This window comes from Actinoplanes sp. NPDC049802, from assembly GCF_040656595.1.
In the GTDB taxonomy this organism is placed as follows: domain Bacteria; phylum Actinomycetota; class Actinomycetes; order Mycobacteriales; family Micromonosporaceae; genus Actinoplanes.
Map to the genome: position 1 here is coordinate 1 of NZ_JBFAMR010000031.1, position 54,443 is coordinate 54,443.

Annotated in this window: 60 protein-coding genes, 2 pseudogenes and 1 riboswitch; of the genes and pseudogenes, 28 read left to right on the forward strand and 34 right to left on the reverse strand. The window is 71.9% G+C overall.

The genetic code is table 11. The features are described 5' to 3' along the window. The coding region (locus AB0I88_RS21800) for a ricin-type beta-trefoil lectin domain protein (RefSeq protein ID WP_361027257.1) at positions 1-528 on the forward strand (528 nt) is incomplete at its 5' end. 188 nt (positions 529-716) lie between these two features. Here the strand turns inward: AB0I88_RS21800 and AB0I88_RS21805 are convergent. Together AB0I88_RS21805 and AB0I88_RS21810 are read right to left on the reverse strand one after the other, a co-directional pair. Then, positions 717-1,313, reverse strand: coding sequence for a GrpB family protein (locus AB0I88_RS21805; RefSeq protein WP_361027562.1), 597 nt, complete (start codon positions 1,311-1,313; stop codon positions 717-719). Continuing rightward, positions 1,311-1,778, reverse strand: a pseudogene (locus AB0I88_RS21810) (HAD domain-containing protein); the annotation flags it as partial. The gene AB0I88_RS21805 and the pseudogene AB0I88_RS21810, both read right to left, overlap by 3 nt. A 121-nt stretch (positions 1,779-1,899) precedes the next feature. Here AB0I88_RS21810 and AB0I88_RS21815 point away from each other — a divergent pair. Together AB0I88_RS21815 and AB0I88_RS21820 are read left to right on the forward strand one after the other, a co-directional pair. Next, positions 1,900-3,465, forward strand: coding sequence for a hypothetical protein (locus tag AB0I88_RS21815; protein ID WP_361027260.1), 1,566 nt, complete (start codon positions 1,900-1,902; stop codon positions 3,463-3,465). Between the two features lie 197 nt (positions 3,466-3,662). Further along, positions 3,663-4,730 carry a DUF808 domain-containing protein gene (locus AB0I88_RS21820; RefSeq protein ID WP_361027263.1) on the forward strand — a complete coding sequence of 356 codons (1,068 nt, stop codon included), beginning with the start codon at positions 3,663-3,665 and terminating at the stop codon, positions 4,728-4,730. 69 nt (positions 4,731-4,799) lie between these two features. On the opposite strand, the gene AB0I88_RS21825 is transcribed toward AB0I88_RS21820, so the two are convergent. Both AB0I88_RS21825 and AB0I88_RS21830 read right to left on the reverse strand, forming a co-directional pair. Further along, entirely contained in the window at positions 4,800-5,138 is a 339-nt protein-coding gene (locus tag AB0I88_RS21825) for a hypothetical protein (RefSeq protein WP_361027266.1), read from the reverse strand. 71 nt (positions 5,139-5,209) lie between these two features. Continuing rightward, entirely contained in the window at positions 5,210-5,380 is a 171-nt protein-coding gene (locus tag AB0I88_RS21830; RefSeq protein ID WP_361027269.1) for a hypothetical protein, read from the reverse strand. A gap of 295 nt (positions 5,381-5,675) precedes the next feature. On the opposite strand from AB0I88_RS21830, the pseudogene pip reads away from it, so the two are divergent. Continuing rightward, positions 5,676-6,596: pseudogene (gene pip, locus AB0I88_RS21835) on the forward strand (prolyl aminopeptidase); the annotation flags it as partial. Between the two features lie 84 nt (positions 6,597-6,680). On the opposite strand, the gene AB0I88_RS21840 reads toward pip, so the two are convergent. Then, a complete protein-coding gene (locus AB0I88_RS21840; protein ID WP_361027272.1) occupies positions 6,681-7,520 on the reverse strand; it encodes an RDD family protein in 840 nt (279 codons plus the stop codon). A gap of 22 nt (positions 7,521-7,542) precedes the next feature. Here AB0I88_RS21840 and AB0I88_RS21845 point away from each other — a divergent pair, with 22 nt between their 5' ends. Next, entirely contained in the window at positions 7,543-8,517 is a 975-nt protein-coding gene (locus tag AB0I88_RS21845) for a stage II sporulation protein M (protein WP_361027275.1), read from the forward strand. Here the strand turns inward: AB0I88_RS21845 and AB0I88_RS21850 are convergent. Genes AB0I88_RS21850 through AB0I88_RS21870 form a run of 5 tightly spaced genes read right to left on the reverse strand, consistent with a single transcriptional unit; the run spans position 8,484 to position 13,519 of the window. After that, a complete protein-coding gene (locus AB0I88_RS21850; protein ID WP_361027278.1) occupies positions 8,484-9,800 on the reverse strand; it encodes a DUF58 domain-containing protein in 1,317 nt (438 codons plus the stop codon). The two genes, AB0I88_RS21845 and AB0I88_RS21850, sit on opposite strands and share 34 nt — an antisense overlap. Further along, on the reverse strand, positions 9,800-10,762 hold the full coding sequence (locus tag AB0I88_RS21855; protein ID WP_361027281.1) for a MoxR family ATPase: 963 nt from the start codon (positions 10,760-10,762) through the stop codon (positions 9,800-9,802). Before AB0I88_RS21855 ends, AB0I88_RS21850 begins: the two co-directional genes overlap by 1 nt. Next, entirely contained in the window at positions 10,759-12,078 is a 1,320-nt protein-coding gene (locus AB0I88_RS21860) for a DUF4350 domain-containing protein (protein WP_361027284.1), read from the reverse strand. Before AB0I88_RS21860 ends, AB0I88_RS21855 begins: the two co-directional genes overlap by 4 nt. Next, positions 12,075-12,671, reverse strand: a complete 597-nt coding sequence (locus AB0I88_RS21865) for a DUF4129 domain-containing protein (RefSeq protein ID WP_361027287.1) — start codon at positions 12,669-12,671, stop codon at positions 12,075-12,077. The genes AB0I88_RS21860 and AB0I88_RS21865 overlap by 4 nt, the downstream gene beginning before the upstream one ends. Next, positions 12,668-13,519, reverse strand: a complete 852-nt coding sequence (locus AB0I88_RS21870; RefSeq protein ID WP_361027290.1) for a hypothetical protein — start codon at positions 13,517-13,519, stop codon at positions 12,668-12,670. Before AB0I88_RS21870 ends, AB0I88_RS21865 begins: the two co-directional genes overlap by 4 nt. 62 nt (positions 13,520-13,581) lie before the next feature. Between AB0I88_RS21870 and AB0I88_RS21875 the strand changes: the two genes are divergently transcribed. Continuing rightward, positions 13,582-14,463 carry an LLM class flavin-dependent oxidoreductase gene (locus tag AB0I88_RS21875; RefSeq protein ID WP_361027293.1) on the forward strand — a complete coding sequence of 294 codons (882 nt, stop codon included), beginning with the start codon at positions 13,582-13,584 and terminating at the stop codon, positions 14,461-14,463. A 120-nt stretch (positions 14,464-14,583) separates the two neighbouring features. Here the strand turns inward: AB0I88_RS21875 and AB0I88_RS21880 are convergent, their stop codons facing one another. After that, the gene (locus AB0I88_RS21880) at positions 14,584-14,814 is read right to left on the reverse strand and encodes a hypothetical protein (RefSeq protein WP_361027296.1); all 231 of its coding nucleotides are present in this window, start codon (positions 14,812-14,814) and stop codon (positions 14,584-14,586) included. 86 nt (positions 14,815-14,900) lie between these two features. Next, a complete protein-coding gene (locus tag AB0I88_RS21885; RefSeq protein ID WP_361027299.1) occupies positions 14,901-15,326 on the reverse strand; it encodes an SRPBCC family protein in 426 nt (141 codons plus the stop codon). A gap of 112 nt (positions 15,327-15,438) precedes the next feature. On the opposite strand from AB0I88_RS21885, the gene AB0I88_RS21890 reads away from it, so the two are divergent. Next, entirely contained in the window at positions 15,439-16,479 is a 1,041-nt protein-coding gene (locus tag AB0I88_RS21890; RefSeq protein ID WP_361027302.1) for an aminoglycoside phosphotransferase family protein, read from the forward strand. 845 nt (positions 16,480-17,324) lie between these two features. Here AB0I88_RS21890 and AB0I88_RS21895 read toward each other — a convergent pair. After that, positions 17,325-17,834, reverse strand: coding sequence for an NUDIX domain-containing protein (locus AB0I88_RS21895; protein WP_361027305.1), 510 nt, complete (start codon positions 17,832-17,834; stop codon positions 17,325-17,327). A 650-nt stretch (positions 17,835-18,484) separates the two neighbouring features. Between AB0I88_RS21895 and AB0I88_RS21900 the strand changes: the two genes are divergently transcribed. Both AB0I88_RS21900 and AB0I88_RS21905 read left to right on the forward strand, forming a co-directional pair. Next, entirely contained in the window at positions 18,485-19,432 is a 948-nt protein-coding gene (locus AB0I88_RS21900; RefSeq protein WP_361027308.1) for a tyrosine-type recombinase/integrase, read from the forward strand. 12 nt (positions 19,433-19,444) lie between these two features. After that, positions 19,445-19,594: a hypothetical protein gene (locus AB0I88_RS21905; RefSeq protein ID WP_361027311.1), complete on the forward strand. Its 150-nt coding sequence runs from the start codon at positions 19,445-19,447 to the stop codon at positions 19,592-19,594. A 145-nt stretch (positions 19,595-19,739) separates the two neighbouring features. On the opposite strand, the gene AB0I88_RS21910 is transcribed toward AB0I88_RS21905, so the two are convergent. From AB0I88_RS21910 to AB0I88_RS21935, 6 genes are all read right to left on the reverse strand, one after another. Continuing rightward, on the reverse strand, positions 19,740-20,183 hold the full coding sequence (locus tag AB0I88_RS21910; protein WP_361027314.1) for a hypothetical protein: 444 nt from the start codon (positions 20,181-20,183) through the stop codon (positions 19,740-19,742). Positions 20,184-20,242: 59 nt separating this feature from the next. Beyond that, positions 20,243-20,755: a GNAT family N-acetyltransferase gene (locus tag AB0I88_RS21915; protein WP_361027317.1), complete on the reverse strand. Its 513-nt coding sequence runs from the start codon at positions 20,753-20,755 to the stop codon at positions 20,243-20,245. Between the two features lie 13 nt (positions 20,756-20,768). Beyond that, the gene (locus tag AB0I88_RS21920; protein ID WP_361027320.1) at positions 20,769-21,929 is read right to left on the reverse strand and encodes an RNA polymerase sigma factor; all 1,161 of its coding nucleotides are present in this window, start codon (positions 21,927-21,929) and stop codon (positions 20,769-20,771) included. Positions 21,930-21,955: 26 nt separating this feature from the next. Continuing rightward, on the reverse strand, positions 21,956-22,303 hold the full coding sequence (locus tag AB0I88_RS21925; RefSeq protein ID WP_361027323.1) for a YciI family protein: 348 nt from the start codon (positions 22,301-22,303) through the stop codon (positions 21,956-21,958). Between the two features lie 150 nt (positions 22,304-22,453). Beyond that, positions 22,454-22,873, reverse strand: a complete 420-nt coding sequence (locus AB0I88_RS21930) for an organic hydroperoxide resistance protein (protein WP_361027326.1) — start codon at positions 22,871-22,873, stop codon at positions 22,454-22,456. Continuing rightward, positions 22,870-23,316 (reverse strand): MarR family transcriptional regulator, encoded by a 447-nt coding sequence (locus AB0I88_RS21935; RefSeq protein WP_361027329.1) that lies wholly within the window; start codon positions 23,314-23,316, stop codon positions 22,870-22,872. The genes AB0I88_RS21930 and AB0I88_RS21935 overlap by 4 nt, the downstream gene beginning before the upstream one ends. A gap of 79 nt (positions 23,317-23,395) precedes the next feature. Here AB0I88_RS21935 and AB0I88_RS21940 point away from each other — a divergent pair, with 79 nt between their 5' ends. Continuing rightward, positions 23,396-23,923, forward strand: a complete 528-nt coding sequence (locus AB0I88_RS21940; protein WP_361027332.1) for a GNAT family N-acetyltransferase — start codon at positions 23,396-23,398, stop codon at positions 23,921-23,923. 91 nt (positions 23,924-24,014) lie between these two features. Here AB0I88_RS21940 and AB0I88_RS21945 read toward each other — a convergent pair whose 3' ends face one another. The 6 genes from AB0I88_RS21945 to AB0I88_RS21970 form a co-directional block, all read right to left on the reverse strand. Then, entirely contained in the window at positions 24,015-24,872 is an 858-nt protein-coding gene (locus AB0I88_RS21945; RefSeq protein ID WP_361027335.1) for a sigma-70 family RNA polymerase sigma factor, read from the reverse strand. 313 nt (positions 24,873-25,185) lie between these two features. Beyond that, positions 25,186-25,539 carry a DUF6204 family protein gene (locus AB0I88_RS21950; RefSeq protein WP_361027337.1) on the reverse strand — a complete coding sequence of 118 codons (354 nt, stop codon included), beginning with the start codon at positions 25,537-25,539 and terminating at the stop codon, positions 25,186-25,188. 17 nt (positions 25,540-25,556) lie between these two features. Next, the gene (locus tag AB0I88_RS21955; RefSeq protein ID WP_361027339.1) at positions 25,557-26,372 is read right to left on the reverse strand and encodes a sugar nucleotide-binding protein; all 816 of its coding nucleotides are present in this window, start codon (positions 26,370-26,372) and stop codon (positions 25,557-25,559) included. Then, on the reverse strand, positions 26,369-27,061 hold the full coding sequence (locus AB0I88_RS21960) for a hypothetical protein (protein WP_361027342.1): 693 nt from the start codon (positions 27,059-27,061) through the stop codon (positions 26,369-26,371). The genes AB0I88_RS21955 and AB0I88_RS21960 overlap by 4 nt, the downstream gene beginning before the upstream one ends. Next, on the reverse strand, positions 27,058-27,924 hold the full coding sequence (locus tag AB0I88_RS21965) for an ABC transporter ATP-binding protein (protein WP_361027345.1): 867 nt from the start codon (positions 27,922-27,924) through the stop codon (positions 27,058-27,060). The genes AB0I88_RS21960 and AB0I88_RS21965 overlap by 4 nt, the downstream gene beginning before the upstream one ends. Further along, entirely contained in the window at positions 27,921-28,292 is a 372-nt protein-coding gene (locus AB0I88_RS21970; protein WP_361027348.1) for a GntR family transcriptional regulator, read from the reverse strand. Before AB0I88_RS21970 ends, AB0I88_RS21965 begins: the two co-directional genes overlap by 4 nt. Positions 28,293-28,548: 256 nt before the next feature. Here AB0I88_RS21970 and AB0I88_RS21975 point away from each other — a divergent pair, with 256 nt between their 5' ends. From AB0I88_RS21975 to AB0I88_RS22015, 9 genes are all read left to right on the forward strand, one after another. Then, complete coding sequence (locus AB0I88_RS21975; protein ID WP_361027351.1) at positions 28,549-30,768, forward strand: LuxR C-terminal-related transcriptional regulator; 2,220 nt, start codon at positions 28,549-28,551, stop codon at positions 30,766-30,768. Positions 30,769-31,168: 400 nt separating this feature from the next. After that, positions 31,169-31,537, forward strand: coding sequence for a YciI family protein (locus AB0I88_RS21980; RefSeq protein WP_361027354.1), 369 nt, complete (start codon positions 31,169-31,171; stop codon positions 31,535-31,537). A 435-nt stretch (positions 31,538-31,972) separates the two neighbouring features. After that, on the forward strand, positions 31,973-32,722 hold the full coding sequence (locus AB0I88_RS21985) for a metallophosphoesterase (RefSeq protein WP_361027357.1): 750 nt from the start codon (positions 31,973-31,975) through the stop codon (positions 32,720-32,722). Positions 32,723-32,732: 10 nt separating this feature from the next. Continuing rightward, positions 32,733-33,317, forward strand: a complete 585-nt coding sequence (locus tag AB0I88_RS21990) for a pyridoxamine 5'-phosphate oxidase family protein (protein WP_361027360.1) — start codon at positions 32,733-32,735, stop codon at positions 33,315-33,317. Positions 33,318-33,399: 82 nt separating this feature from the next. After that, positions 33,400-33,987, forward strand: coding sequence for a hypothetical protein (locus AB0I88_RS21995; RefSeq protein ID WP_361027363.1), 588 nt, complete (start codon positions 33,400-33,402; stop codon positions 33,985-33,987). After that, on the forward strand, positions 33,984-34,232 hold the full coding sequence (locus AB0I88_RS22000; RefSeq protein WP_361027366.1) for a hypothetical protein: 249 nt from the start codon (positions 33,984-33,986) through the stop codon (positions 34,230-34,232). The genes AB0I88_RS21995 and AB0I88_RS22000 overlap by 4 nt, the downstream gene beginning before the upstream one ends. 24 nt (positions 34,233-34,256) lie before the next feature. Then, positions 34,257-35,000 (forward strand): metallophosphoesterase family protein, encoded by a 744-nt coding sequence (locus AB0I88_RS22005; RefSeq protein WP_361027369.1) that lies wholly within the window; start codon positions 34,257-34,259, stop codon positions 34,998-35,000. 11 nt (positions 35,001-35,011) lie between these two features. Further along, positions 35,012-35,719, forward strand: a complete 708-nt coding sequence (locus tag AB0I88_RS22010) for a VOC family protein (RefSeq protein WP_361027372.1) — start codon at positions 35,012-35,014, stop codon at positions 35,717-35,719. 101 nt (positions 35,720-35,820) lie between these two features. Next, complete coding sequence (locus AB0I88_RS22015) at positions 35,821-36,516, forward strand: hypothetical protein (protein ID WP_361027565.1); 696 nt, start codon at positions 35,821-35,823, stop codon at positions 36,514-36,516. Positions 36,517-36,561: 45 nt separating this feature from the next. Here the strand turns inward: AB0I88_RS22015 and AB0I88_RS22020 are convergent, their stop codons facing one another. Next, positions 36,562-36,876 (reverse strand): multidrug efflux SMR transporter, encoded by a 315-nt coding sequence (locus tag AB0I88_RS22020; protein ID WP_361027375.1) that lies wholly within the window; start codon positions 36,874-36,876, stop codon positions 36,562-36,564. A 14-nt stretch (positions 36,877-36,890) separates the two neighbouring features. Next, positions 36,891-36,961: riboswitch (guanidine-III (ykkC-III) riboswitch) on the reverse strand. Positions 36,962-37,061: 100 nt separating this feature from the next. Between AB0I88_RS22020 and AB0I88_RS22025 the strand changes: the two genes are divergently transcribed. After that, on the forward strand, positions 37,062-37,832 hold the full coding sequence (locus AB0I88_RS22025) for a lysophospholipid acyltransferase family protein (protein WP_361027378.1): 771 nt from the start codon (positions 37,062-37,064) through the stop codon (positions 37,830-37,832). Here AB0I88_RS22025 and AB0I88_RS22030 read toward each other — a convergent pair. Next, positions 37,717-38,661 (reverse strand): helix-turn-helix domain-containing GNAT family N-acetyltransferase, encoded by a 945-nt coding sequence (locus AB0I88_RS22030; RefSeq protein WP_361027381.1) that lies wholly within the window; start codon positions 38,659-38,661, stop codon positions 37,717-37,719. The genes AB0I88_RS22025 and AB0I88_RS22030 overlap by 116 nt on opposite strands. Before the next feature lie 740 nt (positions 38,662-39,401). Here AB0I88_RS22030 and AB0I88_RS22035 point away from each other — a divergent pair. Then, positions 39,402-39,893 (forward strand): SgcJ/EcaC family oxidoreductase, encoded by a 492-nt coding sequence (locus tag AB0I88_RS22035; protein WP_361027384.1) that lies wholly within the window; start codon positions 39,402-39,404, stop codon positions 39,891-39,893. A 229-nt stretch (positions 39,894-40,122) separates the two neighbouring features. Further along, on the forward strand, positions 40,123-41,277 hold the full coding sequence (locus AB0I88_RS22040) for an epoxide hydrolase family protein (RefSeq protein WP_361027387.1): 1,155 nt from the start codon (positions 40,123-40,125) through the stop codon (positions 41,275-41,277). 19 nt (positions 41,278-41,296) lie between these two features. Here the strand turns inward: AB0I88_RS22040 and AB0I88_RS22045 are convergent, their stop codons facing one another. Beyond that, positions 41,297-41,833, reverse strand: a complete 537-nt coding sequence (locus AB0I88_RS22045; RefSeq protein WP_361027390.1) for a LuxR family transcriptional regulator — start codon at positions 41,831-41,833, stop codon at positions 41,297-41,299. Further along, a complete protein-coding gene (locus tag AB0I88_RS22050) occupies positions 41,830-44,361 on the reverse strand; it encodes a LuxR C-terminal-related transcriptional regulator (RefSeq protein WP_361027393.1) in 2,532 nt (843 codons plus the stop codon). Before AB0I88_RS22050 ends, AB0I88_RS22045 begins: the two co-directional genes overlap by 4 nt. 170 nt (positions 44,362-44,531) lie before the next feature. Here AB0I88_RS22050 and AB0I88_RS22055 point away from each other — a divergent pair, with 170 nt between their 5' ends. The 5 genes from AB0I88_RS22055 to AB0I88_RS22075 all read left to right on the forward strand — a co-directional run bounded on the left by AB0I88_RS22055 (position 44,532) and on the right by AB0I88_RS22075 (position 50,036). After that, on the forward strand, positions 44,532-46,010 hold the full coding sequence (locus AB0I88_RS22055) for a dynamin family protein (RefSeq protein WP_361027396.1): 1,479 nt from the start codon (positions 44,532-44,534) through the stop codon (positions 46,008-46,010). Next, entirely contained in the window at positions 45,998-47,779 is a 1,782-nt protein-coding gene (locus tag AB0I88_RS22060; RefSeq protein ID WP_361027399.1) for a dynamin family protein, read from the forward strand. The genes AB0I88_RS22055 and AB0I88_RS22060 overlap by 13 nt, the downstream gene beginning before the upstream one ends. Continuing rightward, complete coding sequence (locus tag AB0I88_RS22065) at positions 47,776-48,219, forward strand: hypothetical protein (protein WP_361027402.1); 444 nt, start codon at positions 47,776-47,778, stop codon at positions 48,217-48,219. The genes AB0I88_RS22060 and AB0I88_RS22065 overlap by 4 nt, the downstream gene beginning before the upstream one ends. Before the next feature lie 72 nt (positions 48,220-48,291). Then, positions 48,292-49,674, forward strand: a complete 1,383-nt coding sequence (locus AB0I88_RS22070) for an MFS transporter (protein ID WP_361027405.1) — start codon at positions 48,292-48,294, stop codon at positions 49,672-49,674. After that, positions 49,674-50,036 carry a GntR family transcriptional regulator gene (locus AB0I88_RS22075; protein WP_361027408.1) on the forward strand — a complete coding sequence of 121 codons (363 nt, stop codon included), beginning with the start codon at positions 49,674-49,676 and terminating at the stop codon, positions 50,034-50,036. The genes AB0I88_RS22070 and AB0I88_RS22075 overlap by 1 nt, the downstream gene beginning before the upstream one ends. 137 nt (positions 50,037-50,173) lie before the next feature. Here AB0I88_RS22075 and AB0I88_RS22080 read toward each other — a convergent pair whose 3' ends face one another. Further along, the gene (locus AB0I88_RS22080; RefSeq protein ID WP_361027411.1) at positions 50,174-51,148 is read right to left on the reverse strand and encodes a TerC family protein; all 975 of its coding nucleotides are present in this window, start codon (positions 51,146-51,148) and stop codon (positions 50,174-50,176) included. A gap of 305 nt (positions 51,149-51,453) precedes the next feature. On the opposite strand from AB0I88_RS22080, the gene AB0I88_RS22085 reads away from it, so the two are divergent. Continuing rightward, the gene (locus tag AB0I88_RS22085; protein WP_361027414.1) at positions 51,454-51,813 is read left to right on the forward strand and encodes a MarR family winged helix-turn-helix transcriptional regulator; all 360 of its coding nucleotides are present in this window, start codon (positions 51,454-51,456) and stop codon (positions 51,811-51,813) included. 142 nt (positions 51,814-51,955) lie between these two features. Here the strand turns inward: AB0I88_RS22085 and AB0I88_RS22090 are convergent, their stop codons facing one another. The 4 genes from AB0I88_RS22090 to AB0I88_RS22105 form a co-directional block, all read right to left on the reverse strand. Continuing rightward, positions 51,956-52,729: a hypothetical protein gene (locus AB0I88_RS22090; protein ID WP_361027417.1), complete on the reverse strand. Its 774-nt coding sequence runs from the start codon at positions 52,727-52,729 to the stop codon at positions 51,956-51,958. Positions 52,730-52,872: 143 nt separating this feature from the next. Next, a complete protein-coding gene (locus AB0I88_RS22095) occupies positions 52,873-53,550 on the reverse strand; it encodes a GDSL-type esterase/lipase family protein (protein WP_361027420.1) in 678 nt (225 codons plus the stop codon). Between the two features lie 43 nt (positions 53,551-53,593). Next, entirely contained in the window at positions 53,594-53,986 is a 393-nt protein-coding gene (locus AB0I88_RS22100; RefSeq protein WP_361027423.1) for a DUF1707 domain-containing protein, read from the reverse strand. Positions 53,987-54,007: 21 nt separating this feature from the next. After that, entirely contained in the window at positions 54,008-54,295 is a 288-nt protein-coding gene (locus AB0I88_RS22105) for a hypothetical protein (protein WP_361027426.1), read from the reverse strand. Between the last annotated feature and the right edge of the window lie 148 nt (positions 54,296-54,443).

Sequence of the window (54,443 nt, forward strand, 5' to 3'; positions counted from 1 at the left end):
CGGGACAGCGACTCCTGGCGGGCCGGGGAGAACCCGCTGCTGTTCGACGGCAACGGCAACAAGAAGGCCGCGTACACCTCGGTGCTCAACGTCCTCAACTCCGCCGGCCCGTCGCCGTCGTCGCCCGGTCCGTCGTCCTCGGTCACGCCGGGCACCGGCAGCCGGATCGTCGGCGCCCAGTCCGGCCGGTGCGTCGACGTGCCGAACGCGACGCAGACCGACGGCACCCGGGTGCAGCTCTACGACTGCCACGGCCAGGCCAACCAGAGATGGACACCCACGTCGAGCAGGCAACTGACCGTGTACGGCACCAAGTGCCTGGACGCCGCCGGCTCCGGCAACGGCGCGGCCGTACAGATCTACACCTGCAACGGGCAGGCCAACCAGCAGTGGAACGTCAACGCCAACGGCACCATCACCGGCGTGCAGTCCGGCCGCTGCCTGGACGTGTGGGGCACCGGCAACGGCCAGCAGGTCCAGATCTACGACTGCAACGGCCAGGCCAACCAGCGATTCAGCCTGAGCTGAGCTCCGCTCACCCGGCCACGGTCCGGACCTGCCACCTGATCGCCGAGGCGGCCGCGAGCGCCTCGGCGATCGGTGGCAGGACGGTCGCACGCGAACCTCGCACGCGAACCTCGGAGGCCGAGCCGAAGCGGCCGCTGCCGCGGGCCGGGCCCGGCGAACGAAGCCGCCCGGTAGCGCCGCACGGAACGTCAGCGCAGGCCGGCGCGCCGCAGGATGTCCCGGACCGCGGCGCCTTTGTGATGCACGTAGGCCGACGCCGAGTGCGGGTGCAGGGCGGCGGCCTCCACCTTGTGGGCGGCGTAGAGGTCACGGTCGGCGGGGTGGGCGCGCAGCCAGTCGCGGAAGATCAGATGGCGCAGGTGCTCGTCGCAGCCGGGGCCGAAGACGTGCAGGTTGACGTCGTGGTCGGCGGTCCACAGGCAGCGGTGCTCGTACCAGTGCGGTTCGCGGGTGCGCAGCAGGTAGCCGGCGGTGGTCAGGGCCGGGACGTAGGCGTCCTCGTCGGCGGGGTCGGCGACGATCAGGTCGATGTCGACGCGGTTCTTGGCGGGCAGGCCCGGCACGGCGGTGGAGCCGACGTGATCGAGAGCCAGGACACGGTCACCGAGCGCGGCCCTGATGCGGTCCGTCTCACGAGTGAAGCGGGCCGGCCACGCCTCCTCGTACGCGATGATCGTGATGGGTCTGCTCGGAGTGTCGGCCGTGCGGGCGCCGACCGTGCGGCGGGCCAGTTGCTCCGGGGTGGGTGGCGCGGCCGGCGGCGGCAGCGCAGGCCGGTGCCGCAACCACCGCTGGACCGGGCTGAAGTCGGCGTCGGTGAGGCCGGTCAGCGGGTCGATGCGCAGCAGCAGCGCCGGGCCGGGGTGGTAGTCGGCGACCCAGCGGCGATCGGTTTCGGTCAGTTCGTCGTCGAGCCAGACGAACGGGCGGTCCCCGGCCCACTGGATCAGGCTCAAGGTCTTCCAGTGCAGGCCGTTACCGGGCCGGCTGTCGACGGGGAACGTGACGACCGGCAGCCGTGGCAGGCCGAGGCGCGGCGCGATCACGTCGTTGGCCTCGTCCATCCAGGTGGTGGCCCAGACGAGGTCGCCGCCGAGGGCGAGCAGGCGCGGGCCGTCGGCGGGGTCCAGGTGGTGGATCAGGGGATGGCCCGACGGATCGTCCGGTGGGGCGCCGGTGGCGGCCGGCCGGGCGCGGAAGGGAATCAACGGGCCGTCGACGTCGAGGAAGACCAGGGGACGGCCGGGCACATCGGTAAACCTACCGCACCGGTGGCCTTTCGTCCCGGTACGGGCGTGCACGCGGCACTACCCTGTGTCCCGCGTGGCGTGCCTCATGGAAGGGGGAGCTTCTTTCCGGAAGAAGGTCGCCATGATGAGACGGGTGTGGGCGAGTGCCCTCGGTGTGCTCCTCTGCATGATGATGTCGGCCACCTCCTGTGTCGCGTCGGCTGCCGTGCTCGGCGTCGCGTTGAACGGCCTGGCCGGCAGACTGGCCGACACGGTGCACCATGCCGGCGTCGACGTGAACGTGGCCGTCGTGCGATCCGGCGCCGAGTTGGAGAGAGCGATCGAGAACGCGCGGGCCGCGTGGGGGAGCGAACTCGACAAGACCCTGGACAGCGTCGACGATTCGGTCCAGCGGGCGTACAACGATCTCGATCAGCTGCTGAAGGACATCCAGTCGGGTGTCGACGCGACCGTCCGGGACGCCGGTGACCGGGCGCAGGTGCTGGCCAACCAGATCCCGTTCGCCGACCGGTCGCCGCAGATCCGCAAGCACACCGGATTCGTTGTCGTCGGCGCGAGCACCTTCCGGTCCGGCCCGGCGGTGACCGTGCGGTCCACCTCTCCGCGCGGCGCCAGCCGTACGATCACCACCACCGACCCGCCCGCCGGCTGGCACGTCGACCGGGCGAGCGTCCGGGCCGTCACCGACGCCCGGTCTCCGGCCGGGGTGTTCACCACCACCGTCGCGGACACCGCGACGGGAGCCGGCGTCACGATCACCGCCACCCCGATGTGGGGCACCACCGAGGCGGCCGAGATCACCGCCCACCTGGAATGGACCGAGATCAGCGATGCCCGGTCGGTGCGGCTGGACTTCGAGGGCAACTTCTTCTGGTCGGGGCGCACGGACCCGCCCACGCTGACGTTCGAGAACGTCGTCTACCCGGTGGCTGACGACACCGACGTCACCCGGCTCACCTTCCTGATCCCGGAGGCGGCCTTCGGCACCGCGGCCGTCGTGCCCACACCCCGGCAGATGCGGCTGAGAGTGCCCTATCAGAGCAACTACCTGCACCGGCGGAAAGTCGCCGACTACGCGGTCAGCGTCACCGTGCTGCCGCCGCAGCCGGGAACCGCGACCCTGTCCCACTGGCCCACGGAGACGACCTTCCTGCGCTGGCACCGGGCCACCGGTCAGGCGAGCGTGGACTCCAACCTGGCCGGGGAGGACGGCGGCTACTACGACAACGTGTTCACTTTCGGTGTGCCGGCCGAGGACAAGGCCCTGGGCTACGTGGTGGACCCGGCCTCGATCCGGATCCAGGCCGACTCGTCGGCCGGGAAATGGTACGCCGACAGCATCTCCACCTCCGACAGCATCTCCGTCCACGCGTACGCGCTGAACTGCGACTGGTACAAGGTCCAGTGCCCGGACGGGAAGGTCACCTTCCACGTCGAGTACGACGTCGTCAAACCGGTCACCGGCAACGCGGTGCTGCCGGTGGTGACCCGGGTGCCGTTGCAGTGGGGCTCACACGTCGACGTTCCCGTGCCCGACGACCTCGGCTGGGAACTGGCGTTCACCGACATCCGCGGTGTGCGGCACCGGATCAGCACGCAGAACTACACCCAGGATCCCCTGGTCCGGATCATCGTCAGCCGCAAGACGGTCGGCGTCGAGGTGGCGGACCCGGCGAACCTGCGCTGAGAGACCGATGCCGCCGGCGGCAACGTCGTGTACAGCCGCCTGACGGTATCCAGACACTGTGACGGCGCGGTCCAGGAGGTTCGAGAGGTCGCGTTTGCGGGCATCGGCGGGATGACGTGGAGGGGGGCCATGCGTCGGCGGCCGCCCTCAACGAGAATGATGCTGCACATGAACTCGCCGATTCGGGAGGACCTTCCTTGAGCGCTGGACTCGCGGCCCTGTTGGACGATGTGGCGGTCCTGGCGCGTGCGGCCGCCGCGTCGATCGACGACGTGGGGCTCGCTGCCGCGAAAGCCGGCGCGAAAGCCGCCGGCGTCGTCATCGACGACACCGCCGTCACGCCGCAGTACGTGCGGGGCCTGGCCGCCGAACGTGAGATCCCGATCGTCAAACGCATCGCGCTGGGCTCGCTGCGTAACAAGTTCCTGTTCATCCTGCCGGTGATCCTGGTACTCAGCCAGTTCCTGCCGATGCTGCTCACCCCGCTGCTGATGATCGGTGGCGCCTACCTGTGCTACGAGGGCGCCGAGAAGATCTGGGAGCGGGTCGCCCACCACGACGAACACGCCGTGGAGGAGGCCCCTGACGAGAAGACGCTGATCGCCGGCGCCATCCGGACCGACCTCATCCTGTCCGCCGAGATCATGGTCATCTCGCTGAACCAGGTGGCCAACGAGAAGTTCTGGAACCGGCTGATCATCCTCTCCGTGGTCGCCGTGTTCATGACCGCGCTGGTGTACGGCGTGGTCGGCCTGATCGTGAAGATGGACGACGTCGGCCTGCGCCTGGCCGAACGCCCCGGCAAGGCGTCCGCCGCGTTCGGCCGCGGCCTGGTCAAGGCGATGCCGAAGGTGCTGACCGCGCTGAGCGTCATCGGCACCGTCGCGATGCTGTGGGTCGGCGGCCACATCCTGCTGGTCGGCGTCAACGATCTGGGTTTCCACCCGCCGTACGAGTTCGTGCACCACATGGAGCAGGCCGCCCACGACGCGACCGGCGCGCTCGGCGGTGTGGTCGGCTGGCTGGTCAACACCTTCGCGAGCGCGGTCGTCGGCCTGATCGTGGGCGCGATCGTCGTGGCGTTCATGGCGGTGACGTTCCACCGCAAGTCGCACGGCGCGAAGCAGCAGCACGAGCCGGGCGCCGAGGCTGCCCCGGCGCCCGAGACGGCGGCTCCGGCGGCGGCTGAGCCCGAGCCGGTGGCCACCGCAAAGACCGAGACCAAACCCGACGACGATGCGGGTACGGGAGACAAGCAGCCGTAGTCCCGAAACGGCCCGGGACGTCCTCCACAGAGGCCTGGTGTCCCGGGCCGTTGTCGTCGGCGCGGACGATCAGACCGTCTGCACCGAGATGTCGTGCCCGCCGTACGCCTCCGGCACCGTTGTGACGATGACCGCCTGCATCGTCTTCGCCTCGTACAACACCTGGGCGATCATCAACGGGCCGATGAGCGCGGTGTGCACGGGATGATGCACCAGGCGAGGTGCGGCGATCCGGCCCACCTCAAGGGCGATGCCCACGGAGAGGTCGAGTTGCCGCACATCCGGCATCCCCAGGATGTGGTACCACAGCGAGGAGGCGACGCCGAGGACAGCCTGCGCCTCGGCGATCGCCAACGTCGGAACCACGATGATGAATTCGCCCGCCATCGCATCGTCGAGCAAGGCCATCGCGCCGGGATGTCCGGCGAAGACCTCGACCAGCGCGGACGCGTCGAACAGGCGAGTGTGAACCGGTGGATTCACGCGGCGCTTCGGCGGCGACGGGCGAGAATCTCCTCCAGTTTGGCGTCGGCCTGCCGCATCCGCTCCCGGAAAGCGCGTTCCTCTTCCTCGGTGAACCTGCGCTCCGGGATGCCGAGCAATTCGGCCCAGATCTGGCTGGGACGCCGTTGCGGCTCGTCGTCGGGCATGGCAGAAGCCTAACGACATCGACGCTGACGGCACATGCCCGCAATTCACCCGCACGGGTGAACCATGGGGGAGCAGACATCGGACAAGCCTGATCCCGGCGGGCGGGCCCACCTATCCGGTACGGCACGGCCATCGCGGTCGGTGAGCAGGCCGGCAACGGTCGGCGCGTGTCAATATCATCGGCGGGATGCGAGGCGACAGCGCGTCGGAGATGCGCACCGGGCTGATGGACGCGCCGATGGCCGGCATCGCGCGGACCCGGTGGGGGAGCCCGCTCTCCGGGAGGTGCGAACCGTGACCGACCTGTACCCGCCGATCGAGCCGTACCGGACCGGCATGCTCGACGTCGGCGACGGCAACCTCGTCCACTGGGAGGTGTGCGGCAACCCGGACGGCAAGCCGGCGCTGGTCGTGCACGGCGGCCCCGGCTCCGGGTGCGGGCCCGGCTGGCGCCGCCACTTCGACCCGGACCGGTACCGGATCGTGCTGTTCGACCAGCGTGGCTGCGGTCGCAGCATCCCGCACGCGAGCGACCCGTCCACCGACATGCGGCACAACACCACCTGGCACCTGGTCGCCGACATGGAGCGGCTGCGCGAGCATCTCGGCGTCGACCGCTGGCTGCTGTTCGGCGGCTCCTGGGGGTCCACGCTCATCCTGGCCTACGCGCAGCGGCACCCCCGGCGCGTGTCGCAGATCGTCATCGCCGCCGTCACGATGACCCGGCGCGCCGACATCGACTGGCTCTATCGGGGCGTCGGCCGGTTCTTCCCCGAGCAGTGGCAGCGGTTCCTCGACGCGGCCCCGGGCACGCCGCGTGACGGTGACGTCGTCGCCGCCTACGCCCGCCTCATGCAGCATCCCGACACCGCCGTACGGGAGAAGGCGGCGATCGACTGGTGCGCCTGGGAGGACGCGGTGCTGTCCGCGGAGACCGGCGGCACGTCACACCCGTACGGCGACCGCCCCGCCGCGGCACGGCTGGCCCTGGTGCGCATCTGCACCCACTACTTCGCTCACGGCGCGTGGCTGCCGGAGGGCGTGCTGCTGCGTGACGCGGGCCGGCTGGCCGGCATTCCCGGCGTGCTCGTGCACGGCCGGCTCGATCTGGGCGGGCCGCTGCAGACGGCGTGGGACCTGCACCGGGCCTGGCCCGGCTCGACGTTGACCGTGGTGGAGGGCGCCGGGCATCTGGGGACCGCGCGGACGCGGGAGCACGTCGTGCGCGCCCTCGACCGGTTCGCGGCCGGCGAAGATCCTCAGACGCCGGGGGCTGTCACGCGTACCGGGGGAAAAGGGTCATCGGCGGCTGTTGGTGGGCAGTTGGCCGAAGCCGGGCAGGACCCGCTGGGTGACGGCGCGGGTGGCGGCGAGCTGGACGGCGGTGCGGCGGCGGCGTTCGGCCAGCACGGCGACCAGGAACAGCCACGGCGGGGTGCCGGCCGGCGGGTCCGGTGACACCTTCGCCCTGACCTCGGTGAACAGGCTCTCGCCGAGGATCGAGCGGTGTGGTTCGGCGAACTGGTGGGAGCGGGCGGCGAACTGGCGGACCGCCTCGGCGAGCGGGTCGTCGACGGCGGACAGGTCGGCGGTCGACGACCATTCGCTCAGGCCGGCGGGCATGCCGGGCACGATGTTCCACGCGACGGGGCGACGTTCGTGCACGACGAGGGTGCCGGCGGCCAGGTCACCGAGGCGGCGCCCGCGCCGGGAGGCGATCATCGTGCTGATGCTGCCGACCCAGGTGACGTAGGGCAGGAGCAGGCCGGGCCATTCGATGGACAGGCCGATCAGGGCGCGGGTGAAGGCGTGCCGGGCGCGGATCGGGCCGCCGTCCTCGCGGATCACGCGCAGGCCCATGGTGGCCTTGCCGAGGCTGCGGCCGTTGCTGATCGTCTCGGCGAAGGTGGGGTAGCCGACCGCGACGATCGCGATGATGATCCACCGGCCGGTCTCCGGCAGCAGCAGCCGCTCGGGCAGCAACTCGGACACGACCAGCCAGATGATCATCAGCATGCCGGCGAGGACGGCCTGCACCATGATGTCGAACATCAGGGCGATGGCGCGGGATCCGAGCCGGGCGGGCCGCACGTCGATCTCGACGGCTTCGGCGGTGGTGAGCACCCGCACAGTCAACACGACGGCCGTTTAAGGTGCGAGGGTGGATCTCGATGCGTACGTGGCCGAACACGGCGGTGAATGGCGCCGGCTGGAGGTGCTGGTCACCCAGCGGCGGCTGAACCCGGCCGAGGCCGACGAGCTGGTGCTGCTGTACCAGCGGGCGGCCACGCACCTGTCGATCGTGCGCACCCGCACCCCGGACGCCGTGGTGCTGGCCGACCTGTCCCGGCTGGTGCTGGCCGGCCGGGCGGCGATCAACCGCAGACAGCGGATGTCGTGGCGCCCGGTCGCCGGCTTCCTGACCGTCCGGTTCCCGGCGGCGCTGTACCGGACCCGCTGGTGGTGGCTGGCCACCACGGTGATCATGATGACGGCCGGATGGGCGCTGATCAGCTACGTGTCCCGGCGGCCCGACCTGATCGCCACCTACTTCGGGCAACGGCCGGACGAGGCCCGGCTGGTGGACAACTTCATCAACTACTACAGCGAGTACCGGGCGGAGACGTTCTTCTCCGCGGTGTGGGTCAACAACGCCATGCTGACCGCCCAGTGCCTGGCCTCGGGAGTGCTGATCCTGCCGGTGTTCTACCTGCTGGGCAGCAACCTGATCGCGATCGGCATGATGGGCGCCGCGATGGTCGAGGCCGGCGCCGGCGACATCTACCTGGTCTACATCGCCCCGCACGGCTTCCTGGAGCTGACCAGCGTGTTCATCGGCGGAGCGGTCGGGTTGCGGATCGGCTGGTCGTGGATCGCCCCGGGACCGTTGCGCACCCGCCGACAGTCGCTGGTGCACTGGGCGAAAGAAGGCATGATCATCGCGGTGGGGCTGGTCGGCGTACTGCTGGTCGCCGGACTGCTGGAGGCGTACGTGACACCGTCGCCGCTGCCGCCGGCCGTACGCGTCGGCATCGGCGCCGGCCTGTGGGCACTGTTCCTGGCGTACGCGCTGCTCTGGGGCCGGGCGGCGCACCTGCGGGCTCAGAGCCGCCCGGACGCTTTGAGCAGCAGGTAGACGTCGGCGACACGGCCGGCGAAATCGCCCGCGTCGGCGTCGACGACGGTCGCCCCGCAGTGGGCGAGCACGTCGCGGACCCGGTCGCGTTCGGCCAGCACCCGGTGCGCGGCAGCCGCCTGATGCACGTCGCCGGCACGCGCGTCGGCGGGCAGTTCGGCGAGCCGGGTGACGACCGGGTCCCGCACCCCGGCGACGACGACCTTGTGACGGGCGGCCAGCCGCGGCAGGATCGGCAGCAGCCCGGCGATCATCGGCGCCGTGTCCAGCGCCGTGAAGATCACCAGCAGGGCGCGTTTACGGTCACGGCGCAGCATCTCGTGACCGAGCAGGGTGAAGTCCGTCTCGGCCAGCGCCGGCTGCAGCGACGCCATCGCGTTGATCAGCCGGCCGAGTTTGGCGCGGTGCCCGGCGCCCTCGACCCGGGCCCGGACCGCGGTGTCCAGGGCGAGCAGGTCCACCCGGTCGCCGGCGCGGGTCGCCAGGACACTGAGCAGCAGGGCCGCGTCGATGCAGCCGTCCAGGCGGGGAGCGTCACCGATGCGCACCGCGCTGGTGCGCCCGGTGTCGACGACACAGAACACCCGCCGGTCGCGTTCCGGCCGCCACGTGCGCACCACCACGTCGTGGGCGCGGGCACTGGCCCGCCAGTCGATCGACCGGACGTCGTCGCCGATCACGTACTCACGCAGCGTGTCGAACTCGGTGCCGTGGCCCCGGCCGCGGGTGACCGCGGAACCGTCGACGACCCGCAGCCGGGCCAGCTTCTCCGGCAGGATGCGCCGCGACGGGAAACGCGGCAGCACCCGCAGCGTCCACGGCGGGGTACACCGGTCGTTCCAGCCCTGCGGGCGCTGCCGGTACGCCAGACCCAGCGGCCCCATCGACCGCACCGTGACCCGCACCGCCGGCCGGTCGCCGTGCCGGGTCGGCGTCAACGTGGTGACCAGCGTCTGCACGTCACCCGCCGGCAGGGTCAGCCGGTGAAACAACGGACCGGCGCCGGCCGACGGCACCCAGCTGTCACGCAGCCGCACCCGCACGGTCCGCCCTCCCGTGTTGGCGACGGTCAGCCGGACCGTGGCGGTGCCGCCCAGCCAGACGGTGTGCTCGCCGGCACGGTCCAGCCGCAACCCGGTCAGCGCCCCGGCCACCGCCACATCGAGCAGCGCCAGCGCCAGCGCGAACCCGGCGACGGCGGCCAGCGCCGGCCACGGCGACGGCAGCAGCACCGGCGCGGGCAGCCCGAGAGCGAGCAGCAGCGCGAAGCGCCTGGTGACCATCAGCGCGGCGCCGGGACCGCGGCCAGCACGGCGGCCAGCACACCCTCGACGGTGGCGCCGTCCAGTTCGGCGTCGGCACGCAACCGGATCCGGTGGCGCAGGGTGGGCACGGCGAACGCCTTCACGTCGTCGGGGACGACGTAGTCGCGGCCGTTCAGCCAGGCGTTCGCCTTCGACACCGCCAGCAGGGCGGTCGCACCACGCGGCGAAGCGCCCAGCTCCAGGGCGGGGGCGGTACGGGTGGCCCGGCACAGGTCGACGATGTAGGCGAGCACCGGCTCGGCCACGGCGACCCGCTGAACCGCGTACCGGCCGGAGATCAGGTCGGCGGGCCCGGCCACCGGCTGGATCCCGACCGACTTGAGGTCACGGGGGTCGAAGCCGTGGTGGTGCGCGCGCAGGATGCTGAGTTCCTCGTCGCGTTGCGGCAACGGCACCGACAGTTTCAGCAGGAACCGGTCGAGCTGCGCCTCCGGCAGCGGATAGGTGCCCTCGTACTCGATCGGGTTCTGCGTGGCGGCCACCAGGAACGGCTGCGGCAGCGGCCGTGGGCTGCCGTCCACGGTGACCTGCCGTTCCTCCATCGCCTCCAGCAGGGCCGCCTGGGTCTTCGGCGGCGTCCGGTTGATCTCGTCGGCGAGCAGCAGATTGGTGAAGACCGGCCCGGCCCGGAAGTTGAACGCGGCACTGTGCGCGTCGTAGATCAGCGAACCGGTGACATCACCGGGCATCAGGTCGGGGGTGAACTGGACCCGCTTGGTGTCCAGGTCCAGCGCCGTCGACAGGGCCCGCACCAGCAACGTCTTGGCCACCCCGGGCACACCTTCGAGCAGCACGTGCCCGCCGCACAGCAACGCCACCAGAACCCCGTTGACCACCGCGTCCTGACCGACGACGGCTTTGCCGACCTCGGCACGCAGCCGGCTCAGCGCCTCACGCGCCTGCGGGGAATCGGTTGTCACCAGGGGTCTCCTTCGTCGGTGTGGGCTCCGGTCACGTCCCGGACCAGGCCTTGCAGCAGGGTGGCGGCCTCGACGAGGTCGCTGTCGGAGTCCGGCGGCTCCCGGTCGAGGATGTCGCGCACGTAGCGCACCGGCAGGCCGGCGGCGTACGCGATCTGTTCGGCGCCGGCGTCCGAAGGCAGGTTCAGATGGGTGGTGAGCCTGCGTCTCGCGGCGTCACGCAGCACCAGCAGGGACTCGTCACGGGCACGGGCCACCGCGTACAGGCGGGCGTGGCCGAGCATCGTCTCGTTCGCCGGAACCTGCGACGGCAGCGGTTCGGTGACCGGGACGCCGAGCCGGCGGGCGGCCGCGACGGCCAGCGCGAGAAGGATCAGCACCAGCAGCAGCAGGGTGGCCCAGAACGTCGCGGGCAGCGAGTTCAGCAACGGATCCTCCTGCAGCGGACCGCTGCCCTCGGCATCACCGCCGCCGTCGCCGCTGTCGGCCTCACCGTCGCCGGAGCCGTCGCCGGATCCGCCCGGGCCGCCGTCGCCGTAGTCCCCGTCGCCGGAGTAATCCTCGTCGCCGTAGAAGTCCTCCTCGTAGAACTCGTCGGTGGCGTCCGGGTCCGGCGTGTACTCGAACGTCGGCGGCGGCGTCGTCGGCGTGACGTCCGGCTCGTGGACATCCAGCCACACCAGCGTCGGGTTCCGCGACAGCAGCCCCACCGCCAGCGGCGCGTTACCGTGCTCGGCGATCCGGTCGTCACGGAACGGATCCGGCGAACCGGCCAACGTCACCAACAGGCCGTCGTGGCGGAACGTCACCAGACCACCGCCATAGCAGACGGTACCCGCCTCGGTCTCGTACCCGGTGCGCAGCACGGCCGCCGGACCGGCCGCCGTCGCGACCGGATCGGCACAGCCCGGATCGGCGACCGTACTGGTCCAGCGCGTGCCCGCGACCGACACCGGCCAGTCGACGCGGCGCAGCGTCAACTCCGACGGGCTGACCGCCACCACCTCGGTGCCGCGCGGCAACCTCCGCAACTGCGGCATGTCGGCCAGATCCGGGGTCGAGACGAACAGAGTCGCCGCGCCCGCCCGGGTGACGGCCTCCACCGCGTCGTCGGTGCTGGTCGCCCGGTCGACGGTGACACCCCCGGCCCGCAGCCGTTCGGCGAGAGTGCCACCACTGATCTGCCGCACCTGCTGCGGCGTCAGGTACTCCGGGTCGTCGACGTCCGGCGTCTCGACAGCGTGAACCATCAGCGTGCCGGTGACCACGGCGGCCAGCAGCCCGAACGGGATGACGACCCGCATCCGGCGCTTCATCGGCCGGCTCCCGGTGGGATCTGCAGGGCGGCACGCACCTCGGCGGTCATCTCCCGCATCCGGTCGTCCTCGCCGCGCCCGGCCGGGCGCCGACCGTACCAGACCTCGGAGAACAGGCCGGTCGCACCGGACAGCGGGGGACTGACCCCCGGACGGCCGGCACTCGCCGCGGCCGCCAGCTCGGCAGCGGTGGCACCGGGCTCGGGATCGATGACCCCGGCCCGGGTGAGATCGGCGACGGTGTCGCGCAGGCGTTCCCGGATGGCTTCGGCGTACCGGCCTTCGGCGGCGAGCCGGTCGGCGACCGACTGCCGCACCACCGCCGGGGTTCTGCCCGGCCTACGCGACCTCTCCGGCCTCAGACGCCGGGACACCGGCTCCTTCTTCGAACCGTGCTTCGCCTTCGCCGAACGCCTCCAGCGCGGCAACCGCAGACGCGGCACCCGCAACCGCGGCCACCGGCGCGGCACCCACGCCGGAAACCAATACCACAACGCCGACACCAGCGCCGTCACCGCGATCAGAATCAACAGCAGCAGACCGGGCGCCACCACCTCGAAGACCCGGCCCACGAACTCGTCGTAGCCCCTCATCGCCCGACCACCAACAGCGCCGCCGTCCCGTCCTCACCGCGGCCACGGGCCCGGCCCACCGCGATGTCCAACCCCTCGGTCCGGATCCGCGTCTCCACCACCAACACCGCGTCCAGGCAGGCCAGCGCCGCATAGGCGAGCGTGTTCGCCACCGCCCACGCCGCCGGCACCGCCCACACCATCCAGCTCTGCACGCCCGGAACGGCACCGAACATCCCCACGACCGCCGTCCACCCGGTGCCCAACGCGAACCGGATCGCCAACCAGACGCCGTAACCCAGCAACCGCAACCCGCCCGCACGCATCCCCGCCCGCGTCGACAGCGCCGCCGACCGGCCGATCGCGACCAACGGACCCCGCACCCGGTCGAACGTCAACACCGCAGGCGCCAGCCCGAACAGCAACCAGATCAGAATCAGGCCGAGGAAACCACCGAACGTGGCCGCATACGCCACACCGCCCAGCACCAGCGCCAGCACGATCGCCGACAGCGGCCGGAACCGCCGCCACACCGCCCGATGCGAGACACGCAGACCCAGCAACGCCGGACCGGCGGCCGCCCCCGCATACGCCCCGAGCAACGCGATCACGAACGCCTCCACCGCGAACCCGGCGGAGATCATCGACCACCAGGACAGCGACGGCTCGTCCGGCCAGTAGACCGGCGGCTCCAACCCCAGCACGGCACGCCAGAAAAACAGCACCACCTGCTCGACGATCGCCAACGGGGCGGCGACGGCCAGCAACGGCAGCGCCCGCTGCCGCAACAGCGCCACCGCGGCATCCAGGGTCTCGCCCCCGGTCATCGCCCGCATGGGAACGATCACCGTCTCCCCGTTCGCCCACATGGCGGGCATCCTAGGTGAACCAAGCCCAGGGCCGAACGGCCACCTCTGGCAAGGTTTCGCCCATGCGACTCTCGATCTGGCCCAGCGCCGCCCAGCCGTACACCGACATCCTGGAAGTGGCCCGGCACGCCGCCGACACCGGATGGGACGGCGTCTACATCGCCGACCACTTCATGCCCAACCTTCCGGCCGGCGAACAGCCCACCACACCGATGCTGGAAGCCGGCTCACTCGCGGCAGCGCTCGGCGCAGCGATCCCACGGGTACGCATCGGCACGCTCGTCTACGGCAACACCTACCGGCACCCCGCCGTCCTGGCGAACATGGCCGCCACCGTCGACCACATCACCGGCGGCCGCTTCGTCTTCGGCGTCGGCGCCGGCTGGCAGATCAACGAACACCACCAGTACGGCATCGAACTGCCCCCCGTGAAACAACTACTGGACCGCTTCGTCGAGGCGCTACAGGTCTGGCACGGCCTGCTGCGCACCCCGACGACCACGTTCACCGGCAACTACTACCAGCTCACCGACGCCGTCTGCGAACCCAAACCGATCCAGGACCCGATGCCGATCCTGATCGGCGCCAAAGGCGAAAAACGCATGCTCAAGGTCGTCGCCGAACACGCCGACCTGTGGAACACCTGGGGCCTGCCCGACGTGATCGCCCACAAGTCACGCATCCTCGACCGCTACTGCACCGAACTCGGCCGCGACCCGCGCACCATCGGCCGCACCGCACAAGCCGCCGTCGTCGTCGACGGCCCCCTGCCCGACAACGCCACCTTCCCCGTCTACGGCGGCAGCACCTCCGAGATCGCCCGGACCGTCGACGGCTACCGCGAGATCGGCCTCGACGAACTGATCATCCCCGACGGCCTGCTCGGCACCGGCCCACAGCGACTCAAGGCCCTCGACACCATCCAGGCCGTCGTCCGCACCTGAAAAACCCATTCTCTCGTACGGGCTACCCGCACCCGCCGTACAAGACCCGCGACCACCTGCCCCGGCGGGCCCCTGCCGCGCCCGCCGGGCTCAACCGTCACACCAGCCCACCCGGCACGGTCAGGCAGAGTCGGCCCAGCAGTGGGCACCACCGAAAGAGACACCGGGAATGCCACGCAGCAGGCGGGCCGGATCGATGAGACCAGCCAGCGCGCGCGGCACATCGGCACGCAACTCGGCCACCGCCTCGTCGAGAGTGTCCTCCTCAGCGGCCCAGTCGATATCAGCGGCACGCAACTCGGCCTCGGCACGATCCAGGACCGCCGCCACGTCGTCGATCAGCACTTCCACCCGACAATGGACCTGCAAGCGAACCTCAGTCACGCCAGCAACCTACGCCAGAGGCCAGGCCCGCCGAAGCCAGGGGAACGGACGGCCTAACCCCGGGCGAGGTGAGCGGGAAGCCGACTCAGGCAGCTCACCCAACCCTGCCGGCAGGCCTCCGCCGTCGCGGCGTCCAACCGGCCGTGGACGACCCTGACCTCGGTGCTGTCACCATCCGCGACAAGCCCGATCCGGACACGACTCTCCCGCGCCTCGCCATCCCAACGCCATGTCTGCTCAATCCGGCACGGCATGTCGAGCACCAGGTACTCGCCGGAAAAGCCGGCCTGAGACACCGTCGAACCCACACGGAACCGGCCACCCACCACCGGCTCGGAGAACGCCTGCGGCGCGAGCTCAGCCGGCCGATACCAGGCCGCCGGCTCGTCGGCGACGGTCAGAGCGGCCCAAACCCGCTCCGGCGGGCACGCCAACCGCACCGACATCTCCGCCTCGTACTCCTCATCGAAATCGGCCATCAACTCACCCTGTCACAAGCCGCAGAAGACGACGACCGGTCCCGCGCCGCAACTCGACTCCGGCACCTCGATCCGTTGGCGAGCGACCAGTTGGATCGTTCATGCTGTCCGGGTGGCATTGACGTGGCTGGCCGAGCCGACCGTGAATGCGTTGCGCGCAGCGCTGCACACGGTGGCGCCCCAGCTGGCCGACGGCACGATCACGCCCCGAAACCTCGAGCCGAGCGATGATCCGCAATGGTGCACGGCAAGCGCCGACATCGACGGCCGGTTCGTGGTCAAGTTCGCCTGGGCCCACCCGCCCGCCCTGCGGATCCGCCACCAGATAAGAATGCTGGACGCACTACGGGCGGCAGCACCGCGGTTGCCGCTGCCCACGGTTGTCGCGGCCTCCACCGATCCGGCGATGCTCGTCACCCGCCGGGCGGCCGCGACACCGTTCTTCGCCGTACGACACCTGATCGGCCCGGCTGACCGGCAGAACGCCGCGAATGAACTGGCCACGCTCCTGGCCCACCTGCACGATCCTGGTGTGCTCAAGGCGGTGTCCGAGACGATGGGCACCCTGCCCGAGCCCATGGCGCATGCCTCGACGGAAACCCTACGGGCCCGATTCGGGCCGCTGATCCGGCCGAACCAGCGCGACCGGGTGATGAACTGGTGCGACTGGGCCGACCAGGCACTCACGGCACCCGGCCGGACCGTTCTCGTGCACGGCGACCTCCACGGCGACAACCACCTCTGGACTCGCGAACCGCCACGCCTGAACCTTGTCATCGACTGGGAGACCGCGGGCACCGGCGAACCCGAGTTCGACCTACGATGCCTACCCGCAGACTGCGACATCGAACTGTTCACCGCGACGGTGGCTCAGTACGAGCGCCTGTCCGGCACGACAGTGGACATGGACCGGATCATGGCCTGGCACCTGCGCACCGTTCTGGGTGACGCGCTGTGGCGCGCCGAGGCCGGCATCGCACTGCCGGACCACCGCACGCCGGCGCAATGGGTCGACGACCTGAACGCCAGATTCACCGCCCTCGCAACATTCGGCCAGGAAGCGGCCCGGGAGGAAGCAGCACGCGTACGAGGCAGATCGACGCCAGCGCACGGGCACACACCTTCCGCGCCGCACCGAGGCCACCACGGCTGATCGCTCGCGCCGGCCTCGACGGGATGCACCGCATCACCGCCAACACGAACCGGGGACGGCTGGCCGGCACACCCGACAGGGGAGTGGCACAAACGTTCGACACCCGACTCAACCCTGTCCACCGCACGCACACCTCGCCGCCTCGCCGGCGACTGTCGCCCCACCGCCCCGATCCCCGCGACGCCTTCCACCAGGGGTACGGTGGCCGTCCTCAACAGAGACTCACCGGCACCCAGCCCGTACCGGTACCGCCGAAAGCCATCAACACCGCAAACCGGCCGCGAGCGCGACCACGATGGCCACCGTCACCGCGAGCAGGTAGGAGGGCAGGCGCGCATAGGGAAACGCCAGCCCCCGCTCGCCCTGGTCGTCGACACCCGTCGCGGGGCCACCACAGACCGATCACGACGATCGCCGTGACGTGCGCGACCAGAGCCGCCCCCAGCCCGAACCCGATCGCTTCCCCGTGATCACCGCGGCCATCGCGACAAGCGTTGTCACCCCGGTGATCACCACGAGGAACGCCGCAGACAGGATCCGTACGGCGGAACGCCGTGGATTCGGCCACCCGGCCGGCGGATCACTGTTCAACCGCAGGGGGTCACACCCTCGTGATCAGTCACAAACGGGGTACCCCACCGGGTCGCCGCCGCACGCCCGCAACCGCTCGGCGTCCGTTGTACCGGTCTCGAACTGGTCAGGCATGGACCGCAGCCTACGGGAGCCGGCCACCAGACCGCGCTCCATCCGTACGCCCGTCAGGCTTGCCGAAAGCCGTTGCGAGCAACCGGACGATCACGTCATCACAACCGTATTCACCCTGCGTAGGGCGGCTTCTCACACTCTCACGAGGTTGAGCCGGGCTCCCAGACAGGATCGGCGATCCACGGCGCGGCGTCCTCAGCCAGAGCGAGAGCCAGGCATCGTGCTTGATGAGGGGGGAGTGGCGGCACCGAATCCTGATCGAACCAGCCGACCTCGATCGACTCGTCGTCGCCGACTCCCGCATCGCTCTCGACCATGCGGCACCGCAGCCCGACGGCGAGCCAGTAGACCTGATCGCCGTTCGGCGCGACGGACAGGTCCAGCGCTTCTACGCAGAGCAGACGCTCCACCCATACGAGGACACCGGTCTCCTCGAACACCTCGCGCAGGGCACCGTCGGCCGGTTGTTCGCCGGGTTCCAGACATCCTGTCGTGAGAGCCCACTCGCCGTTGTCCGATCGCCGGACGAGGAGGACCCGGTTGCGCTCGTCGAGGACAACGGCGATCACGCCGTTCAGAGGCAGCGGGACCTGACCGATCTTGGAGCGTAGAGCGACGACGAAATCAGGTATGGGCACGCAAGCCACCATAGGGACGATCCGCGTGCTTGTCCGAGATGGCCATGCGCTGATGCCATAGGCGGTCTCGTGGAAGAGGACGGCGTTTCGGTGTCAGTGCCGCCGAACCAGGGACCGCTGAGCAGAATCGGTTTCGCTTCTCAGCCTGTAAGCCACTCCCAGTCGACCTCAATTTGCCAGGTCGATAATCGATATTATGTCAACCTGCCTTCAGGTGGGCCTCTCGGCGGCGCCCCCGAGAGGCCCCGCACGTCGCTACAACGCGTGCTTTTGATCGACATCCCCCCGCTCACCCGCCGCGGGTTGTTCGGATCCAGCGGACGCACTGCACGCGTCGGCCGCAGGGCGCGAGCACGCGACGGGCGGACAGAAGCCCGCCGGCGTACGCGCGGAGCCCCGATGTGTGCGGACAGGCGAATCGGGCAGGCTTCCCGGCGGCGGCCGGAGCGGACGGATGCCCTGCCCCGCTCGGCCGGGCTGCTTCGGATCGCGCACGCGTACCCGCAGGGGTTTTGCTCGGCCTTCGGTTGGTCGCGCGGTGACCAGCGTCGTCACGTCGCCCGGCGGCAGGATCAGCCAAAGCGGGTGAACGCCATCACGAATGTTGATGATTCGCGGCCTCAAGCAGCACAAACGCCGATATTTGCTGCATAATATGTCTTATGCAGCATGAGTCGGTTCTCGAGTTGGTTGACGCGTTCCTAACCGCACGTGCCACCCGGAAGCCTTCGGTGCACACGCTCGCGGCGTACCGTCGGGATCTGCTGTCGGTGTTGCAGTCGGCTGACCCCGCCCCGCTCACCGTGAGTGACCTCTCCCCTCGCGTGTTGCGGGGGGCGTTCGCGCGTTTCGCGGCGTCCCGCTCCCCCGCGTCGGTGTCGCGGGCCTGGTCGTCGTGGAATGCGTTCTTCACGTTTCTGGTCACCGAGCAGGTGGTGGCGGGCAATCCGATGTCGGCGGTGGACAAGCCGCGGCAGTCGGTGCTGGTTCCGAAGCCGTTGCGTGGTGAGGACACGCCCGAGTTGTTGTTACGGGCGGTGAGCAAGGCGGATACGTCGCAGCGTGATCCGTGGCCGGAGCGGGATGTGGTGGTGCTGGCTCTGGCGTTGTGTGCGGGGTTGCGGCTGTCGGAGATGTTGGCGCTGCGGGTGGGTTCGGTGACGGGGCGTGACGGTGAGCGGCGGGTGGAGGTGGCCGGTAAGGGTGGGCGGCCGCGGACGGTGCCGATCGAGGCCGGGTTGAGCGCGGCGGTGGGGCGTTATCTGGAGAGCCGGCGGGTGCGGTTCGGGCGGGTGGGTGCCGTCGCTCCCCTGCTGGTGGATCGGCGTGGTGAGCCGTTGCGGCGTGGTGGGCTGCAGTATCTGGTGCGTTCGTGTTTCCGGCGGGCGGGTGTGGGTGACCGGGTGCCGCGGGGTGCGCAGTTGCATGCGTTGCGGCATACGTTCGCGACGCGGTTGGCGGAGGACGGGGCGAACGCGTCGGAGATCATGCGGTTGCTGGGGCATGCGTCGTTGGCGACGTCGCAGTCGTATATCGAGGTGACGGCGGAGCAGCAGCGTGCGGCGGTGTCGGCTAACCGGACGAATCGGGTGTTGGGCGAGTTGGTGTGACAGAATCCGGCCATGGATGAGGTGAAGTTCAGCAGGCGGGTGTTGTTCGGGCGGGTGCTGTTGGTGGCCGGCGGCGCGGCGACGTTGTTGACGTTGAGTGGTTGTCCGGGTGGCGAGCAGGACGACGATGACGATGACGGTGGCGACGAGGAGGACGACTGACTGAGGGGTACGGCGTGGGCCGTGCCCCTTTTTCGTTGCGCGGTGGGGCGCGGTGGTGAGATCCGGGCGGTGCCGGCCGGTGTTGGAGGTTGCTCGCTGTCTCGGTCAGGCTCTCGGGAGGCCGGGGCGGTGAGGTGATGGGTGCTCACCTGCCGAAGCCTGTCATTTCGCCGCCGTGGCGGTGGGCCAGTGCGGACAGCTGTGCGATCCGGGCGTGGTGGCTGGGGTCTGGTGGGAGGTCCGGAAACGCCGCTGCGATCGACCAGTTGTTCGGCCGGCCCGGGTCGGCCGGGTGGCGGCTCACCTCGCCGCCGAGTGCGGTGAGGGCTGCCATGCAGGTTTCGGTTTCGTCGTCGGGGACGTCGAGGTAGTAGGTGGTTCGGCGTGGCATCGGCTCGGGATAGTCGCCGTGGTCGTCTGCCATCGCCCAGTGCATGCGCTGGCACAGGTCGGCCAGGAGGGCGTTGAGCTCGCCCGGGGTGGCGCCGTCGGGTAGTGGCCCGTGGTGTGTGAGTCGGTTGAGGAGCTGCTCCACCAGGGCCGGTGGCAGTTCGTCGTCGAACAGGTGGCCGTGCACGATGGCGAGCACGCCGAAGATTGCCTGGAGGTCGGATTGCGGGAGTGCCCGGGGCTGGGGTTTCACCTTCGTCAGTTTATTGGTGACGTGGAGGCCGGTTGGGGCGCGCCGCCGTTGCCGAGGGTGATCCAGTAGCGCTTCATGTGGCCGTTGTCGCCGGCGAGGGTGCCGCCGTTGCGTTCGATGGTGCGGGCGGAGGCGGTGTTGCCGCTGGCGCAGAGCAGCAGGACGCGGTCGAGGCCGGTGGTGTGCGCGAGGGTGAGGGTCTGGGCGAGGGCCCAGGTGGCGAGTCCGTGGCCGCGGGCGGAGGGGCGTATGCCGTACCCGATGTGGCCGGTCTGTTCGTTGAGGCGGTGTTGCAGGGTGATGGCGCCGAGGAGGTGGCCGTCTTCGACGATCCAGCGTGGTGTGCTGTGTGGCCGGGTGGTGATGCGGTGGATCCAGGTCGTGAAGCCGGCGGGGGTGTCGGGGTCGTCGGTGGTGGTGATGCCGAAGCCGTCTTCGTGGGTGCCGGGTCCCCAGTCGGTGCGGCAGTCGCGGAAGGCGGTGTGCAGGGTGGTCGTGGGTGGGATCAGTTCAGGCATGTGGCCACGGTAGTCAGTCGGGGTCGTGGGCTCGGGTGGTCAGGTAGTGGCGTTGTGCGGGGTCGGTGGTGAGTTGGGCGGCGCGGGTGTAGGCGGCGGCTGCCTCGGTGTGGCGGCCGAGTCGGCGTAGCAGGTCGGCGCGGGCGGCGTGCAGGACGTGGTAGCGGTCGAGGTTGTCGGGTAGGGCGTCGAGTCCGGCGGCGGGGCCGTGGACTTCGGCGAGGGCGATGGCGCGGTGGACGGCGACGACCGCGGTGGGGGTGAGGGTGTGGAGGTGGTTGTAGAGGGCGAGGATCTGTGTCCAGTCGGTGGGGGTGCTGGTGTGGACGGCGTTGATGGCGGCTTGGATCTGGTAGGGGCCGGGCCGGTCGCGGCGTAGGCAGTCGCGGACGAGTTGGAGTCCTTCGCTGGTGAGGGTGGGGTTCCAGCGGGTGCGGTCCTGGTCGGCGAGCAGGATGAGGTGGCCGTCGGGTCCGGTGCGGGCGGGTCGGCGGGCTTCGGTGAGCAGCATGAGGGCGAGCAGGCCGGTGACTTCGGGTTCGTCGGGCATGAGGTGGGCGAGGATGCGGGTCAGGCGGATCGCTTCGGTTGCGGTGCGTTCCTCGTTGAAGATCAGATACAGGACGAGGAGTACGGCGGGCAGGCGGGCGGGCAGGTCGGCGTCTTCGGGGATCCGGTAGGGGATGCCGGCGTCGCGGATTTTGGCTTTGGCGCGGGAGAGCCGCTGGCCCATGGTGGTTTCCGGGACGAGGAAGGCGCGGGCGATCTCGGCGGTGCTGAGGCCGCCGAGTAGGCGGAGGGTGAGTGCTACCCGGGCGGTGGGGGCGAGTGCGGGGTGGCAGCAGGTGAAGATGAGCCGGAGCCGGTCGTCGGGTACGGCTGTGGTGTCGTCGTGGGTGTCGGGTTCGGTGGGCCACAGTTCGTGGGCTTGGGCGTGTTTGTGGTGGCGGGTGGCGTCGCGGCGGAGGCGGTCGATGGCGCGGTTGCGGGCGGTGGTGATGATCCAGCCGGCGGGGCTGGGTGGGATGCCGTTGCGGGGCCAGGTGTGCAGGGCTGTGGTGAAGGCTTCCTGGACGGCGTCTTCGGCGAGGTCGATGTCGCCGAAGGTGCGGATGAGGACGGACACGGCGCGGCCGTACTCGGCTCTGAAGGTTTTCTCGATGTCTTCGGTCATCGCCGTGTCCGTCCTCGGGGTGTGGGTCAGCCGATGAAGGAGATGGGGCGGACTTCGATGGGCAGGCCGGTGATGTGGGCCATGCGGGCGGCCCAGCCTAGGGCGGCGTCGAGGTCGGGGGCGGTGATGGCGGTGAAGCCGCCGAGGTGTTCCTTGCCTTCGGCGTAGGGGCCGTCGGTGAGTACGGGTTCGCCGTCGTGGTCGCGGACGACGGTGGCGGTGGCGGTGGGGTGCAGGGCGGTGGAGTAGAGCCAGGTGCCGGTGGCTTTCATCTCGTCGGTGAGGGTGGCGAGTTCGGTCATGACGGGTTCGAGTTTTTCGGGCGGGGGCGGGTCGCCGACGGGCTGGTACATGGCGAGCAGGTACTGGCGCATGGTGTGGCTCCTGTCGTGTGCCGGGCTCTGTCGTGGTTTACACGATGGGGCGGGGCTGGTTTCGACATTGTGGCCGCGGTTTTTTCTGGTCGGGTGCGGACAGCATTGTGCCGGGCCGCGGGTGGTGCGGCCCGGCACAATGCGGTCGGTTCAGGCGAGGGTGAGCTGGACGTCGACGTTGCCGCGGGTGGCGTTGGAGTAGGGGCAGAGTTGGTGGGCGGCGTCGAGGACGGTTTTGGCGGTGGTTTCGTCGAGGCCGGGGAGTTCGGCTTCGATGGTGACGGTGAGGCCGAAGCCGCCGGTGGGCAGGGGGCCGATGCCGACGTCGACGGTGATGGCGGTGTCGGTGAGGGTGATCTTCTGGTTGGCGGCGACGCGCTTGAGGGCGCTGTGGAAGCAGGCGGCGTAGCCGGCGGCGAACAGTTGTTCGGGGTTGGTGAGCTGGCCGCCGGGGCCGCCGAGCTCCTTGGGGACGGTGAGGTCGAGGTCGAGGACGCCGTCGCTGGAGCGGACGTGGCCGCTGCGGCCGTCGCCGGTGGCGGTGGCGGAGGCGGTGTAGAGGGCGGTCATCGTGGTCCTTCCGGAGGGGTGGTGGCTCGGCCGCGGGCGCGGCTGAGCAGGTGGTGCAGTTGGGTGAGTTCGTCGAGGGTGAGCCCGGTGGCGCAGACGAGTTGCTGGGTGAGGTCGCCGACGGCGTCGCGCAGGGCGGTGCCGGTGTCGGTGGGGTGGATCCAGACGGTGCGTTCGTCGTGGGTGCCGCGTTCGCGGCGGATGTGGCCTTGGGTTTCGAGGCGTTTGAGTAGCGGTGAGAGGGTGCCGCTGTCGAGGCTGAGGGTGCGGCCGAGGTCACGCACGGTGGTGGGGCCGTCGTGCCAGAGGATGCGCAGGACGAGGTATTGGGGGTAGGTGAGGCCGTGGGGTTCGAGGTGGCGGCGGTAGAGGGCGGTCATGGCGCGGCTGGCCGCGTAGAGCTGGAAGCAGATCATCTGGTCCAGGGCGGTGCTCTCACGCATGACCGGAACAGTAGTGCCCAATTCAGTTGTGCACAACTGAACAGTGCTGTTGATCACCACCGTGTGTGATCATGCGGCCATGTCGTCCATCCGCTTCCTCAAGCTCTCCCCCACCGTGCTGACCGCGCTCGTGGCCGGGGACCTCGACGCCGCCGGCGCGGCCGCCGGGCACCCGCTCAGCGCGTACCTCGTCGAGGAGAACCGGCTCTGGCAGGTGCGCCTCGACGACATCCGCCGCAATCCGGAGGCCGAGGACTGGATCGCCCGCGCCGCGATCGCCGAACCCGGCGGGATCGTCGTCGGCCACGGCGGCTTCCACGGCCCGCCGGACGGCGACGGCGTGGTCGAGGTCGCCTACTCCGTCGATCCCGCCCACCGCCGGCGCGGGCACGCCAAGGCGATGCTCGCGGCACTGCTGCGCCGCGCCGACGACGACCCGCGGATCACGGCGGTACGCGCCAGCATCCGGCCCGACAACGTCGGCTCCCGGGCGGTCATCGCCGGATTCGGCTTCCGCAAGATCGGCGAGCAGTGGGATCCCGAGGACGGCCTCGAAGACGTGTGGCTGCGCCCGGCCCGTCAGAAGCAGACCGGGCCGCCGCGCTGATCGCGCGACGGCCCGGCCGGTATCCGGCTCAGGCGGCAGCGGTCGGGCGCTGCCCGTTCAGGTCGGTGACCGGCCGAAGCCGGCACCCGGCTCATGCGGCAGCGGCCAGGCGCTGCCCGTTCAGGTCGGTGACCGCCAGACGGCTGCTCATGGTGCTGCGCGCGGCGATCTGCGCGGCGTAGGCGGCACGGCGCCGGGCCACACAGCCGTCCTTGCCGGCCGGCGCCCCCTTCTGCTCCATGTGGGTGGACAGGCCGTCGCGCAGCAGGGCCAGCGCCTCGGTGCGCAGCTGCGACACCCGCGACTCGGTGACGCCCAGCTGCGCGGCCACCTCCGACAGCGGCCGCTCCTGCAGGAACGACGCCTCCACCACGAACCGAAGCCGCTGCGGCAGCACCGCCACCGCGTCGTGCAGGTACCCCAGCCGCTCGCGGTGCAGCAGCATCTCCTCCGGGTTCATCGACGACTCGGTGACCATGTCCTCGGCGGCGCCCGCCGCGAAACCCTGCAACGACAGCACCGCGGCACGCTGCACGTCGTCGTCGACGCTGGACAGCTCCCCCACCGCCACACCGAGCAGCTCGGCCAGCTCCTCCGGCGTCGGCATCCGGCCCAGCTGCCGGGTCAGCTCCTCGCGGGCCACGTCGGCGCGGCGGGCCCGGGCCCGTACCGACCGGCTCGCCCAGTCCATGCTGCGCAGCTCGTCGAGCAGGGCCCCGCGCACCCGTACGGCGGCGAACCGGCCGAACGGGATGCCCCGCTCGGCGTCGTAGGCCTGGGCGGCGGTGACCAGCGCGGCGTACCCGGCGGAGGCGAGGTCGTCGCGGTGCACGTGCGGCGGCACCTTGAACAGCATCTCGCGGACCATGTGGCCGACCAGCGCCATGTTGTCGCGGATGAGCTGCTCCTGGTCGCGGCTGACGGACTTCGGCTGCACGGTGGCGGTCATTTCGATTCCCCCTGTGTCGGCTGACCGGCTGACAGGGGGAACTTTTCGCGGCTACGGGTGCAACCGGCGGGCACTCTCGGTTGCCGCTTGGTTGCACCCGGTTTTTCTTCTCAAGTCGGCGGCGGGGCCGCTGCGCACTCGCCGCCACCAGCGAGTACGAGGCCGGGCCGGCCGATGGCGCCTCCGCGCCGCCCGGGGGCCTTACCGGGGCCGGCGAGCACGATCTGCTCGACGGCGGCCTCGTCCGGGCCGATCGGGCCGCGCCGGGTTGCTGCCGCTCGACGAGGGCGAGCGGCAGGAACCCGGCGCCGGCCTAGGGTCGGCGCTGGCGGCCGCGTTTGCCGAGCGGGATCTCCGACATGTCGACGGTCTGCGAGGTGATCCGTTTGAAGCCGTAACCGCGTTCGGTCATCCACGCCGCCGCCTTGGCCTCGGCCCGCTGCGTCACCTTCGGGATCTCCCGTTCGGCGTCGACCTGCTCGGCGAACCGGAAACAGAAGAACGGCCGGGCGGCCAGGTCGTAGGTGAGATGGCCGTCCTCGGTGTACTCCACGGCGAGGATGTCGGCGTGCCGGTCGCCGGCGGCGATCAGCTCGGATCTCTGGGCGTCGGACAGGTTGTCGAAGGACCCGCGGACGGTGACGCGGATCGTGCGGCTGGTGCTCATCGCGCCAGTATCGGCCGTCACCGGCGCTCGGCTCGAACGAATTCCCGCGCCCCGCGTAGCCGCACCGACAGCAGCCCGACCGCCCGGGCGGTGACCAGCCGCAGGTCGGCGGGCCGGGCCAGGCCCCGCCCGGCGAGGCTGGCGGCGGGGATCGCGGCCGCGTCGAGGCCGTCGCGGCGGGCCACCAGCACGCCGAGGTCGTAGCGGCTGATCGCGTCCGGGCCGGCCACGTTGAGCACCCCGGCGTAGTCGCCGCCGGCCAGCTCCAGCAGCGCGTCGGCCAGGTCGTCGACGTGCACCGGCTTGCGGATCTCGTCGGTGAACAGCGCGCCGCCGACCCGGCCGGCGATCAGGTCGTGAGTGAGGATCTCGTGGGCGCCACGGCCGTCACCCATGATGATCGAGGTGCGCACGATCGCGGCGCCCGGGTCGATGGCGCGCACCGCGGTCTCGGCGGCCGCTTTCGCCGCCCCGTAGGGGTAGATCGGGTCCGGCAGGGCGTCCTCGTCGTACTCGCCGTGGCGGCCGGAGAAGATCGCGTCGCTGGACACGTGCACGAGCCGGATCCCGGCGGCGGCCAGCGCCACGTTCGCCGCGCCGTCGGCGGTGGCCGGCCAGTCGTCGCGGTCGCGGCCCGCGGCGGTGTGCACGATCGCGTCCGGCCGGACGTCGGCGATCACCCGGCGTACGTCGGCGGGGTCGCGGATGTCCAGGCGCAGCTCGGAGGCGGACAGCGACGCGCCGACCGGCTGGAAGCCGGCGGCCGCGGCGCGGGCCATCACGCGGCGGCCCAGCGAACCGGTGGCGCCGGTGACCAGCAGACGCCGGGTCACACCGGCACCCGGGTACGCAGCGCGACGTCGCGCAGTGTCGCCCACAGCAGCGCCCAGCCGGCGGCCACCGCCACCACGGTGACGACGACGATCTCCGGTGGGCTGCTCAGGCCGAGGCGGGCGAACGGCAGGCTGAGAAAGCCGTTGGCGCCGCCGCTGAGCGTCAGCACGATCGCGGCCGGCACCAGGGCGGCGGCGCCGGCGGCCTGCCACCGGTAGAAGGCGGCGCCGAGGAACGCGCCGGTCATCATCCAGATCGCCAGCATGCTCGCGTACGCCAGGAAGATCGTCGGATAGTCGTCGACGGCGAAGACCCGGTGATCCTGCAGAGCACGGCTCCAGCCGGCCGCGCGGTAGACCGCCGCCTCCACCGCGTACGCGCCGGTGACCACCGCGGCCAGCACGCCGGCCGTCACGATCTGGAACACCGGATGCTGGACCAGGAACTCGCGGCGGGTCCGGCCGTGGGTCAGGACCGTCGACAGCAGGGCGGTGGCGCTGTAGCCGTAGGCGACGGCGAGCCACTGCAGCACCTGGCCGGTGATGTCGACACCGCTGACGGTGACGTCGGTGACCAGCGCGGCCACCGCCACGAGGACGGCGGTCAGCAGGTAGACGGCGATCAGCACGCCGGTCAGGAAGACGGTGTGGTTGGCGAGCAGGTAGCGGCCGATCGGCCAGCGGCTCACGGGACACCTCCGGTCAGATGGATGAACAGGTCCTGCACGGCCACCGGCCCCAGCTGCAGGCCGTGCCGGCGGGCGGCCTGCAGGTCCTGCTCGGCCAGCGCGCCGTAGACGGTGACCTCCTTGGTCGGGCCGAGGCTGCGCTCGCCGAGCACGGTCAGGCCGGTGACGAAGTCGTCGACCAGTGTCGCCGGGCCGGTCACCGCCACGCCGCGCCCGCGCAGGTCGTCGAGGTCCTCGCGCAGCAGCAGCCGCCCTTTGTGCAGGATCAGCACCTGCTCGAACAGCGGGCTCTGCTCCTCGATGAGGTGGGTGGACAGGATGAACGTGCGCGGGTGGGCCGCGTAGTCGGCCAGCAGTTCGTCGGCGAAGATCCGCCGGCTGGGTGCGTCCATGCCCAGGTGGGCCTCGTCGAACATGGTCAGCGGGGCGCGCGAGGCGAGGCCGACGACGATGCCGAAGGCGGATCGCCGGCCCCGCGACAGGCTGCCGAGGCTCTGCTTGCGGGACAGGCCGAATTTCTCCAGCAGCGCGGCGGCGTACTTCGCATCGTGCGACGGGCGCAGCGCGCGGGCCATGTCGAGCACGTCGCCGATCTTGTCGATGCCGTCGCCGAGGCCGCCGTCGTCGCGGATCAGGCAGATCCGGGTGGTGGCGCGGCGGTTCTCGAAGACCGGCTCACCGTCGAGCAGCACCCGCCCGGCGGTGGGTCTGCGGAAGCCGGCGAGGGTGGCCAGCAGGGTGGTCTTGCCGGCGCCGTTGCGGCCGAGCAGGCCGTAGATGTGCCCGGCGGGCAGGTCGAGGTCGAGGCAGTCCAGGGCGGTGGTGTCGCCGTAGCGGACCCGCAGGTCGGTGGTGGTGATCATCGGCCGTCTCCCGGGGAGGTGAGCTGGTTGATGCGGGCCACGATGTCGGCGACCGGGATGCCCAGGGCGCCGGCCTCGGCGACCATCGGCTCGAGCACCTCGGCGAAGAAGCGCTCGCGCCGCTGCTCGCGCAGCCGCCGCTGGGCGCCGGCGGCGACGAACATGCCGACGCCGCGGCGTTTGTAGATGACGCCCTCGTCGACGAGCTGCTGGAACGCCTTGGCGGCGGTGGCCGGGTTGATGCGGTAGTAGGCCGCGTACTGATTGGTGGACATCACCTGCTGGTCGGCCGCCAGCACACCGCGCAGCACGTCGTCCTTGATCTGGTCGGCGATCTGCCGGTAGATCGGGCTGCGGTCGTCGAACATGGTTCATTAGTACAGTAATGAACCACAGAACGTAAAGGCCGGCCGGTGGACGCCGGGACGACAACGCACGAGAGGCACGAGAGGCCCGGCGACGAAAGACGCCGCGGCCGGTGCCGGAGGCCAATGGAAAGGGGGGCGACCGGCGGCACCGACCGCGGCGAGCGGACGAAGTCTCTCATGATCATGACAACTGTCGCATCTGGACAATCGCCTAGGGGGTACCGAACGTCTACGCGAAAACCGGTATGGTGCGTCGATGATCGGGGACCGCACCGGCAGCCTGCCACTCGACCTGGGCCCATTCATCGGCCGCGACGACCTTCTCGGCACCGTCACCCGGCTGCTGGAACGGACCCGGCTGCTCACTCTCACCGGTCCCGGCGGCGTCGGCAAGAGCTGGCTGGCCCTACGCGCCGCCGCAGCAGCCGACCACGTCCGCTACGCCGACCTGGCGGCCCTGCACGACCCCGCCCCGGCACACCTGTGGGCCCACCTCGCGCTCGCCCTCGGCATCCGCCACCACGGCGCCGCCGGCCCCGACGTGGTCCTCGCCCACCTCGGCGCGCAACCCGGCCTGCTCGTCCTGGACACCTGCGACCAGGTCGTCGACCAGGCCGCCGACGCCGTCACCACCCTGCTGCGCGCCGCACCCGGGCTGCGCATCCTCGCCACCAGCCGGCAGCGCCTCGGCGTCGACGGCGAGCACACCGTCACCGTGCCGCCGCTGGCCGGACCCGACGCGGCCCAACTGTTCACCGACCTCGCCCAGGCCGGCGGCGTCTCCCCCGCCGCCCTGGCCGACACCGGCGCCGTCGCGCGGCTCTGCGAACACCTCGACGGGCTGCCGCTGGCGATCAAACTCGCCGCCCGCCGGGCCCGCACCATGTCACTGACCGAACTGACCGACGGCGTCGCCGACCGGTTCAGCCTGCTCACCGGCCTGAACCGGGTCGTCGAGCTCAGCTACCGGCAGTGCACCGCACCCGAACAACAACTGTGGCTGGCCACCTCCGTGTTCGACGGCCCGTTCACCGCGGCCGCCGCCGCGGCCGTCGCCGACCCGGCCGCCCTCGACGGCCTGGTCGACAAATCCGTGCTGATCGCCGCCACCGACACCCACCCGGCCCGCTTCACCATGCTCGCCACCCTCCGCGAGTACGGGCTGCGGCAACTCGGCGAACAGGCCGGGCAGGCCCGCGACCGGCACCGCGACCACTACCGCGACTGGCTCGCCCGCAGCGCCGCCGGCTGGCTCGGCCCGCACGAACTGCAGGTGCTCACCACCGTCCGCGACGAACTGCCCGACATCGTCACCGCCATCGACCACAGCCTCGCCACCGGCGCGTACGCCGACGCCCGCGCGATGGCCCGCGACCTGGTCCGCACCCGCGCCCCCTTCTTCTGGGGCTTCCTCGACATCGCCGCCACCCGGCTCGAACGCACCCTCGGCCCCGGCCCCGGCGACGACCCGTTCGGGTACGCCGCCACCGCCGCCACCGCCGCCTGGATCGCCGCCGCCCGCGGCCGCCGCGACACCAGCACCGCGCTGCTCGCCGCCGCCCGCGCGGCCGCCGGCGCCGACATCCCGCCGATCCTGTTCGCCGCCGGCGCCGCCGCGATCCTGCTCGACGGCGACCCCGCCGCCGTCGACCTGCTCGCCGCCGCCCAGGCCGCCGCCGCGGCCGGCGGCGCCGGCCTGGCCGGCGACCGGCACATGGCCCGGCTGATGAAAACGATCGCCGCCGCCTTCACCGGCCACCCGGACGCCACGGCCTACGCCGCCGAACACCTCCACGACGCCGAACAGGCCGGGGCCCCGTGGGCACTGAGCTGGGCCCTGTGGAGCTGCGCGCACACACACTGGCTCGCCGGCGACCACGACACCGCCGCCGGCCTGCTCGAGCGCAGCCTCGGCATGCAACGCTCCCTGGACGACCAGTGGGGCCAGATCTGGGGCGTCGAACTCGCCGCCCTGATCATCGCCGCCCGCCTGCCCACCGCCGGCGACCCCCACGGCGAGCAGGCGCCCACCGCCGGCGACCCGCACGAGCAGGCCCGGCGCGCCACCTGGCTGCTCGGCGCCGCCCACGCCCGGCGACTGCGCCTCGGCGTCGACCTGACCGGCATGCGCCCGCTCGACACCGGCCGCGCCCGCGCCCTGACCGCCATCGAGAAGCTGATCGGCGCGGACGACGCCGCCACCGAAGCCGACGCCGGCGCGCACGGCCTCGATCACGCGCTGCGGGTGGCCCTCGACGAACCCGTCTCCCGCCGCGCCTCCGCGGCACCCGGCGGCGGCCTCACCACCCGCGAGAAGGAGATCAGCGGCCTGCTCTCCGAGGGACTCACCAGCGCCCAGATCGGGGCACGGCTGCGCATCAGCGCCCGTACCGTCGACACCCACATCCGCAACATCGGCGCGAAACTCGGCCTCGCCAACCGGGCCGCCATCGCCGTCTGGGCCGCCCGGCAGTAACCCGCACGGGCCGCTGCGGCCCAGCGGCCGGTCGTGCCCGGCCGGCTGCCAGGTTTGACCCTGCTGACCGTCTGGTTCTCCCGCACCTTCCCGAGGCCCGGACCGCACGCACATTGGCTCTGCGTGGTCACTGGCGAGGGCCGCAGCGGTGCTCGGAGCGCACGAACGAGGCGCTGTGTGCGCCCACCCGGTCGGGCAGGCCGCGCTCGGGTTGCTCGGGACGGAGGGATGCGGTCTGGGCGGTTTCGCCGCGGTCGGGGGTGGTGGCTACAGGTGGGTGGGGGTGACGGCCGACCGGGCCGGCGGAAGATTATTCCGGGGTGGTGTCCGATCGGGGGTGGACCGTTCGTGGATGTGGTGAGTGGTGGCCGGCAGAGGCCACCGGAGTTGAGGAGCACAGATGGCGCAGTTTCTGATCTCGTTCGATGACGGGTCGATGGATCACATCCGGGACGAGGACTTCCCGGAGGTGGGTGCGGCGTCGCATGCGGTGGTGCAGGAGGCGATCGACGCCGGGGTGTGGGTGTACGGCGCCGGGCTGCACCGGCAGCGGGCGAGCGTGGTGGGCGCCGACGGGACGGTCGTGGACGGCCCGTTCCCGGAGACCAAGGCGGTCGTCGGCGGCTTCTCCGTGATCGACGTGGGCTCCCGGGAGGAGGCGCTGGCATGGGCGGCGAAGATCGCCGTCGCGTGCCGGTGCGCACAGGAGGTTCGGGAGATCATGCTGGATCCGGAGTCGGAGCGGATGCTGCGCGAGGCCGGCCGGTAGGCAGGCGTTCAGCAGGACCCGGACGGGGCGGTGTTCGAGCAGGTCGGCGGCCAGGTCATCGATGCGTGTGACGGCGCCGGCCTCTCGGAGCGCCCGGGCCACGGCCGTGTGATGTTCCGGCGGTGGTGTGTGGTCGCCGAGGACGGGGAACGCCAGGAGCAGGTGGGCGGGGTCCGGGCAGAGCATTTCCCACCGCAGTCCGGGTCGCCCGGAGTAGGGGCGCGGTCCGGGCAGGGCATTTCCCACCGCAGTCCGGGTCGCCCGTACGGTGGCTGGGTGGTGAGGTTTTGCAGGGCGGCGTCGTCGCAGCGCCAGTCGATGCCGCTGTCGCATGTAGGTAGGCGGGCTCTCGGGTGCGGGCCACGCACACATCGGTGATCATGAGTCGGTGAGCCGGTTCTTCGGAGTTGACGATCTGACACGGGTGGTGCCGGGGTGACGACGGTCGTGGTGATCGGTGATGTGGGCGGGTGCTCGGCGCAACTGCGGCAGGCGCTGGTCCCCGTGGTGGGCGAGCCGGACACGGTGGTGGTGCAGGTCGGTGATCTGGTGGACCGGGGCCCGGACACGCCGGGCGTGCTGCGGATCGTGGGGGAACGCCTGGAGCAGCGGCAACCGCGGTGGGTGCAGTTGCTCGGCAATCATGAGGCGCCGTATGTGGGTGGCGAGCCGTTCTGGCCGGAGCCGTTGGCGCAGCCGGACGCGCGGCTGCTGCAGAACTGGTGGCTGACGGAGCGGTTACGGGTGGCCGCTGCCGTGCGTACGCATGAGGGCGAGGATTTTCTGATCACGCATGCGGGATTGTCGGTGGCGGCGTGGCGGGAGCTGGGTGAGCCGGTGACCGCGGCGACGGCGGCGGAGTTGCTGAACACGAGGCCGGAGCCGTTGTTGTGGGGTGATGGCGGGCCGTTGTGGGTGGAGCCCGCGCAGTTGTACGGGCCTTGGCTGGCCGAGTGGCCACCGTTCTCGCAGATTCACGGTCATTCGGCGATCGTCAGTTATCAGCATCAGAGCTGGATGTGTGAGGAGCGGATCCGGCAGCGGTCGACGGTGGATTGGCACGCACGGCGGACGACGACCAGAATCGGGGCGGGCCTGTTCATCGCGGTCGATCCGAAGCACGGCCGGACCGGCGCGCTGCGATGGTCGCCACTGGTGCTGCGCGACGCCGAGTTGCTCGTGTGAGGATGCCCGCATGGGTAAGGAATACGAGCGGATCTCGGGTCGGCTGCGGGATTTCATCGAGACGCAGCCGGTGTTCTTCACGGCGACGGCGCCGCTGTCCGGCGATGGGAAGGTGAATCTGTCGCCGAAGGGCGTGCGGGGTTCGTTCGCGGTGTTGGATGAGCGGACGGTGGCGTATCTGGATTTCGCCGGCAGCAACGCCGAGACGATCGCGCATCTGCGGGAGAACGGCCGGATCACGTTGATGTGGTGCGCGTTCGCGGGGCCGCCGAACATCGTGCGGATTCACGGCCGCGGTGAGCCGGTGTTCCGCGATGATCCGCGGTGGGCGCGGCTGATCGCCTACTTCCCTGAGGTCGATCATTCGCAGCACGGGTTGCGGGCCATCGTGCTGGTGTCGGCGGAGCTGATTCGCGACACGTGCGGGTATGCGGTGCCGAACATGTCGTACGACGGGGATCGGGATCTGCACGCCAAACGGTTTGCGCGGGAGGACGACGCATCACTGAGCGCCTATTTCGCGAAGAAAGATCATGTCGCGGTCAGCATGGACGGACTGCCCGGGCTGCCGCTGCCCCTGCCTCCGGCGCCGTGAAGTTCGCGGTGCCACCACCAGCGGCGCCGGCGTGCTCGGGCCGGGTGCGGCGGTGACGGCCGCCTCGAAGGACAATCGCCGGATGTTGTGGAACGAGGCGGCTTTCGGCCTGGTCGGCGGGCCGGGCGACGAGGTCGGGGTGCGGGCGCTGCCGGCGGCGGTGCGGGAGTGGTACCGGTTCGGCGGTGACGAGCGGATGGCGGCCGTCTGCCGCGACAACCGGGTGACCCGGCTGGCCGGCCTGCGGTGCGACGGCGGACCGCTGGTGCTGGAGTCGGACGGTCAGGGCTGCGGTGACTGGACGGTCGACCCGGATTCGCCACTGGACGATCCGCCGGTGCTGTTCGGCGGGTCACGCTATGCGGACCATTTCTCGGAGTACGTCTTCGCGCGCTTGTGGGAGACGTCGCTGTGGCGCGAGCGCGGCACCCTGACGGAATTCGATCATCGGCTTCCGGATGGTGCGATCGCCGCGCTGGGCGGGTGGTTGCGGCCGTTGCCGGCGACGTACGGGTGGGCGCTCAACCAGCCGTGTGATGTCACGTACCGGTTCGAGGGTGAGGCACGGGTGGCGGTGGCGGTGTCCGGCGGGGTCGCGCTGTGGAGTGTGGTCAGCGCCGGCTCCGAGCAGGTGCGGGAGAATTTCGCCAGAATGGTGGGTGCCCGGTGAGAGGGCTGCCGGAGTTGCCTCCGGAGGCGGCCGGGTTGCTGGCCGAACTGGCTGCTCCGCCACGGCTGCGGGCGCATCTGCGTCTGGTGTACGCGGTGGCGTGCGACGTGACGGCCTGGCTGCAGCCGTCGCATCCGCGGGTGGTGTTCGACCGGGAGGCGTTCCTGTCGCTGGACGATTTCCTGCAGCAGGTGGCGGCCGGGGCGGATGAGCGGCCGGCGTACCGGAACGGGTTTCCGGTCTGAGCTTTGATCTTGCAGGATGGCCGGATGCGAATCGCGGTGATCTCGGACGTGCATGGGAATCTTCCGGCGCTGGAGGCGGTGCTGGCGGCGATCGAGGACGAGGACGTCGATCTGACGGTCAACCTGGGTGATCTGCTGTCCGGCTACGTGGACCCGGCGGGCACGGGGGACCGGCTGATGGCGCTGGGGCTGCCGACGGTGGCGGGCAATCACGAGCGGCAGCTGCTGACCTTCGGCCCGGAGCGGATCGGGATGGCCGACCGGGTGACCCGGCAGCTGCTCTCCGGGCGGCATCTGGCCTGGCTGCGGTCGCTGCCCGCGGTTCTGTCGCCCGCGCCGGGGGTGCTGGCCTTTCACGGTACGCCCAGCGACGACCTGTGCTACCTGATGCACACGGTCGAGCCCGGCGGGGCGCGGGAGGCGACCGTCGGCGAGGTGGTGCGGCGCCTCGGCGACGTGTCCGGGTTCTCGCTGCTGCTGTGCGGTCACACGCATCTGGCCGGGTCGATGCGGCTGCCGGGTGGGGCGCTGCTGGTGAACCCGGGCAGTGTGGGCTGGCCCGCCTACCGCGATGACGAACCGTTCGCGCACCGGATGGAGGCGGGATCGCCGCACGCGCGGTTTGCGGTCGTCGACGACGTGTCGGGCCGGTGGGAGGTGACGTTCGCGGTGGTCGAGTACGCGTGGGAGACCGCGGCGGTGGCGGCCGAGGGGTTCGGGTGCCCGGATGTGGCCGCAGCGCTGCGCACGGGACGGGTGAGCGCGTGACGGTGCGGTGGATGACCGGGTTCCTGGACACTCCCGGCCGCGACGGGATCGACTTCTGGCTGGCGGTGACCGCCTCGACGTTGTCGCGGTGGCGGCAGGACGGCACGTTCGCGACGCTGCAGCCGCCGCAGGGGGACGCGTTTCTGCGGGTGCAGGTGGTCGGGGACCCTCCGGCGCGGGCGCATCCGGATCTGCACGTCGACGATCTGCCGGCGGCGTCGCACCGGGCCGTCGCGCTGGGCGCGGAACTGGTGGAGACGGCCGAAGGGCTGACGGTGCTGCGGTCGCCCGCCGGGATCCTGTTCTGCCTCGTGGCGTGGACCGGAGAGTCGGTGCGGCCCGGCGCGCTGGAGTGGCCGGGCGGGCAGCGCAGCCTGGTGGACCAGCTGTGCCTGGACATTCCGGACAGCCGGCATGCTCGGGAGGTGGAATTCTGGGGGTCGCTGACCGGGTGGCAGCGGCGGCCGTCGGATCTGCCGGAGTTCTCGTATCTGGTGCGCCCGGACGGGTTGCCGTTGCGGTTGCTGTTGCAGCGTACCGGCGGCGAGACCGCGGGGGTGCATGTCGATCTGGCGTGCGACGACGTGGATGCCGAGGTGGCACGGCATGTGGCGCTGGGCGCGCGGGTGGTGCGGCGGGTGCCGGGTGACTGGACGACGCTGCTGGATCCGGCGGGGCGGGAGTACTGCGTGACCGGCCGCTCCCCCACCACTACATGATCACTTCGGTGTGGTGCGCTGTTGTTGTCGGTGGGTGCTGGTAGAAAGAAGCCGCTCTCATACAGGCGTACGAAGGTGGTTGGGTGATGACGGCGGCAGGTGTGGAGGCCGAGGGGCTGGCCACGGAGCAGTTGGAGCAATTCCGGGAGGCCCTGGCGGCCGGGCGCAAGCCGCGGGTGCAGTTCACCGAGGCGGCCGGGCAGATCGCCGGGCAGATCGGGCAGGTGGTGGCGCTGGAGGATCCGGCGGTCTCCGACGAGTGGGTGGTGGTCCGGTTCGGGCGTGACGAGTTGCCGTTCTCCCCCAGCGATCTGCGGGTCGCGCCCAAGGGGGTGCCTGCGAAGAAGGCGGCCCCGGCGCCGGAGCCACCGGCCGAGCCGGTGCTGTCCGGGCCCGAGTTTCTGATCGACAAGCCGCTGCCGCCGAAACCGCCGGCCCAGCGCAAGAGTGAAGAGGTTGTTCCGGTGAATCAAGCCAGCGAGGCGGCGGCGCCGCGCAAGGCGGCCCGCCCGGCGAAGGCGAAGCCGGCGCCGGGTCTGACGGTGACGCTCGCCTACGGCGAGGGTGAGTGGACGGTGGCCGCCAACCAGGGGGCCAAGGCGCTGGCCCGCCCCTATGTGATCAAGCCGGCGGAGGCGCTGAGGATGGTGCAGCTGATCGACGTGCCCGGCGTGCAGGAGGCGGTCGAGCAGATCCTGGCCGCCGAGCGGGCCGAGGCACAGCAGCAGGCGCAGCGGTTGCGGGCCGAGCTGGCCGAGGTGGAGGCCCGGCTGGCGGAGTTAGGAGAGGTCGGCTGACCGGCGGTGTGATCGGGGCGGCGAGCCGCCGCCCCGATCCCTGCCTCAGTGGAAGTATTTGAGCCCTGCGACGCCGCAGATGACCAGCAGCAGGCAGACGATGCGCGGCAGGCTGGCCGGCTCGTTGAGGGCGATCATGCCGACCAGGGCGGTGCCGACCGCGCCGATACCCACCCACACGGCGTAACCGGTGCCCACCGGGATGGTGCGCAACGCGAAGCCGAGGCCGAGCATGCTGAGGGTGACCGCGACCCCGAACACGGCGGTCGGCAGCGCTCGGGTGAAGCCGGCGCTGCGGTCCAGGGCGATCGCCCACACGGTTTCCAGCAGACCGGAGACGATCAGCACGATCCAGGCCACGACGAACTCACCTCACGGCGGTCGTCTTGTCAGAGCCGGGTACGACGCGCACTCGTCCGGGGCAGGCCGCATCGTGCGGCGCCGTCTCCCAGCGTAGCCACGGGTGGTGTGGGCGGCCCGCGGTGGTGGCTCACCTCACCGCCGGATAGAGGACGATCTCCCGGGCGTGCAATCATTTCCGCCTCATGAAGACGTCACCTGTTTGGCGAGTGCCGCGGCTGTGGCGGCTGCTGCTCGCGCTGTCGCGGATCGTGGTGTTCCCGCTGGCCAGACTGCGGGTGTCGGGCAGCATGCCGGAGCAGTTGGCAGGCGGGCCGGTCATCGTCGCGACCAACCACGTCAGCCCGTTCGATCCGGTGGTGCTGATGGCGGCCTGCCACAAAGCCGGGATCGTGCCACGGTTCATGGCCACCGGTGGTGTCTTCCGGGCCCCGCTGGTCGGATCGGTCATGCGGCACTGCGGGCACATCCGCGTCGACCGCAACAGCGCGCACGTCGCCGACGCGCTGCCGGCCGCGGCCAAGGCCCTGGCCGAGAACTCGGTGGTCGTGGTCTATCCGGAAGGGCGCATCGGCCTGGACCCGTGGATGTGGCCGGAACGCGGCAAGACCGGCGCCGCCCGGATGGCCGCCATGTCCGGCGCGCCGGTGCTGCCGGTCGCCCAGTGGGGCACCCACGCCGTGATCCCCTACGAGGCGCCGAAACGGCTCGGCCGGGCCCTGATCAAGGCACTTTTGCGGCGGCCCGTGGTGCGGGTGCGCTTCGGTGACCGGCCGGTCGACCTGGCGCCCGCCGAGATCGGCACCCCCGGGGCGCAGGCCCTGCACGCCACCCGCCTGATCATGGAGGCTGTCGACGAGACCCTGACCCCACTGCGCCGCGACGAGATGCGGACGCCGAAGGTGGTCGACACGTCGCGCCCGCACGACATGACCCGGGTACGGCCACGGCCGTGACCAGCACCTTCTCGAAAGCCAGCTGGTTGTAGGCGTTGTCGCTGTAGCCGCCGATGTCGTCGTACCCGGCCGACCGGTACAGGGCCAGCGCCCCGGTCAGCAGCGGATGGGTGCCCAGCCGGACCGTGTCGATGCCGTGGGTGACCGCGTCGCACTCCAGCCGGGCCAGCAGCTTGCGGCCCAGGCCGAGGCCACGCGCCTCCGGGGCCACCCACAGGTGGCGGATCTCGGCGATCCCCGGGCCCAGCCGGATCCACAGGCCGCAGCCGACCGGCCGGCCGTCCTCCAGCGCGAGCAGTTGCGTGCCGGTGACCTCCTCCGGCCGGGTCAGGACGGCCGCGTCGAACCCCTCCGGGAAGGTGGCGTCCAGCTCGGCGGCGTACCGCGACAGGCACTGCCGGGCGGCCGGCGAGCCGGGCGGCACCGCCTCGACCACGACGGCGGCCGCCCGCAGCACCGCCCGGATCTCGTCCTGCGCCGCCAGCAGCCGGCGCCGCTGCCCGGCGGTCAGCTCCCCCAGCAGGGCGGCGATCCCGGCGTCGGTGTGCCGCTGCAGCTCGGCGCGCTCCCGGCACCCGGCCGCGGTCAGTTCGGCGTGGTCGTCGTGCAACAACACCAGATTCTGTACGGCCAGCGCCTCCAGTTGCCGCACCACGAAGGCCCGGTCGAGACCGAGACGGGCGCACAGGCCGCCGACAGTGCTGTAGCCGCCGATCTCGGACAGCAGCCGGGCCTGCTCCTGACCCAGACGCCGGTCGGTGAACACGCCGAGGCGCTGGGTGTAGTAGCGGTTGAAGTCGCGGACCCGCTCGATCTGCTCGACCTCCACCAGCAGATGCTAGATCGCGGTTCCGGGCCGGTCAGACAGATCGAGGATTGGTTACCGTCGACGGCATGTGACTGCGCGGTTACAGCCACGACGTGACCGGCGACGACCGCTGCCGGCCGAACACCGTGCGCTCGGGATCTCGGCGTTGCCGCGGCCGGCCCGGCCGCGAAGACTCCTCGGCGACCGCCGGAGGCTCCCCGATGCCGTCCATGAGCGCCACCTTTGCGGCACTGACCAGCCGAGCCGCGGAGCCACCGCGACGATCACGGGTTCGTGGCCCGCTCAGGAACGAACCCACTCCCCGATCCCAGGGAGACGGGGACACCGATCACGGCCATATGCGTCGCGGAAACATGACACCCGCAACGGGCGTCGCCACACCCGCAACGGGTGTCACGTTCTCGAAGCACACATCACTCGGGACGCCGGCCCCGGGTCCACCGGGCAACCCGGCACCATCCGGCATCCGGCCCGTCATCTTCCGGATCCCGTGCCGTCGACCTGCGCTGTGACGCGGTCTTCGCCGGTAGGGGCGGTCTGCTCAGCGGCGGGTCCTGGGTCGCGTCCGTCTTCTGAGGAAGATCGGCGAGAAGGACCTACGGGCGCGCCCTTCCTGGAACAGCCAGCAGGGTCAGCTTTGTGGTCACCTGCGGGTGGACGCCCGTACCCCTGCGGGGGTAGGGCGAGATCCCTCCGTGGGGCGTTCTGCGGGAGCGGTCCGGGTTCCTACGGTTAGCGGCATGAGTCGATACAGGAACCTTCTCGCCGCATCCGCCGTGCTCGCCGCCGCGCTGGTTCCGGCGGCGGTGCCGGCGTCCGCCTCACCCCCGGCCCGCGACGATCCGGCCGCCCTCCGCGAGCTGCGTGACCGCCAGGACCGGGCGTGGGCCGCGGGCGACGGCGCCGCCTATGCGGCCGTCTACACCACCGACGGTGACGTGGTCACGTTCAGCGGCGACCACCTCACCGGCCGGGCCGAGATCGCATCCGGCATGCAGCACTACTTCACCACGTATCTGAAAGGCACCCGGCTGCTGCAGCAGGACGAGCGGGTCCGGTTCGTCGAGCCGGACGTGGCCGTCATCGTGCGGACCGGGTGCGTGCTGTGGCCGGGCGAGACCGCCTGCACCGCCGAAGCACTGTCGATCAACACGAACGTGGCGGTCAAGCGGCACGGCGAGTGGCTCTACACGTCGTTCCAGAACACCCGGATCCGGCCCATCGAACCGTGACCGGCAAGACGCGGCACGCCAGGGACGTGAGCCATGCCGGGGCGGCGTCGTTCTCGGCGCCCCGGCATGGAGGCCCGGGCCGGCGAACGGGCGTTCTACGCCGGCTTTCGTGGTTGCCCACCGGGACGTGATCAGCCTGAAGCGCTCGACTGTGCCCGTGTCATCGCCGCGCAGGTGAGCTGAGCAACTAGGACGGGACCTGTCCTGATCGAGCCATAGCGTCGCCCGCATGACCAACAGCCGTGCGGGCCTGCGCCCGTTCCGTATCGACGTCCCGCAGTCGCAGCTCGACGACCTGAACACCCGGCTGGCCGGCACCCGGTGGCCGGACGAACTGCCCGGGGTCGGCTGGAGCCGCGGCGTTCCCGTCGGCTATCTGCGGGAACTCGCCGACCACTGGCGTACCGGGTTCGACTGGCGGGCCCAGGAGGCGGCCCTCAACCGGTACCCGCAGTATCTGACCACCGTCGACGGGCAGAACCTGCACCTGCTGCACGTGGTCTCGCCCGAACCGGACGCCACGCCGCTGCTGCTGTTGCACGGCTGGCCCGGTTCGGTGGTGGACTATCTGGACGTCATCGGGCCGCTGTCGGATCCCCGCGGCCACGGCGGCGACCCGGCCGACGCGTTCCATCTGGTGATCCCGTCGCTGCCGGGTTTCGGGTTCTCCACCCCGCTGGCCGGGCCGGGGATGAACGCGGACCGGATCGCCGGGATCCTCGCGACGCTGATGGGCCGGCTCGGGTACGACCGGTACGGCGTACACGGCTACGACTGGGGCGCCTGGATCGCCCCGAAGGTGGGCAGGCAGGACCCGGAGCGGGTGACCGGCGTTCACGTGACCGCGCTGGTCACCGTTCCGGCCGGGGCCGACGGGGAGCTGGACGGGCTCAGCGAGACCGAGCAGCTTCGCTGGCAGCGCATGCAGGACTTCAACGACGGCTATCTGCAGTGCAACGCCAAACGCCCGCAGACCGTCGGGTACGCCCTGACCGACTCCCCGGCCGGCCAGCTCGCCTGGATCGTGGAGAAGTTCAAGGAGCTCACCGACCCGGAACAGGGGCTGCCGGAGGACAGCATCGACCGCGACCGGATCCTCGCCGACGTGTCGATCTACTGGTTGACCGGCACCGCGGCGTCCGCGGCCCAGATCTACTACGAGGAGTTCTCCGCGACCGTCCCGGCCGGTGGGCAGCGCGGGACCGTGCCGACCGGGATTCTGGTGTCCGCTCACGACAACACGATCCGGCGGTGGGCCGAACGCGATCATCACGTGGTGCACTGGACCGAAATCGGCAAGGGCGGCCACTTCCTGGCCATGGAGGAGCCGGAGCTGCTGACCGGCGACATCCGCACGTTCTTCCGGAAACGGCGGCGCACGTAGGCGTACCGGTGAACGGGTTTTATTCGGGGGCGCGCTGCCGCTGACGCAGGTAGGCCAGGACGGCCTCGCGGGTGGTGCGGACGCCGAACAGGGCGCGGGCTTCGGCGATGCGGCGGTTGGCGGTGCGCAGGGAGAGGAATTCGGCGGCCGCGGCGGCGGCGATGGTGTCGCCGGCGGCGAGCCGGTCGAGCAGGGCGCGCTGTTCGGGGATCAGGTTGGACAGGACGTCGGTGCCGTCGATGCCGCGGTGCACCGGGCCGAGCCGGGACAGGTCGTCGACGAGGGCGCGGCCGGCGGGGGATTCGCTGTCGCAGACGGCGACGACGGCGGCGCCGCGGGCGGCCGCGAGGACGGCGAGTTTGGCGGTTTCCAGGTCGTCGTCGGCGATCCGGCCGTGCAGGACCAGGTGGGCGGCGCCGACGTCCCAGGCCGGGTCGGGCAGGGCGAACCCGGCGCGGGGGGTCCAGCCGTCGCGGCTGAGGCGCCGCAGAACGGTGTCGGCTTCGGCGGTGGTGGCAACTACATGGCGGGGAGCGTCGTCGGGCTGTCTTATCACCGGCCATCCTCGCTGGTTTCGAAGGGTTTGGTGGCGAAGGCCAAGGCGGCGGCTTCGGTACGGGTCCGCGCACCGAGTTTGCGCATGCTCGCGCGGATGTGGGTGTCCACGGTCTCGGCGGAGATGCCGAGTTGCCCGGCGATGCGGCGGGTCGGTTCGCCGGCCGCGACCAGGCGCAGCACGTCGAGTTCCCGTTGGGTGAGCCGGCCTTCGGAGCGGGGGCTGCGGGTGTCGCGGTGGATCTGGTGGCGGCGCAGGCCGCGGCGGGCCCGGCCGGCCAGGACGGTGAGCCCGGCGGCGTCGGCGAGGTGTTCGGCGCGCAGCAGGGCGGCGACGGCGCGGTCGCGGTCGGCGCTGGTGAGGCCGGCGGCGATCAGGCAGCGGACCTGTTCGCGCAGGGCGACCGGCTGCCAGCTGTCGGCGGCGTCGTCGAGGCCGGAGCCGACGGCCCAGGCGGTGAGGGTGCGGCGGGCCGGTGCGGGCAGGTCGACGGGGATGGCGGCGGCCGGTGGGGTGCCCAGGTCGTAGGCGGCCCACCGGGCGGTGATCGCGTGCAGTCCGGCGAGCAGGCCGGTGCCGGTCGTGGTGGGGGTGCGGGCGGCCCGGTCGGGCTGGCCGTCCAGCCAGGCGGCCTCGCGGGCCACCCAGGCGGCGGCCGGGTGCGCGCCGGCGGTGTCGAGGCGGGCGCGGGCGGCGGCGAGCAGGCCGGTGTCGGCTTCGATGAGGGCGGTGGCGGCGGTGGCGTACGCCCGGGCCTGTTCGGGCAGGGCCCGGTCGGTGAGGTTGGCGGCCCGGCGCAGCACGCCCTCGGTGCCGTCCCAGCCGAGCGCGGGCGGGAAGTCGGGGCCGTGCAGGGCCAGCGCCCAGTCGGCGGCGGCCAGGAACCGGGTCTGCCAGCCGTAGGCGAGGCCGGCGCCGGCGGTGTCGGCGGCGCGCAGGGCGGCGGAGGCGGCGTCGACGAGGCGGCCGTCGGCGGCGAGGTGTTCGACGAGCAGCCACGCCGACCAGCGGGTGATGAGCGGGTCGCCGCCGGCGTCGACGACCGCGGCCAGCGCGGTGTCCCAGCCGGGCCGGCGGTGGGTGGCGTGGACGGCGGCGAGCGCGGCCCGGATGCCGGGTGGTGGCTGCGGATGCCGGACGGCGATCTTGTCGGCGAGTTCGAGGGCGGTCATCGGTTCGGTGGCCAGCACGGACAGCAGCATGACGCGGTCGCGGGCGGCGACGACCGGGGCGGCGGCGGTGTCCGGGACGGGGCGCACGGTGTCGCGGGCGGTGACCGGTTCGCCGGCTTGCAGGAGTGCTTCGCCGCGCAGGACGGCGGCCTCCAGACAGAGCGGGTCGGCCGGGGTGCCGGGCCGCGGCCCGGCGCCGGAGCCGAAAGCGAGATCGTCGCCGGGGTTGCCGGCGGCGGGTGGCAGCGGCACCGCCGGCACCAGCGGCCCCAGCACCTCGGCGGCGTCGGCGGCGCGGCCGGTGGCCAGGGCCGCGTCCGCGGCCGCCAGCCGCACCCGGGGGTCCACGGCCGTCGGCAGCCCGCAGGCGAACAACAGCAGCGAGGCCCGTTCGGCGCCGGCCAGCCGGTCCGCCGCGCCCAGCGCCTTCCGGTACGCGCCGGCGGGGTCCCCGGCGGCCGCAAGGTGCCGGGCCGCCTCCGCCGGCGGTGTCAGCTCGGCCAGCCGGGCATGCATCTCGGCTCGTGCCGGGGCGTCGAGCAGTCCGGCGGCGGTCTCGGCGACGTAGGCGGACACCGGCAGCAGCGACCCGCCGGGTTCGGCGGTGACGAGCCCGGCGGCGAGCAGGTCCGCGGCGCCGGTGCCCAGCAGTGCGGGCGCGGCGGGCCGGCCGAGCAGCCCGAGTGCTGCCAGGGCGGTTCGCGCCGGGCGGGGGAGGTCGGCCAGCGCGGCGGCTATCGCGTACGCGACCTGGTCGATGTCCTCGCCGATGGGGGCGCGGCCGGCGGCGGCCTGCCGGGCCAGCGCGATGATCGCCAGGGGGTTGCCGCCGGCCCGGGTGACGACGGCGGTGACGGCCTGGTCGCTGAGCCCGCCGGCGGTCTGCCGGGCCAGCGTGTGCGCGGCGCCGGCGGACAGTGGCGGCACCGGGATCCAAGTGGTGGCGGCGTCGCGCAGCGCGGCGTGGGCGGCGTCGGGCAGCCGGTGCGGGGTGCGTAACGCGACCAGCATGCGGCAGTGGCGGGCCAGGTGCGGCAGCGCGGCGAGGGTGGCCGGGTCGGCGTGCTGCAGGTCGTCGAGCACGAGCAGCCCGGTGCGCACGCGGGAGCGGACGGCTTCGGCGAGCAGGGGGATGTCGTCGCCGGGCAGGCGGGCGCGCACGGCCCGGGACAGGGCGAGAGCGGGGACGCCGGCGAGCATGGCGAGGCCGCCGCCGAGGTGGGCGGGGCCGGGCACGGACGCGGCGACGCGGCGCAGCAGGGTGGTGCGGCCGCAGCCGGGCGGCCCGGAGAGTACGACGAGGGCGGGTCCGTGGCGCAGTGCTGTCCGGGCGGCCACCTCTGGCTCGTCCGTCACCTGCGCTCCCCCTTCACTGGCACGAACACGGGATCCCGGCCGCGGCGCCGTCGTCCGTAGGCTGCACGGTGTAGACCATCGCTGTTCCCGCTATCGAAGGGTCCTTTCGTGCCGACGACATCCGCGATACGCACATTGTCGCCGACGGTGTGCTGCGCTGACGAGTCGAAGTGACCGGGCCACTCACCACCGGCATCGCGACGCTCTGTAACGAGATCGCCACGAGAGTCTCCTCCGATGCTGGTCAACAGGTTCGGCAGATCAGCAACCGCCTTCACGATCCGTTACGGGTGGCGGTCGCTGGTCGCTTGAAAGCCGGAAAGTCGACACTAGTCAACGCGCTGATCGGCCGTCGCGTCGCCCCCACCGCGGCCGGCGAGTGCACCCGCGTGGTCACCCGGTTCCGGTACGGCCCGGCCGACCGCATCGACGTGGTCACCCGTGACGGCGAGCGGCGCAGCCTGCCGCTGGACGAGGACGGCATGGTCCCGGCCCGGCTCGGGACGCCCGCGTCGCGGATCGCGTACGTGGACGTGGCGCTGACCACCGACCGGCTGCGGGAGCTGACCGTCGTGGACACGCCGGGCCTGTCGTCGACCGACACCGCCGGCAGCGCCCGGGCGGAGGCCGCGGTCGGCATCGACGACGACTCGGCCGGGGAGGTCGCCGCCGCGGAGGCGGTCGTGTACGTGTTCACCCAGGCGGTGCGCGCGGACGACGTACGCGCTCTGGAGGCTTTCCACACCGCGTCGGCGCGGCTGGCGACCAGCCCGATCAACGCGATCGGCGTGCTGGCGAAGGTCGACACGCTGGTCGGCGGCCCGGAGGATCCGTGGCCGGTGGCCGGGCCGCTGGCCCGCCGGCAGGCCGGGCTGCTCGCGCGGACCGTCGGGGACGTCGTCCCGGTCGCCGGGCTGCTGGCCGAGACCGCCGAGGCGGGCCGGCTGACCGGCGGCGACCGCGACGCCCTCGCGAAGCTGGCGGCGCTGCCGGGCGCCGAGCTGAGCCTGCTGCTGCTGTCGGCCGACCTGTTCCGGTCCCGGCCCGCCCCGATCGGCCGTGACCAGCGGGAGCGGCTGCTGACCCGGCTCGACCTGTACGGCATCGGCTTCGCCTGCGCCCAGCTGGCCGCCGACCCACGGCTGAGCACCGGGGAGCTGGTGCGCCGGCTGTCGGCGGCGTCCGGGCTGGCCCGGCTGTCGGCGACGGTCGACCAGACGTTCCGCTGGCGGTCCGACGCGATCAAGGCCGGGTGGGCGCTGACCCGCCTGGAACGGCTGTCGCGGCACGGCGTGCAGGGCCGCGACCAGCAGACCGTCCGTGACGCGCTGGAGCGGGCGCTGCGGGATCCGGCCTACCACCGGCTGCGGCTGCTCGACGCCGCGCAGCGGGCCGCCACCGGCGCGGTGCCGTTGCCCGGCGACTGGGAGCAGGAGCTGATCCGGCTGGCCACCTCCGACGACGCGCGCTGGATCCTGCGGCTGCCCGAGGCCGACGGCGGGGAGCTGGCCGCGGCGGCGGTGGCGGCGGCGGGACGGTGGCGGGCGTACGCGGTCGACGGCGCCGGCCCGGCGCAGGCCCGCATCGCGCAGGTCGCCCACCGCGGTTTCCAGTTGCTCGCCCAGGAGGTGCGCCGGTGCGCGACCTGACCACCCTGCTGGACACCGCGGTCCGCGACACGATGTCGTATCTGCGCACCGCCGACCCGGACGCGGCCGCCGACCTGGCCGAGCTGCGCCGCGCCCATCTCACCCGGCCGGGCGTGGTGGTCGTCGGTGAGACCAAACGTGGCAAGAGTTCGCTGGTGAACGCGCTGCTCGGGGTGCCGGGCCTGTCGCCGGTCGACGCGGCGGTCACCACCGCCGCCTATCTGAGTTTCGTGCCGGGCGCCGAGTTCTCGGCGCGGGCGTGGCTGCCCGGCGGCGACGAGATCGAGATCGACTCGCTGGACGAGTGGGCGCGTGGCCGGCAGCGGGCCCGCCGCATCGAGGTCACCCACCCGGCGCCGATGCTGGAGTACCTGACGCTGCTGGACACCCCGGGCGCGGGCGGTCTCGACCCGGTGCACGCCACCATCGCCCTGGACGCGGTGCGCCGGGGCACCGCGCTGCTGTTCGTGGCCGACGCGTCGGCCCCGCTGTCGCGGCCGGAGCTGGACTTCCTGGCCGCCGCCGCGGAACGCGTCGACGCGGTCGTCTTCGCCCTCACCAAGATCGACGCGTATCCGCAGTGGCGTGGCATCGCCGAGGACAACCGGTCGCTGTTGCAGGCGCACGCGCCCCGGTTCGCGGGTGCGGCGTGGTTCCCGGTGTCGGCGCGGATGGCCGAGCTGGCGCTGGCCGCCGACGGCGGCACCCGCGACGCGCTGGCCGCCGAGTCCCGGGTGCCGGCGTTGCAGCACGCGCTCGTCGAACTGGCCGGCCGCGGGCACCAGTTGCGGCTGGCCAACGTGCTGCGCGCCGCCCACCGGGATCTGGCCCGGCTGCGTGACGTCGCCGACGAGCGGGTGCGGGCGGCGTCGGCGGACGCGGCCGGGCAGGCCGCCACCCGCGCGGAACGCGCCGCGCTGGCGGCCCGCAAACGCACCGAGTCACGGCAGTGGACGCTGAAACTGAACGCGGAGGTCCAGCACGCCCGGGTGGCGGTGGTCGGGCATCTGCGGACCCGGCTCACCGAGGTGCAGCACGACTACGCCCGGCGCATCGACACCGCCCGCGGGGAGACGCTGGCCGCGCTGCCCGACGACCTGGACACCGCGTTGCAGGCGGTGGCGGCGCAACTGTCGGCCCGGCTGGAGGACACCTACCGGGAGGTCGCCGAGAAGGTGCTGGCCGACGCGTTCGACCCGGCCCGGGTCAGCGCCACGCTGCGGCATCACCTCAGCGCCGGCCCGCCGCGCGACGGGTCCGGCGAGAACCTGCTGATCGCGCTGTCCGCGGGCGGGGTGGCGCTGATCGCCGGCCGGGGCGCGGCGCTGGGGGCGGCCGCGCTCGGGGTGTCCGGCGGGCTGCTGATGCCGGTCGCCGGGATCGGGCTGGGCCTGGCCGCCGGCGGGTACGTGATCTACCGGCGGCGGGTGCACACCGACCGCCGGCACGCCCACACCTGGCTGCGTGACGTGCTGGCCGAGGCCCGGGCGGCGCTCACCGACGAGATCAGCGGCCGGTTCACCGACCTGCAGTACGCGCTGGCGGTCGCCCTCGACGAGGCGATCGAACGGCGGCTGCGGGAGCTGGACGCGCTGATCGCCGAGATCGACGCGGCGGCCGCCGAGGACGCCGCCGGACGTGCCCGACGGCGGGCCGCGGCCACCGCCGACCGCGACGCCGCCGCGGCCCGGCTGCGGCAGGCCGACGAGGCGCTGCTGCGGGCCCGTTCCCTGACCCCCGCCCCCATCGACGAGGAGGGTTCACTGTGACCGACCACTGGGATTTCGACGACGATTTCGAGGACCTGATCCCGGACGACGTGCCGGAGCCCGACTCGCTGGTCCAGGACCATCAGATCGAGTGGGACGTCCCGGAGGATCTCCCGGAGCTGCCCGACCTGCCGGAGATCGACATCCCGGACATGTCGGAGATCGCCGCCACGGTCGACGACACCGTCTTCCCGCCCACGCTGGACATCGGCGAGCTGCCCGAGCCGGTCGACGGTTTCCCCTGGGTGGACACCGCCACGCTGGGCGCGGCGGATCCGGCCGGGTTCACGCCGCCGGTCGAGCCGGTCACCGCCGAGGAACTCGCCGCCTACGCCGGGGTGGAGATCCCGCCGGGCGCCGACCCGTGGACGTTCCTGGCGTCGTCGGAGGACCCGGCCACCGCGGCGCTGGCCCAGTGGTGGACCCAGGGTGAACAGTGATCACCATCTCCCGCTGATCGCGCCGGGGTGGCATCATGTCCGCGCACCGACCACTTTCAGGAGCGGACTTAGATGGCCGTCGACGGCAACAGCACCACCACTCTCGCCCCGAAACGGGAACGCACCGGCTGGTACATCTACGACTGGGCGAACTCGGCGTTCTCCACCACCGTCATCACCGTGTTCCTCGGGCCGTTCCTGACCAGCGTCACCGAACAGGCGGCCGGCTGCGCCATCGACGCCGACGACTGCACGGCGAAGGTGTACCCGCTGGGCATCCCGGTCGCGACCGGTTCCTACTTCCCCTACCTGGTGTCGCTGTCGGTGCTGCTGACCGTGTTCATCCTGCCGGTCATGGGCGCCGTCGCCGACCGGGCCCCGCGCAAGAAGCCGCTGCTGGCCGGCGCCGCGTTCACCGGCGCGGCCGCCACCGTGGCGATGGCCTTCGTGACCGGGGACCGCTATCTGCTCGGCGGCGTGCTGTTCATCGTCGCCAACATCGCGTTCGGCGCGGCGATCGTCGTCTACCACTCGTTCCTGCCGCTGCTGGCCGGCCCGGACGACCGGGACCGGATCTCCAGCCGCGGCTGGGCCATCGGCTATCTGGGCGGTGGCGTGCTGCTGCTGCTCAACCTGATCGCGGTGATGTCGCTGTCGGAGGACGGCAACCCGCAGCGCACCCTCGACCTGGCCCGCTGGTCGATCGTGTCGGCCGGCGTCTGGTGGGCGGCGTTCACGATCGTGCCGCTGCTGTGGCTGCGCGAGCACCCGGGTGCCGCCGCGGTCGTCGGCGAGCCCCGCGGCAACGTGCTCACCGACGGGTTCAAGCAGCTCGGCCACACCCTCAAGGGCATGCGTGCCTACCCGCTGACGCTGTTCTTCCTGGGCGCCTACCTGATCTACAACGACGGCATCCAGACGGTCATCTCGCTGGCCAGCCAGTTCGGCAGTGAGGAACTGCACCTGGACCAGTCCACGATGATCCTCACCATCCTGATCGTGCAGTTCCTGGCGTTCGGCGGCGCCCTGCTGCTCGGCGCGCTGGCGGCCCGCATCGGCGCCCGCAAGACGATCCTGATCGCCCTGGCCCTGTGGCTGGGCGTGGTGATCGCCGCGTACTGGCTGCCCGAGGGCGAGCCGCTGCCGTTCATGCTGCTCGGCGCGGGCATCGGCCTGGTCATGGGCGGCAGTCAGGCCCTGTCGCGCAGCCTGTTCTCCCAGCTGATCCCGGCCGGCAAGGAGGGCGAGTACTTCGGCTTCTACGAGATCAGCGACAAGGGCACCAGCTGGCTCGGCCCGCTGTTCTTCGGCCTGATCTTCCAGGTCACCAACAGCTACCGCACCGGCATCGTCTCCCTGGTGGTGTTCTTCCTGGTCGGTGGCCTGCTGCTGGCGTTCGTGCCGATCCGGCGCGCCATCGTCGCGGCCGGCAACACCCCGCCCAGGCTGATCTGATGAGGATCACGATCGACCCGGCGTCGCCGGCGCCACCCTACGAGCAGGTCCGGCTCCAGATCGCCGCGCAGGCCGCCGACGGCGTACTGCCCGCCGGAACCCGCCTGCCCCCGGTGCGCCGGCTGGCGGTCGAGCTGGGGCTGGCGGTCAACACGGTGGCCCGCGCCTACCGCGAGCTCGAGCAGGCCGGCCTCGTCGAGACGCGAGGCCGGCTCGGCACGGTGATCACCGCCCAGGCCACCGCGACGTCCGTCGAGGCCCAGCGGGCGGCCGCGGCCTACGCCGCCCGCACCCGCGCCCTCGGCATCCCGGCGGACACGGCCTTATCGCTGGTCAAGGCCGCGTTGCAAGACCACACCTGAGGGGTACGCGGCGGACCGCCCGAGCCGGCGTGCCCCGTCCCCGGAAGCGCCCCGCGGGCTTGCTGCGCCGTCACGGCCGCAGCGCGCCCGCCGGGCTGAAGCGCTCCGCGGGCTACCGCGAGGCGCCCGGGGGCGGGTCAGCGTGCCGCGTCCACCGATGAGCCGGTGACCTCCGGTGCGCCGCCGGCGGCCGGGCCGGCGCCGCGGGTGCTGCGCAGGCTCCACACGATGGACACGGTGATCGTCACGACGATGACGGCGAGGGTGACCGGGATGGGCAGCTTGCCGACCGGGGTCTCCGAGAGGATCAGTTTGACCCCGGCGAAGGCGAGCAGCACCGCGAGGCCGTAGTGCAGGTGCACGAAGCGGCGCAGCAGCCCGGCGAGGCAGAAGTACAGGCTGCGCAGGCCGAGGATGGCGAAGGCGTTCGCGGTCCACACGATGAACGTGCTGGTGGTGATGGCCAGGATCGCCGCGACCGAGTCGACGGCGAAGATGAGGTCGGTGGCCTCGACCGCGATCAGGACCACGAACAGCAGGGTGGCGACGCGTTTGCCGCCGATCCGGGTGAAGAACCGGTCGCCGTGGTAGGCCGGGTCGGTCGGGACGATCCTGCGGATCAGGCGGACGACGGGGTTGCGGTCGGGCGGGCTCTGCGCGTCGTGCCCGAAGGCCATCTTGTACCCGGTGTAGACCAGGAACGCGCCGAACACGTACGCGGTCCAGAAGAACGTCTCGAGCAGTTCCGCGCCGACGAAGATGAACACCAGCCGGAACGCCAGGGCGCCGATGACACCCCAGAACAGCACCTTGTGCTGGTAGGCGGCCGGGACGGCGAAGTAGGTGAAGATCATCGCGAAGACGAAGACGTTGTCGATCGACAGGGCCTTCTCGATCAGGTAGCCGGCGTAGTAGGTGCCGGCGACCTCGCTGCCCTGCCAGGCCCACAGGATGACGCCGAACAGCAGGCCGGCGGCGATCCAGACGCCGGACCAGACGGCGGCCTCGCGGAAGCCGATGACGTGGTTGTCGCGGTGCAGGAACAGGTCGACGGCCAGCATCGCCGCGATGGCGAGCATGAGTAGGGCCCAGATCCACCAGGACACGGACATGTCAGGGAGCAGACCTTTCGTCCCGGCCGAAGCTCTCCGGGGGTGCGGAGCGGCGTTCGGCGTCGCTGGACGAAGGTCTCCCCGGGCCACCGCGGCGGGTGGCTGCGGCGCCGGAATCCGGATGGGCCGGTTTCGTACTGACGGCGGCGCGTGGATCTTCGGGTACTCCCCCTCGAACTACGCCCCAGTATTCGCGAAGCACAGTTCGCGTGTCAAGGATGCGGCCGGAGAAACACGAAGCTGTTCTCGCGTGTGCGAGACCGTATATTGGGGCGTCACATCGAGCCCACGAACGGGAACCGCCGATGTCCCTGGCAGACCGAACGAGCATGGCGCCCGCGCCGCGCGGGTGGACGTTCCTGACCAACCACGCCCACGTGCTGCTGGCCATCGCCCGCGAGCCGACCGCGCGGCTGCGTGACGTCGCCGCGTCCGTCGGCATCACCGAACGCGCGGCACAGGGCATCGTCGCCGACCTCGAAGCCGACGGCTACCTGCGCCGCGAACGTGTCGGGCGCCGCAACGAATACACCATCAACCCGGCCGGCCGATTCCGGCACCCCGCCGAGGCCGACCACCGCATCGGCGAGCTCATCGCCCTGTTCACCGGCCCGCAGAGCCGGTCAACAGGCCCGCCGTCAGACGGTGCCCCGGACGGCACATGATCCAATCCGGCTGGCCGCCGGCGCTGTCTCACACCCGCCGAGACAACCCCGGCAGCCGGCCGCCGGTGCTGCCTCGGGACGCTCGCAAGAGCGCCGGCAGCCGGCCGGACAGGACCCGCCGATATCCGGACGGTCCCGGCTGTCACACCTGCGGGGCGTCCGGGCGAGCGGTGACACGGAACCCGGCCGGGCCGTTGCGCAGCAGGGTCCGCTCCCGCTTGCCGCCGATGTCGTAGGTGAGCAGCAGGTCGAAGGTGTAGGCGCCGGCGTCGGCACGGAAGGCGAACTGGAGGTCCTGTCTCTCCCCGTCCTCGACCAGCAGTGCCGGGAACTCGTCGAAGTAGGGGCCGGTGGCGCGGCCGGTGTCGTCGATGGCCCACATGCGGGGTTCGGCATCGGCCAGGTCGAACATCATCGGGGCGGGGTCGGCGCCGGAGCCGCGGTAGGACAGCACGGCGGCGTGCGGGACGCATTCGGTGACGATGTTGACCGGGCGGATGTCCTCGACGCTGATCAGCCGGCTGCTGACATTCTCGACGGTGACCCGGGCGACGGCGCCGTCGGCCGCGAACGCTCCCCGGGCCAGCGCGTAGCGGGCGTCGACGCCGTCGGCGGTGCCGACGATGTCCGGCAGCGCCCGCAACGTAGCGGCCGGGAACACCAGGTCGTGCGGATGGTCGGCGGCCGGGTACTCGCTGGTGGCGGCACGGAGCGCCGTTCCGGTCGCCGGCACCCGCGGGCCGTTCGGGCGGGGACAGCCAGCGGGCGTGGTGTGCCGGGCGTCCGCCGTCCGGGCGGCGGGGCTCGCGACCTGCGGCGGTGGGGGCGTGACGGTGGGAGGGGTCGGTCGGAACACGGTGATCGGCAGCATCGCCAGCACCGTCGAGATGGCCAGAAACGGTCGTGGCTGAGGCACGGATCCTCCCCTGCGACGTGAACCTGTGCCCGACCCTAGGGCCCCACCGAAGCCGCGTCAGGGCATCGATCGGGTGTAACGGACATCCGACACGGACGGCCGACCGGCGCGGCCCCGCCCGGCTCACCGCCACGGACACCCGGTCAGCCGGGCGGGTCGAGCACGTCCCACCAGGCGGCCCGGATCTGGTGGGCGCCCCACGCGTTCGGTTCGATCACCCCGCAGAACCACATGTCACGCCCGGCCGGCCGCGGATCCGGCCGGGCCGGGTCTCCGGCGGTGACGCCGTGGCCGTGGAAGCGGGCGTGCACGTCGGCGAGCAGCGCCCCGTGCCGGGCCGCCAGGGCGGCCAGCTCGGTGTTGAGCGCCCGGATCCAGTGCGGGCCGCGCGGCCACGGCGGCAGCCCGGAGCCGGGAATCTCACCGGTGCCGTCGCTCGGGTCGTAGACGGTGGTGACCACGACCCGGCAGTCCGGCAGCCGGGACAGCACGCCCTCACCCTGCGCGGCGACGCGGGCCACCGTGGCGGCCGCGGCGGTGTCGTCGCCGTAGCCGGCGAGCAGGTCGTTACCGCCCATCGTGATCGTCACCAGGTCCGGGGTGGCGGTGATCCGGGGCAGCTGCCGGTGCAGGACGTCGGCGGTGACGGCGCCGTCGCGGGCCAGCAGCTGCAGCGTCCAGCCGTTCAGGTCACGGCCGGCCCAAGCGGCGAAGTCGGCGTCGCGGTTGGTGTGCAGCAGGCTCGCGGCGCCCCGGCCGGGGCCGCCCGCATAGTCATCGATGGACATCGAGTCGCCGAGCGCGACGTACAAGCCGGTCATGGCCGTCGATCATGTCGGACCGGGCGGCCTGCCGTCACCAGGTTTACCGGCGCAGCGCGGCCCACGTCTGCCCGACGGCGACGATCGCGACGGCGACCGCGGCCGTCACCGCCAGCGTCCACCAGGCGCCGTAGATGAATCCCATCGCGATCGACACCGGAAGGCCCAGGAACACCGCCACCGTGGCGGTCGTCACCCCGGCGGCGTCGTCGTCCTCCTCACCGGCCGGGACGGCCAGTTCCGGGCGCGGATCCGGCAGGTCGGCGAACACCTCCTGCAGCGCCGCCCGGGTACGGGCGTTCTGACAGTCCAGCAGGCGCTGCTCGAACTCGGCGGCGTCGATCCGCTCGGCGGCCAGATGCTCCTGCAGCGCGGCCCGCGCCAACTCCCGTTCCGGCACACCGATACGCAGGCCGGCCCTCCTCACGGCGGTCACACGGCCAGGGTAGCGACCGGGTCACAACCAACCGGCCCAGCCGTACGGGCCGCGGCACGGCAGGGTGGGCCCGCGCGGTTCGGGGCTGGGCCACAGGTCGATCCGGTGGTGCAGGTGCGGGCCGGGTTCGTCCGGGTCGGCATGCGGCAGCGGGCTGGCCGGCACGTAGGACACCCGTGCCCGGTAGCGGCCGGGGGCGGTCGGAACCTCGTGTTCCGGGCCGGGCGCCTGCATGCCGCCGTACAGCGACAGCACACCGGTGGGGACGTCCAGGCCGGTCTCGACGATGTGGACGGCGTCGGCCGACAATGGGGGCTCCTGCGGTGCCGGGCGCAGCACGACGGCGGCGTGGTCGTTGCGGGCGGCGTGTGCCGGGTGTCCGGGCCGGCGCGGTGGATGCCGACGGCGTCGCCCGGCCACGGTTCGGGCCGGTCGCCGTCCTCGCCGGCGCGTGCCG

Bases quoted from the DNA above. Each gene is read 5' to 3' on its own strand.
- AB0I88_RS21825 (WP_361027266.1), bottom strand. From the start codon at position 5,138: ATGGCCTTGCTCGACGATGCGATGGCGGGCGAATTCATCATCGTGGTT.
- AB0I88_RS22035 (WP_361027384.1), top strand. From the start codon at position 39,402: ATGAGTCGATACAGGAACCTTCTCGCCGCATCCGCCGTGCTCGCCGCC.
- AB0I88_RS21920 (WP_361027320.1), bottom strand. From the start codon at position 21,929: ATGACCGAAGACATCGAGAAAACCTTCAGAGCCGAGTACGGCCGCGCC.
- AB0I88_RS21990 (WP_361027360.1), top strand. From the start codon at position 32,733: ATGGGTAAGGAATACGAGCGGATCTCGGGTCGGCTGCGGGATTTCATC.
- AB0I88_RS22095 (WP_361027420.1), bottom strand. From the start codon at position 53,550: ATGACCGGCTTGTACGTCGCGCTCGGCGACTCGATGTCCATCGATGAC.
- AB0I88_RS21865 (WP_361027287.1), bottom strand. From the start codon at position 12,671: ATGAGGGGCTACGACGAGTTCGTGGGCCGGGTCTTCGAGGTGGTGGCG.
- AB0I88_RS21815 (WP_361027260.1), top strand. From the start codon at position 1,900: ATGATGAGACGGGTGTGGGCGAGTGCCCTCGGTGTGCTCCTCTGCATG.
- AB0I88_RS22080 (WP_361027411.1), bottom strand. From the start codon at position 51,148: ATGTCCGTGTCCTGGTGGATCTGGGCCCTACTCATGCTCGCCATCGCG.
- AB0I88_RS21915 (WP_361027317.1), bottom strand. From the start codon at position 20,755: ATGCCTGAACTGATCCCACCCACGACCACCCTGCACACCGCCTTCCGC.
- AB0I88_RS22075 (WP_361027408.1), top strand. From the start codon at position 49,674: ATGAGGATCACGATCGACCCGGCGTCGCCGGCGCCACCCTACGAGCAG.
- AB0I88_RS21885 (WP_361027299.1), bottom strand. From the start codon at position 15,326: ATGGCCGATTTCGATGAGGAGTACGAGGCGGAGATGTCGGTGCGGTTG.
- AB0I88_RS21860 (WP_361027284.1), bottom strand. From the start codon at position 12,078: ATGAAGCGCCGGATGCGGGTCGTCATCCCGTTCGGGCTGCTGGCCGCC.
- AB0I88_RS22025 (WP_361027378.1), top strand. From the start codon at position 37,062: ATGAAGACGTCACCTGTTTGGCGAGTGCCGCGGCTGTGGCGGCTGCTG.
- AB0I88_RS22010 (WP_361027372.1), top strand. From the start codon at position 35,012: ATGACCGGGTTCCTGGACACTCCCGGCCGCGACGGGATCGACTTCTGG.
- AB0I88_RS21970 (WP_361027348.1), bottom strand. From the start codon at position 28,292: ATGTTCGACGACCGCAGCCCGATCTACCGGCAGATCGCCGACCAGATC.
- AB0I88_RS21980 (WP_361027354.1), top strand. From the start codon at position 31,169: ATGGCGCAGTTTCTGATCTCGTTCGATGACGGGTCGATGGATCACATC.
- AB0I88_RS22070 (WP_361027405.1), top strand. From the start codon at position 48,292: ATGGCCGTCGACGGCAACAGCACCACCACTCTCGCCCCGAAACGGGAA.
- AB0I88_RS21945 (WP_361027335.1), bottom strand. From the start codon at position 24,872: ATGACCGCCACCGTGCAGCCGAAGTCCGTCAGCCGCGACCAGGAGCAG.
- AB0I88_RS21935 (WP_361027329.1), bottom strand. From the start codon at position 23,316: ATGCGTGAGAGCACCGCCCTGGACCAGATGATCTGCTTCCAGCTCTAC.
- AB0I88_RS21830 (WP_361027269.1), bottom strand. From the start codon at position 5,380: ATGCCCGACGACGAGCCGCAACGGCGTCCCAGCCAGATCTGGGCCGAA.
- AB0I88_RS21965 (WP_361027345.1), bottom strand. From the start codon at position 27,924: ATGATCACCACCACCGACCTGCGGGTCCGCTACGGCGACACCACCGCC.
- AB0I88_RS22005 (WP_361027369.1), top strand. From the start codon at position 34,257: ATGCGAATCGCGGTGATCTCGGACGTGCATGGGAATCTTCCGGCGCTG.
- AB0I88_RS22040 (WP_361027387.1), top strand. From the start codon at position 40,123: ATGACCAACAGCCGTGCGGGCCTGCGCCCGTTCCGTATCGACGTCCCG.
- AB0I88_RS21850 (WP_361027278.1), bottom strand. From the start codon at position 9,800: ATGGTCACCAGGCGCTTCGCGCTGCTGCTCGCTCTCGGGCTGCCCGCG.
- AB0I88_RS21950 (WP_361027337.1), bottom strand. From the start codon at position 25,539: ATGAGCACCAGCCGCACGATCCGCGTCACCGTCCGCGGGTCCTTCGAC.
- AB0I88_RS21995 (WP_361027363.1), top strand. From the start codon at position 33,400: ATGTTGTGGAACGAGGCGGCTTTCGGCCTGGTCGGCGGGCCGGGCGAC.
- AB0I88_RS21875 (WP_361027293.1), top strand. From the start codon at position 13,582: ATGCGACTCTCGATCTGGCCCAGCGCCGCCCAGCCGTACACCGACATC.
- AB0I88_RS21870 (WP_361027290.1), bottom strand. From the start codon at position 13,519: ATGTGGGCGAACGGGGAGACGGTGATCGTTCCCATGCGGGCGATGACC.
- AB0I88_RS21895 (WP_361027305.1), bottom strand. From the start codon at position 17,834: ATGGTGGCTTGCGTGCCCATACCTGATTTCGTCGTCGCTCTACGCTCC.
- AB0I88_RS21940 (WP_361027332.1), top strand. From the start codon at position 23,396: ATGTCGTCCATCCGCTTCCTCAAGCTCTCCCCCACCGTGCTGACCGCG.
- AB0I88_RS21905 (WP_361027311.1), top strand. From the start codon at position 19,445: ATGGATGAGGTGAAGTTCAGCAGGCGGGTGTTGTTCGGGCGGGTGCTG.
- AB0I88_RS21930 (WP_361027326.1), bottom strand. From the start codon at position 22,873: ATGACCGCCCTCTACACCGCCTCCGCCACCGCCACCGGCGACGGCCGC.
- AB0I88_RS21975 (WP_361027351.1), top strand. From the start codon at position 28,549: ATGATCGGGGACCGCACCGGCAGCCTGCCACTCGACCTGGGCCCATTC.
- AB0I88_RS22085 (WP_361027414.1), top strand. From the start codon at position 51,454: ATGTCCCTGGCAGACCGAACGAGCATGGCGCCCGCGCCGCGCGGGTGG.
- AB0I88_RS21900 (WP_361027308.1), top strand. From the start codon at position 18,485: ATGCAGCATGAGTCGGTTCTCGAGTTGGTTGACGCGTTCCTAACCGCA.
- AB0I88_RS21925 (WP_361027323.1), bottom strand. From the start codon at position 22,303: ATGCGCCAGTACCTGCTCGCCATGTACCAGCCCGTCGGCGACCCGCCC.